At 66.1% G+C, this 56,206-nt stretch carries 49 protein-coding genes, 1 tRNA gene and 1 pseudogene (1 of these 51 cut by a window edge); 24 read left to right on the top strand and 27 right to left on the bottom strand.

What is annotated here, in order from left to right; translation table 11 throughout:
* Positions 1-930, bottom strand: partial view of a glycoside hydrolase family 30 protein gene (locus ACLB1G_RS04940; protein WP_491626076.1) — the 5' portion only. Its footprint begins 279 nt before the window's first position; 930 of the gene's 1,209 nt are visible here — the first part of the coding sequence; the start codon lies at positions 928-930; its stop codon lies beyond the left edge, outside the window.
* Between the two features lie 291 nt (positions 931-1,221).
* Between ACLB1G_RS04940 and ACLB1G_RS04935 the strand changes: the two genes are divergently transcribed.
* The gene (locus ACLB1G_RS04935) at positions 1,222-1,725 is read left to right on the top strand and encodes a MarR family transcriptional regulator (protein WP_491626075.1); all 504 of its coding nucleotides are present in this window, start codon (positions 1,222-1,224) and stop codon (positions 1,723-1,725) included.
* Positions 1,726-1,734: 9 nt separating this feature from the next.
* Here ACLB1G_RS04935 and metE read toward each other — a convergent pair whose 3' ends face one another.
* Positions 1,735-4,026 (bottom strand): 5-methyltetrahydropteroyltriglutamate--homocysteine S-methyltransferase, encoded by a 2,292-nt coding sequence (gene metE / locus ACLB1G_RS04930; RefSeq protein ID WP_491626074.1) that lies wholly within the window; start codon positions 4,024-4,026, stop codon positions 1,735-1,737.
* 98 nt (positions 4,027-4,124) lie between these two features.
* Between metE and ACLB1G_RS04925 the strand changes: the two genes are divergently transcribed.
* Positions 4,125-5,018, top strand: coding sequence for a LysR family transcriptional regulator (locus tag ACLB1G_RS04925; RefSeq protein ID WP_491626073.1), 894 nt, complete (start codon positions 4,125-4,127; stop codon positions 5,016-5,018).
* Between the two features lie 16 nt (positions 5,019-5,034).
* Here ACLB1G_RS04925 and dgoD read toward each other — a convergent pair whose 3' ends face one another.
* The 4 genes from dgoD to ACLB1G_RS04905 form a co-directional block, all read right to left on the bottom strand.
* On the bottom strand, positions 5,035-6,183 hold the full coding sequence (dgoD, locus tag ACLB1G_RS04920) for a galactonate dehydratase (RefSeq protein WP_491626072.1): 1,149 nt from the start codon (positions 6,181-6,183) through the stop codon (positions 5,035-5,037).
* Between the two features lie 30 nt (positions 6,184-6,213).
* Complete coding sequence (locus ACLB1G_RS04915) at positions 6,214-7,632, bottom strand: sugar porter family MFS transporter (RefSeq protein WP_491626071.1); 1,419 nt, start codon at positions 7,630-7,632, stop codon at positions 6,214-6,216.
* The gene (locus ACLB1G_RS04910; protein WP_491626070.1) at positions 7,629-8,357 is read right to left on the bottom strand and encodes an SDR family NAD(P)-dependent oxidoreductase; all 729 of its coding nucleotides are present in this window, start codon (positions 8,355-8,357) and stop codon (positions 7,629-7,631) included. The genes ACLB1G_RS04915 and ACLB1G_RS04910 overlap by 4 nt, the downstream gene beginning before the upstream one ends.
* Positions 8,358-8,441: 84 nt before the next feature.
* Positions 8,442-9,413, bottom strand: coding sequence for a LysR family transcriptional regulator (locus tag ACLB1G_RS04905; RefSeq protein WP_491626069.1), 972 nt, complete (start codon positions 9,411-9,413; stop codon positions 8,442-8,444).
* 138 nt (positions 9,414-9,551) lie between these two features.
* Between ACLB1G_RS04905 and ACLB1G_RS04900 the strand changes: the two genes are divergently transcribed.
* The 5 genes from ACLB1G_RS04900 (at position 9,552) to ACLB1G_RS04880 (ending at position 14,347) form a co-directional block, all read left to right on the top strand.
* Positions 9,552-10,874: a rhamnogalacturonan acetylesterase gene (locus tag ACLB1G_RS04900; RefSeq protein ID WP_491626068.1), complete on the top strand. Its 1,323-nt coding sequence runs from the start codon at positions 9,552-9,554 to the stop codon at positions 10,872-10,874.
* Positions 10,875-10,973: 99 nt separating this feature from the next.
* Complete coding sequence (locus ACLB1G_RS04895) at positions 10,974-11,351, top strand: cupin domain-containing protein (RefSeq protein WP_491626184.1); 378 nt, start codon at positions 10,974-10,976, stop codon at positions 11,349-11,351.
* A 4-nt stretch (positions 11,352-11,355) separates the two neighbouring features.
* The gene (locus ACLB1G_RS04890; RefSeq protein WP_491626067.1) at positions 11,356-12,270 is read left to right on the top strand and encodes a GntR family transcriptional regulator; all 915 of its coding nucleotides are present in this window, start codon (positions 11,356-11,358) and stop codon (positions 12,268-12,270) included.
* Positions 12,263-13,546 (top strand): L-fucose:H+ symporter permease, encoded by a 1,284-nt coding sequence (gene fucP / locus ACLB1G_RS04885; RefSeq protein WP_491626066.1) that lies wholly within the window; start codon positions 12,263-12,265, stop codon positions 13,544-13,546. Before ACLB1G_RS04890 ends, fucP begins: the two co-directional genes overlap by 8 nt.
* Before the next feature lie 21 nt (positions 13,547-13,567).
* A complete protein-coding gene (locus ACLB1G_RS04880) occupies positions 13,568-14,347 on the top strand; it encodes an L-fucose dehydrogenase (RefSeq protein WP_491626065.1) in 780 nt (259 codons plus the stop codon).
* Between the two features lie 16 nt (positions 14,348-14,363).
* Here ACLB1G_RS04880 and ACLB1G_RS04875 read toward each other — a convergent pair whose 3' ends face one another.
* Positions 14,364-14,597, bottom strand: coding sequence for a DUF2798 domain-containing protein (locus tag ACLB1G_RS04875; RefSeq protein WP_491626064.1), 234 nt, complete (start codon positions 14,595-14,597; stop codon positions 14,364-14,366).
* A gap of 101 nt (positions 14,598-14,698) precedes the next feature.
* Here ACLB1G_RS04875 and ACLB1G_RS04870 point away from each other — a divergent pair, with 101 nt between their 5' ends.
* Positions 14,699-15,625, top strand: coding sequence for a LysR family transcriptional regulator (locus tag ACLB1G_RS04870; protein ID WP_491626063.1), 927 nt, complete (start codon positions 14,699-14,701; stop codon positions 15,623-15,625).
* 59 nt (positions 15,626-15,684) lie between these two features.
* Positions 15,685-16,992, top strand: coding sequence for a DUF1593 domain-containing protein (locus ACLB1G_RS04865; protein WP_491626062.1), 1,308 nt, complete (start codon positions 15,685-15,687; stop codon positions 16,990-16,992).
* 58 nt (positions 16,993-17,050) lie between these two features.
* Here the strand turns inward: ACLB1G_RS04865 and ACLB1G_RS04860 are convergent, their stop codons facing one another.
* Positions 17,051-17,251 carry a hypothetical protein gene (locus ACLB1G_RS04860; protein WP_491626061.1) on the bottom strand — a complete coding sequence of 67 codons (201 nt, stop codon included), beginning with the start codon at positions 17,249-17,251 and terminating at the stop codon, positions 17,051-17,053.
* A 203-nt stretch (positions 17,252-17,454) separates the two neighbouring features.
* On the opposite strand from ACLB1G_RS04860, the gene ACLB1G_RS04855 reads away from it, so the two are divergent.
* Together ACLB1G_RS04855 and ACLB1G_RS04850 are read left to right on the top strand one after the other, a co-directional pair.
* The gene (locus tag ACLB1G_RS04855; protein WP_491626060.1) at positions 17,455-18,108 is read left to right on the top strand and encodes a TetR/AcrR family transcriptional regulator; all 654 of its coding nucleotides are present in this window, start codon (positions 17,455-17,457) and stop codon (positions 18,106-18,108) included.
* An 83-nt stretch (positions 18,109-18,191) separates the two neighbouring features.
* On the top strand, positions 18,192-18,965 hold the full coding sequence (locus ACLB1G_RS04850; protein WP_491626059.1) for a DeoR/GlpR family DNA-binding transcription regulator: 774 nt from the start codon (positions 18,192-18,194) through the stop codon (positions 18,963-18,965).
* Between the two features lie 81 nt (positions 18,966-19,046).
* On the opposite strand, the gene ACLB1G_RS04845 is transcribed toward ACLB1G_RS04850, so the two are convergent.
* The 3 genes from ACLB1G_RS04845 to ACLB1G_RS04835 form a co-directional block, all read right to left on the bottom strand.
* Positions 19,047-21,422: an alpha-L-rhamnosidase-related protein gene (locus ACLB1G_RS04845; RefSeq protein ID WP_491626058.1), complete on the bottom strand. Its 2,376-nt coding sequence runs from the start codon at positions 21,420-21,422 to the stop codon at positions 19,047-19,049.
* 43 nt (positions 21,423-21,465) lie between these two features.
* Complete coding sequence (locus tag ACLB1G_RS04840; RefSeq protein ID WP_491626057.1) at positions 21,466-23,787, bottom strand: TonB-dependent receptor; 2,322 nt, start codon at positions 23,785-23,787, stop codon at positions 21,466-21,468.
* A gap of 132 nt (positions 23,788-23,919) precedes the next feature.
* Complete coding sequence (locus tag ACLB1G_RS04835; RefSeq protein WP_491626056.1) at positions 23,920-24,282, bottom strand: hypothetical protein; 363 nt, start codon at positions 24,280-24,282, stop codon at positions 23,920-23,922.
* Positions 24,283-24,618: 336 nt separating this feature from the next.
* Here ACLB1G_RS04835 and ACLB1G_RS04830 point away from each other — a divergent pair, with 336 nt between their 5' ends.
* Positions 24,619-27,477 (top strand): glycosyl hydrolase, encoded by a 2,859-nt coding sequence (locus tag ACLB1G_RS04830; RefSeq protein ID WP_491626055.1) that lies wholly within the window; start codon positions 24,619-24,621, stop codon positions 27,475-27,477.
* Complete coding sequence (locus ACLB1G_RS04825) at positions 27,474-29,714, top strand: beta-glucosidase (protein ID WP_491626054.1); 2,241 nt, start codon at positions 27,474-27,476, stop codon at positions 29,712-29,714. The genes ACLB1G_RS04830 and ACLB1G_RS04825 overlap by 4 nt, the downstream gene beginning before the upstream one ends.
* Positions 29,715-29,980: 266 nt before the next feature.
* On the opposite strand, the gene ACLB1G_RS04820 is transcribed toward ACLB1G_RS04825, so the two are convergent.
* The 6 genes from ACLB1G_RS04820 to cysS all read right to left on the bottom strand — a co-directional run bounded on the left by ACLB1G_RS04820 (position 29,981) and on the right by cysS (position 36,158).
* Positions 29,981-30,073 (bottom strand) — tRNA-Ser (locus tag ACLB1G_RS04820).
* 114 nt (positions 30,074-30,187) lie between these two features.
* On the bottom strand, positions 30,188-31,435 hold the full coding sequence (locus tag ACLB1G_RS04815; RefSeq protein ID WP_491626053.1) for an aspartate kinase: 1,248 nt from the start codon (positions 31,433-31,435) through the stop codon (positions 30,188-30,190).
* Between the two features lie 139 nt (positions 31,436-31,574).
* Complete coding sequence (gene tilS / locus ACLB1G_RS04810; protein ID WP_491626052.1) at positions 31,575-32,966, bottom strand: tRNA lysidine(34) synthetase TilS; 1,392 nt, start codon at positions 32,964-32,966, stop codon at positions 31,575-31,577.
* A gap of 96 nt (positions 32,967-33,062) precedes the next feature.
* On the bottom strand, positions 33,063-34,037 hold the full coding sequence (locus ACLB1G_RS04805; protein ID WP_491626051.1) for an acetyl-CoA carboxylase carboxyltransferase subunit alpha: 975 nt from the start codon (positions 34,035-34,037) through the stop codon (positions 33,063-33,065).
* Between the two features lie 67 nt (positions 34,038-34,104).
* Positions 34,105-34,764, bottom strand: a complete 660-nt coding sequence (locus ACLB1G_RS04800) for a DNA-3-methyladenine glycosylase family protein (protein ID WP_491626050.1) — start codon at positions 34,762-34,764, stop codon at positions 34,105-34,107.
* A complete protein-coding gene (gene cysS, locus ACLB1G_RS04795) occupies positions 34,761-36,158 on the bottom strand; it encodes a cysteine--tRNA ligase (RefSeq protein ID WP_491626049.1) in 1,398 nt (465 codons plus the stop codon). Before cysS ends, ACLB1G_RS04800 begins: the two co-directional genes overlap by 4 nt.
* A 249-nt stretch (positions 36,159-36,407) precedes the next feature.
* Between cysS and ACLB1G_RS04790 the strand changes: the two genes are divergently transcribed.
* The 5 genes from ACLB1G_RS04790 to ACLB1G_RS04770 are packed head-to-tail and all read left to right on the top strand — an operon-like array spanning position 36,408 to position 41,700.
* Complete coding sequence (locus tag ACLB1G_RS04790) at positions 36,408-37,028, top strand: peptidylprolyl isomerase (protein WP_491626048.1); 621 nt, start codon at positions 36,408-36,410, stop codon at positions 37,026-37,028.
* Positions 37,029-37,080: 52 nt separating this feature from the next.
* On the top strand, positions 37,081-37,575 hold the full coding sequence (locus tag ACLB1G_RS04785; protein ID WP_491626047.1) for a peptidylprolyl isomerase: 495 nt from the start codon (positions 37,081-37,083) through the stop codon (positions 37,573-37,575).
* Positions 37,575-38,348 (top strand): UDP-2,3-diacylglucosamine diphosphatase, encoded by a 774-nt coding sequence (locus ACLB1G_RS04780; RefSeq protein WP_491626046.1) that lies wholly within the window; start codon positions 37,575-37,577, stop codon positions 38,346-38,348. The genes ACLB1G_RS04785 and ACLB1G_RS04780 overlap by 1 nt, the downstream gene beginning before the upstream one ends.
* A gap of 60 nt (positions 38,349-38,408) precedes the next feature.
* Positions 38,409-39,197 (top strand): substrate-binding periplasmic protein, encoded by a 789-nt coding sequence (locus ACLB1G_RS04775; RefSeq protein ID WP_491626045.1) that lies wholly within the window; start codon positions 38,409-38,411, stop codon positions 39,195-39,197.
* Positions 39,198-39,234: 37 nt separating this feature from the next.
* On the top strand, positions 39,235-41,700 hold the full coding sequence (locus ACLB1G_RS04770; RefSeq protein ID WP_491626044.1) for an alpha/beta hydrolase family protein: 2,466 nt from the start codon (positions 39,235-39,237) through the stop codon (positions 41,698-41,700).
* Here the strand turns inward: ACLB1G_RS04770 and ACLB1G_RS04765 are convergent.
* The 5 genes and pseudogenes from ACLB1G_RS04765 to ACLB1G_RS04745 all read right to left on the bottom strand — a co-directional run bounded on the left by ACLB1G_RS04765 (position 41,697) and on the right by ACLB1G_RS04745 (position 44,513).
* Positions 41,697-42,101, bottom strand: a complete 405-nt coding sequence (locus ACLB1G_RS04765) for a type II toxin-antitoxin system VapC family toxin (RefSeq protein WP_491626043.1) — start codon at positions 42,099-42,101, stop codon at positions 41,697-41,699. The two genes, ACLB1G_RS04770 and ACLB1G_RS04765, sit on opposite strands and share 4 nt — an antisense overlap.
* Before the next feature lie 18 nt (positions 42,102-42,119).
* Positions 42,120-42,317: a hypothetical protein gene (locus tag ACLB1G_RS04760; RefSeq protein ID WP_491626042.1), complete on the bottom strand. Its 198-nt coding sequence runs from the start codon at positions 42,315-42,317 to the stop codon at positions 42,120-42,122.
* 94 nt (positions 42,318-42,411) lie between these two features.
* Positions 42,412-43,167 (bottom strand): hypothetical protein, encoded by a 756-nt coding sequence (locus ACLB1G_RS04755; protein ID WP_491626041.1) that lies wholly within the window; start codon positions 43,165-43,167, stop codon positions 42,412-42,414.
* Between the two features lie 60 nt (positions 43,168-43,227).
* A pseudogene (locus ACLB1G_RS04750) lies at positions 43,228-43,737 on the bottom strand (DUF6622 family protein); the annotation flags it as partial.
* A 209-nt stretch (positions 43,738-43,946) separates the two neighbouring features.
* Complete coding sequence (locus ACLB1G_RS04745) at positions 43,947-44,513, bottom strand: DUF1439 domain-containing protein (protein ID WP_491626040.1); 567 nt, start codon at positions 44,511-44,513, stop codon at positions 43,947-43,949.
* 90 nt (positions 44,514-44,603) lie between these two features.
* Between ACLB1G_RS04745 and ACLB1G_RS04740 the strand changes: the two genes are divergently transcribed.
* From ACLB1G_RS04740 to ACLB1G_RS04720, 5 genes are all read left to right on the top strand, one after another.
* On the top strand, positions 44,604-45,311 hold the full coding sequence (locus ACLB1G_RS04740; protein ID WP_491626039.1) for a DUF72 domain-containing protein: 708 nt from the start codon (positions 44,604-44,606) through the stop codon (positions 45,309-45,311).
* Between the two features lie 68 nt (positions 45,312-45,379).
* Positions 45,380-45,739: a GntR family transcriptional regulator gene (locus ACLB1G_RS04735; RefSeq protein ID WP_491626038.1), complete on the top strand. Its 360-nt coding sequence runs from the start codon at positions 45,380-45,382 to the stop codon at positions 45,737-45,739.
* Positions 45,736-46,593 carry an ABC transporter ATP-binding protein gene (locus tag ACLB1G_RS04730; protein WP_491626037.1) on the top strand — a complete coding sequence of 286 codons (858 nt, stop codon included), beginning with the start codon at positions 45,736-45,738 and terminating at the stop codon, positions 46,591-46,593. Before ACLB1G_RS04735 ends, ACLB1G_RS04730 begins: the two co-directional genes overlap by 4 nt.
* Positions 46,590-47,558, top strand: a complete 969-nt coding sequence (locus ACLB1G_RS04725) for a hypothetical protein (protein WP_491626036.1) — start codon at positions 46,590-46,592, stop codon at positions 47,556-47,558. The genes ACLB1G_RS04730 and ACLB1G_RS04725 overlap by 4 nt, the downstream gene beginning before the upstream one ends.
* A 151-nt stretch (positions 47,559-47,709) precedes the next feature.
* On the top strand, positions 47,710-48,768 hold the full coding sequence (locus ACLB1G_RS04720) for a glycosyltransferase family 9 protein (protein ID WP_491626035.1): 1,059 nt from the start codon (positions 47,710-47,712) through the stop codon (positions 48,766-48,768).
* Between the two features lie 37 nt (positions 48,769-48,805).
* Here the strand turns inward: ACLB1G_RS04720 and ACLB1G_RS04715 are convergent, their stop codons facing one another.
* The gene (locus ACLB1G_RS04715; protein WP_491626034.1) at positions 48,806-49,744 is read right to left on the bottom strand and encodes an AraC family transcriptional regulator; all 939 of its coding nucleotides are present in this window, start codon (positions 49,742-49,744) and stop codon (positions 48,806-48,808) included.
* A 100-nt stretch (positions 49,745-49,844) separates the two neighbouring features.
* Between ACLB1G_RS04715 and ACLB1G_RS04710 the strand changes: the two genes are divergently transcribed.
* On the top strand, positions 49,845-50,732 hold the full coding sequence (locus tag ACLB1G_RS04710) for an SDR family oxidoreductase (protein WP_491626033.1): 888 nt from the start codon (positions 49,845-49,847) through the stop codon (positions 50,730-50,732).
* Positions 50,733-50,824: 92 nt separating this feature from the next.
* Here ACLB1G_RS04710 and ACLB1G_RS04705 read toward each other — a convergent pair whose 3' ends face one another.
* The 4 genes from ACLB1G_RS04705 to rnr all read right to left on the bottom strand — a co-directional run bounded on the left by ACLB1G_RS04705 (position 50,825) and on the right by rnr (position 55,871).
* On the bottom strand, positions 50,825-51,499 hold the full coding sequence (locus ACLB1G_RS04705; protein ID WP_491626183.1) for a YceH family protein: 675 nt from the start codon (positions 51,497-51,499) through the stop codon (positions 50,825-50,827).
* Positions 51,500-51,515: 16 nt separating this feature from the next.
* Positions 51,516-52,253, bottom strand: coding sequence for a serine O-acetyltransferase (cysE, locus tag ACLB1G_RS04700; protein WP_491626032.1), 738 nt, complete (start codon positions 52,251-52,253; stop codon positions 51,516-51,518).
* 208 nt (positions 52,254-52,461) lie between these two features.
* Complete coding sequence (gene rlmB, locus ACLB1G_RS04695) at positions 52,462-53,205, bottom strand: 23S rRNA (guanosine(2251)-2'-O)-methyltransferase RlmB (RefSeq protein WP_491626031.1); 744 nt, start codon at positions 53,203-53,205, stop codon at positions 52,462-52,464.
* 191 nt (positions 53,206-53,396) lie between these two features.
* Entirely contained in the window at positions 53,397-55,871 is a 2,475-nt protein-coding gene (rnr, locus tag ACLB1G_RS04690) for a ribonuclease R (protein ID WP_491626030.1), read from the bottom strand.
* Positions 55,872-56,206 lie beyond the last annotated feature (335 nt).

Here is a 56,206-nt window from a genome sequence, read left to right as displayed (position 1 = left end):
CGGCCGCACGTACTTGGCGTACTGCGACATGATGTAGCCGCGCTTGCTCACCAGCCCATCCTCCGTCATCAGGCCGTAGGAGCGGCGGATGTACCACCACACGTAGGCGTTGTACTTGGCCACCATGCTGTTGTGGATTTCCAGCGCCACCGGCAGGGCCGCGGTCCAGTTGTTGGCGTCCGTGTTGTCGGTGTAGTGCTCGGTCATCCACACCTCCTTGCCCTTGGTCCCGGCCAGCACGTATTCCGACGGCGCCACGCCGTACAGGTGGCCGGCAATGATGTCCACATGCGGCGCGGCGCCGCTGTCGTTCAGGATGGGGTTGGCCAGGTTCTTGTCGGAGCGCAGCGATTCCGGCGCCATCACCTTGAGCGAGCCGAAACGCGAGCCCTGGCCGGACAGGAAGCTGATGAACTGGGCCGAGGTCCAGCTGCAGCCCTCGTAGTCCGGGTCCCAATCCGGCTCGTTCTGGATCGAGATGCCGTACAGCGCCGCGCCATTGTTCTGCATGTAGGACGCGAAGTTGAGCAAATGGGTGGCGTAGTCGGCGTAGTAGGACGGGTTCAGGCTGCCGTGTATCAGGCTGCCGTTGGTCTTCATGCTGGCAGGCGGCGACCAGGGCGAGGCAAACAGGGTCACGCCCTTGGCCTTGGCCAGGGCCGCCGTCGGCACCTGGGTGTGCCAGTAGCTGCTGTCCGGCGAGATCCGCATGCGCATCACTGACAGGCCGATCTGCCCGGTCCCGGTGCCGAAGGCCGTGTCCACCTGGGCGGTCGTGAGGTCGGCAATCCAGTCTGGGCCGTTGAAGCCGCCGAAGCCGCGTATCACCTGGTAGGTGGTGGCGGGATTGATGGTTACCACCTGGGCGGCGGCCGGCCCTGCGGCCAACAGGGTGGCGCCCAACAGCATGGCGTACATGGTTTTTTTCATGGCTAGTCTCCTCTATCTCATTGTCGGAATGTTGCACCATGCTCGTATCAATCCATAACAAAGATTGTTAGCGCAACCAATACAGTCTAGCCAGCCGCGCGGGGTAGTGTCAACTTGTAAAGAAATAGTGTCCGAACGGCGAGACAGCGTGCCTACAGCGGCCCGCGCGCTCCAGGATGCGGCCCTCGGCAGGGGAAACCGTTCCAATCCGGCACGGCGCACTTTCTCCACCGGTAAGCCGCGCTGGCCCGTACAATGCCAGTTTCGCAAGCTAAACCGCCGTCCGCCCTTATGGAAGAAATATCGTCATTTGATCCCACGGAACAGCGCCTGGCCGTGACCGCCCAGCGCTATCCCGCGCTCCCCACCCAGCAAGTGGTTCTGAGCCGGCTGATCCGCCATGTGCAGAAGGCCATCCAGGACCAGGCCAACGCCTGCCTGCGCCAATGGGACCTGGTGCTGCCGGAGTACAACGTCCTGATGATGTTGTACGGCACGCCCGACCTCACCCTCAAGGCCTCGGCCCTGAGCGGCGCCTGCGGCGAGAAATCGGCCAACCTGACCCGGCTCACCAACGGCCTGGTGGAACGCGGCCTGATGGAACGCGGCGGCCAGGGCGCCGACCGGCGCGTGGTCTACCTGACGCTGACGCCGCAGGGCCTGGCCCTGCTGGAAGAATTGCTGCCGGCCATGTGCCAGCTGGTGGGCGTGCAGATGTCCCGGCTGGAGCCGGACGAGCAGCCGGTGCTGGAACGGCTGCTGAAGAAGGTTTTATCCGGGATCGAATCCGAGTAAGTTCCCCCCTCACGCCGCCAGGCGCAAGGCCTGGGCGGCGGCCACCATGTTGGCCAGCGCCGGGCGCACCTCGCTCCACTGGCGCGTCTTGAGGCCGCAGTCCGGATTCACCCACAGGCGCTCGGCCGGGATGCGCGCGGCGGCCTTGCGCATCAGCTGCACCATGTGCTCCTGGCTGGGAATGTTGGGCGAGTGGATATCGTACACGCCGGGACCGATCTGGTTCGGATAATTGAAATGGTCGAAGGCGTCCAGCAGCTCCATGTCCGAGCGCGAGGTCTCGATGGTGATCACGTCGGCGTCCATGTCCGCAATGGCGGCCATGATGTCGTTGAACTCCGAATAGCACATATGGGTGTGGATCTGGGTCTGGTCGCGCACCCCGTTGGCGGCGATGCGGAACGATTCCACGGCCCAGGCCAGGTACTGCGCCCACTGCGCCTTGCGTAGCGGCAGGCCTTCGCGCAGGGCAGCCTCGTCGATCTGGATCACGCGCACGCCGGCCCGCTCCAGGTCCAGCACCTCGCTGCGGATGGCCAGCGCCAGCTGGCGGCAGGACAGCTCGCGCGGCTGGTCGTCGCGCACGAAAGACCAGTTCAGCATGGTGACGGGGCCGGTCAGCATGCCCTTCATCGGCTTGCTGGTGAGCGATTGCGCATAGGCGCTCCACTCCACCGTCATGGCCGTAGGCCGGCTGATGTCGCCGTACAGGATGGGTGGCTTGACGCAGCGCGAACCGTAGGACTGCACCCATCCGGCCTGGCTGAAGGCATAGCCGTCCAGCTGTTCGCCGAAGTATTCCACCATGTCGTTGCGCTCGGCCTCGCCGTGCACCAGCACGTCCAGGCCCAGCGCTTCCTGTTCGCGCACGCTGCGCGCGATCTCTTCGCGCATGGCGGCGCGGTAGCCGGCGCCGTCCAGCTGGCCGGCCTTGTGGGCGCTGCGCGCCTGGCGGATCTCGGCCGTCTGCGGGAAGGAGCCTATGGTGGTGGTCGGATAGGCGGGCAGCTGCAGCAGGGCCGCCTGCACGGCCGCCCGCACCGCGTAGGCGCTGTGGCGCTGGCCCAGGCTTGCGTCGATGGCGGCCACCGCCTGCCGCACGGCCGGATTGTGCACGCGCGGCGAGGCGCGGCGCGCCGCCAGGGCGGCGGCGTTGGCCTCCAGTTCGGCCCGCACCGAATCGCGGCCGTGGCGCAGGGCGCGGGCCAGCAGCTGGAGCTCATCGAGCTTCTGCACCGCGAAGGCCAGCCAGGATTTGACCTCCGCATCCAGCGCCTGTTCGCTGTCCAGGTCCACCGGCACATGCAGCAGCGAGCACGATGGCGCGATCCACAGGCGGCTGCCCAGGCGCGCGGCCAGCGGCTCCAGCCAATCCAGCACGGCGCCCAAGTCGGTCTTCCAGATGTTGCGGCCATTGATCACGCCCAGCGACAGCACCTTGTAGTCGGGCAGCAGGTTGAGCAGCGGGCGGATGTCGTCCTGGCCGTTGACGGCGTCCAGGTGCAGCCCGGCCACCGGCAGGTTGGCCGCCAGGTACAGATTGTCCTGCAGCGGGCCGAAATAGGTCGCCAGCAGCAGCTTCACGCGGCAGGGCTTGAGCTGGTGGTAGGCCAGGTTGAAGGCATGCCGCCAGTCCTGGTCCAGCTCCGTCACCAGGATGGGTTCGTCGACCTGCACCCATTCCACGCCCTCGGCCGCCAGGGTATCGAGCAGCTGGGAATACACCGCCAGCAGGGCCGGCAGCAGGTCCAGCTTGTTACTGCCGTCCTTGGCCTTGCCCAAGGCCAGGTAAGTCACCGGGCCGACCAGCACAGGCTTGGCGCGGACGCCCTGCGCCCGCGCCTCGGCCAGCTGTGCCAGCAGGCGCGAGGCGTCCAGCCTGAATTCCGTGCCCGCCGTGAATTCCGGCACGATGTAGTGGTAGTTGGTGTCGAACCACTTGGTCATTTCGCCGGCTGCCACACCGCCGCAGCAGGCGTGGTGGGCGTCGGCGCCATGGACCGAGCGGCCGCGCGCCACGCGGAAGTAGTTGTCCAGCGGGTCGCCGTGGTAGCCCTGCACGCGCTGCGGCAGGTTGCCCAGGGTGAAGCTCAGGTCCAGCACCTGGTCGTAGAAGGAAAAGTCGCCCACCGGGACCAGGTCCAGGCCGGCCTGCTGCGCCCAGTGGCGCTGGCGCAGCTGGGCGCCCAGCGCCTGCAGCGCGTCGCGCGAGGACTCGCCCCGCCAGTAGGATTCCAGCGCGAACTTCAGTTCGCGGCGCGCGCCGATGCGGGGAAAGCCGAGATTGTGGATGGTGGTCATGCTGCACTCCTGTGTGTATGGTGCCTGCATGGTAAAGACAGCAAGTTATGAAGTAAAATGGTCTTTTCTCACACATCCATGAGCTGGATTCATCGATTATGCTGGAGCGCATCCACCTGGCCACCCTGGTCGAAGTCGAACGGCAAGGCTCGCTGACGGCCGCCGCCGAAGCCCTGCACCTGACCCAATCGGCCCTCAGCCACAGCATGCGCAAGCTGGAGCAGCAGCTGGGCACCCAGCTGTGGCTGCGCGAGGGACGCGGCCTGCGCCTGACCCAGGCCGGCCAGTACCTGCACGCGGTGGCGCAGCGCCTGATCCCGCAGCTGGACCTGGCCGAGCAGCGTTTGCGCCAGTTCGCCCAGGGCGAGCGCGGCACCCTGCGCATCGGCATGGAATGCCATCCCTGCTACCAGTGGCTGTTGAAGATCGTGTCCGGCTATCTGGCGGCCTGGCCGCTGGTGGATGTGGACGTCAAGCAGAAATTCCAGTTCGGCGGCATCGGCGCCCTGTTCGGCTACGAGATCGACCTGCTGGTCACGCCCGATCCCCTGCTCAAGCAGGGGCTGCGTTTCGAACCGGTGTTCGATTACGAGCAGGTGCTGGTGGTGCACAAGGACCATCCCTGGGCCGACCAGGAAGAAGTGCTGCCGCAGCAGCTGGGCGAGGAAACGCTGATCACCTATCCGGTGCCGCTGGAACGGCTGGACATCTACACCATGTTTCTGCTGCCGGCCAAGGTCGCGCCGCGCAAGCACAAGACCATAGAAACCACCGACATCATGCTGCAGATGGTGGCCAGCGGGCGCGGCGTGACGGCACTGCCCAAATGGCTGGTGACCGATTACGCGCCGCAGCTGCAGCTGCGCACCTTGCGGCTCGGCCCTGCGGGCATCCAGAAACACATCCACCTGGGCGCGCGCGAGGCCGACTATGACACCGATTACCTGCAGGCCTTCCTCGAGATGGCCCGCAGGACGGAAAGCTACAGCTAATACTGTAGCGCGGTTTTTACCACTCGGCGATGCTGCCGTCGGCGTGGCGCCACAGCGGGTTGCGCCAGTCGGTCACGCCCTGGCTGGCTTCCAGCACGCGCTGCTCGTCGATTTCCACGCCCAGGCCCGGCTTGGGCAGCGGCTGGATGTAGCCGTTGGTGAGCTTGAAGTCTTCCTTGTTCAGCACATAGTCCAGCACTTCGGCGCCCTTGTTGTAGTGGATGCCCATGGACTGTTCCTGGATCACGGCGTTGGGGGACACGAAGTCCACCGCCAGGCAGGAAGCCAGCGCCACCGGGCCCAGCGGGCAGTGCGGGGCCAGCGCCACGTCGTAGGCTTCGGCCATGCCGGCGATCTTCATGCACTCGGTGATGCCGCCCGCGTGCGACAGGTCGGGCTGCACGATGGCCAGGCCGCCGCGCTCGAACACGTGCTTGAACTCGAAGCGCGAGTACATGCGCTCGCCCGCCGCCAGCGGGATGGAGGTGCTGTCGGCCAGCGGACGGTAGTATTCGTACTGCTCGGCCAGCACCGGCTCTTCCACGAACAGGGGACGGAACTGCTCCAGCTCACGCAGCAGCGGCTTGGCCATGGGCATGGCCACGCGGCCGTGGAAGTCCAGGCCGAAGTCGATCTCGTTGCCGAAGGCGGCGCGGATTTCGCCGATGCGGTTGATCACCTTGTCGATGGCGCGCACGCTGTCGAGCATGAACAGCTCATCGGTGCCGTTCATCTTGAAGGTGTCGAAGCCGGCCTTGCGCAGCTGCTCGATGCCGGCAATGACGTCGGCCGGACGGTCGCCGCCCACCCAGCTGTAGGTCTTCATCTTGTCGCGCGCCAGGCCGCCCAGCAGCTGGTACACGGGCTGGCCCAGGACCTTGCCCTTGATGTCCCACAGCGCCTGGTCGATGCCGGCCATGGCGCTCATCAGGATGGCGCCGCCACGGTAGAAGCTGCCACGGTACATGGCGTTCCACAGGCCGGCGATATTGGCGGGGTCCTGGCCGATCAGCAGTTCAGACAGCTCGTCCACGGCGGTTTCCACGGTGCGGGCGCGGCCCTCGATCACGGGTTCGCCCCAGCCGGTCACGCCCTCGTCGGTTTCGATCTTGAGCAGCATCCAGCGCGGAGGCACACGGTAGGTGGTGAGTTTGGTGATTTTCATGGAAATCCTTGCAGTGTTAAGTTACAGGAGTTAATGCCAGCCGCGTTCGATCTCTTCCAGGCTCTTGCCACGCGTCTCGGGCAAGCGTCCGTACACAAACACGTATCCCGCCGCGCAGATCACAGCATACAGCCAGAACGTTGCGCCGGTCCCCATGATTCGATTGATCAGGGGAAAGCTGTAGGTCAGGAGGAAACAGGCCGCCCACAGGGCGGTGGTGGCCACGGCCATGCAGGCGCCGCGCGCCTCCTGGGGAAAAATCTCGGCCAGGGCGACCCAGGTCACCGGGGCCAGGGTCATGGCGTAGCAGGCAATGGCCAGCACCACCAGCAACAGCAGCGGCCAGCCCTGCCAGCCGGCCAGGTAGCAGGCGCCCAGCAGCACGTAAATCACGGCCAGGCCGGCGCAGCCCAGCAGCATCAGGCGGCGCCGGCCCCAGCGCTCCACCGTGTCCAGCGCCACCAGGGTGAAGGCGCAATTGACCACGCCCGTGATGACGATGTTGAACATGGTATCCGACACGGCATAGCCGGCCGAGGCGAAGATTTCTTGCGCATAGTTGAAGATGACGTTGATGCCGCACCACTGCTGCAGCACGGCCAGCGCCACGCCTATGCCCAGCACGCGCACGAAGCGCGGCTCGCGCAGCACCTCGCGCAGGCTGCGGCCGGCGCTGGCGCCCAGCGACTGGCGAATGGCGCCCAGCGCCGCGTCGGCATATTCAACGCCGCCAAGCCGGCGCAGCGCGTGCGACGCCGCCTCCCACTGGCCGCGCGCGGCCAGCCAGCGCGGGCTTTCCGGGATCAGCAAGCAGCCCAGCAGGAAGGCCACGGCCGGCACGGCGGCGGCGGCAAACATCCAGCGCCAGCCGGTGGCGCCATTCCAGGAAGCCGCGATGGCGGCGGCGCTGGCGCCTACCGGCACCGGCTCGGCAATCAGCCAGTTGACCACCTGCGCGCCCAGGATGCCCAGCACGATGGCGATCTGGTTCAAACACACCAGCTTGCCCCGGATCGCGGCCGGGGCGATCTCGGCAATGTAGAGAGGCGAGAGTCCGGAAGCCAGGCCGATGGCCACGCCGCCCAGCACGCGCCAGGCGACGAAGCTGCCCAGGCTGTGGGCCCAGCCCGTGCCCAGCGAGGACACGGCAAAAATCAGGGCCGCCACCAGCAGGCCGCGGCGGCGTCCCAGGCGCTCGCTGATCAGGCCGGACGCCAGCGCGCCGGCCAGGCAGCCGATCAGGGCGCAGCTCACGGCCCAGGCCTGTTGCGACGGATCGGTCAGCCCCAGCCAGGCTTCATAAAACGGCTTGGCGCCGCCTATCACCACCCAGTCGTAGCCGAACAGCAGCCCGCCCAGGGCGGACACGGCGGCCGCCAGCCACAGCGCGGCAGTGGACGCCGGGGCCGGGCCGTGATCGGGACCGCTTTGTTCGTGGGCGGCGATCACAGGCGCCCCATGCGGCCGCCGTCGGCCACGATGTCTTCGCCGGAAATGAAGGCGGCGCCGTCCGAGGACAGGAAATGCGCCAGCGCGGCGATGTCGGCCGGCTGGCCCACGTCTTCGGGATTGAGCTGCTCGGCGCCGGAACGGATGGTCGGGCTGGCGTGCAGCATGGGAGTGTCGATGGCGCCCGGCAGGATGGCGTTGACGCGTATGCCCAGCGGCTTGCCCTCGATGGCGGCCGAGCGGGTCAGGCTGACCAGGGCCGCCTTGGCCGCCGCGTACGGCGCCACCAGCGGCGAGGTGCGGCGCGCATGCACCGAGGCCACGTTGACCACGCTGCCGCCGCGCCCCATGTGGCGCAGGGCGTGGCCGGTGAACAGGGCGGCGCCGACCAGGTTGACGTCCAGCAGGCGGCGCCAGTCGGCCGCGTCCAGCTCGGCAATGGGCTTGTAGATCATGGCGCCGGCGATGTTGACGATCACGTCCAGGCGGCCGAAGGCGTCCAGGGCGCGCGCCACGGCGGCCGCCACCTGGGCCGCGTCGGCGATATCGGCCTGCAGGAACACGGCCTGGCTGGCGCCGGCCGCCAGCAGCTCGCGTTCCAGGCTGCCGTCGCCGGGCGCGGCGTCCACCAGCAACAAGGCGTCGCCGCTGGCGGCGTAAGCCAGCGCCGTGGCGCGGCCTATGCCGCCCAGCGCGCCGCTGATGATCACACTACGTGCCTGCATGGATGCCCCCGGACGAAAAGTACCGCCGGGCATCATACTAAAAATACAGCACTTGCAGATATGCTCTTTTGGCCTGGCAGAATCTCAAATTGGCATAGCTGCGCGCCCCTCCTCGCGCACGGTTTCACGTACCACGTCGCGCAGGCAATCGAGCATGGCCTGGGCCGCCGGCGAGGGCACATGGTTGCGGCGCGTGATGATGCCGTACACGTCCATCCGCAGGCCCAGCTCGAACGGCAGCACGGCCAGCAGGCCGGAATCGAGCTGGGTCTGCACCAGGGCTTCCGGCAGCGCCACCAGCATGTCGCTCTGGGCCAGCAACGCCAGGATCAGCGGCAGGCCCGAGGTTTCCAATGTGTCGGCCGGCGGGTCCAGGCCCTCGGAGACGAAGCGCGCCGTCAGGCGGTCGCGCAGGATGCTGCCGGCGGCCGGCACGATCCAGGACTGGCGCGCCAGCTCGGCCAGGTTGAGCGCGCCGCCGGCCAGCAGCGGGTGGCCGCTGCGCACGATGATGCGGTGCACCTCGTCGCTGATGGGCTCGAACTGCAGCGCCGGCACGCTTTCCGCATCCAGGATGCGGCCCAGCACCAGGTCCATCTGGCCATCCAGCAGGCGCTCGACCATGGCCTTGCTGGTGCCCAGGTCGACCACCAGGCTGGCGCCCTGGCAGCGCTGCTTGAAGCGCAGGATGGCGCGCGCCAGGATGCCGGTGGCGGGCGTGAGCACGCTGCCGATCTCGACCCGGCCGCTAAGCCCGGACAACACCTGGGCGATGTCGGCATGGGCCGCGTCCATCTCGGCCAGCGCCACGCCGGCGCGCCGTATCAGCATCTTGCCGGCCCAGGTGGGCACCACGCCGCGCGCCAGGCGCTCGAACAGCTCCACACCCAGCACATGTTCCAGTTCGCTGATCAGGCGCGAGGCGGCCGGCTGGGTCAGGCGCGCCGCCTTGGCCGCGTTGACGATGGTCTGGTGCCGTCCCAGTTCCACCAGCAGGACCAGGTGCCGCATCTTGAGGTGGGCGCGCACGACGCGGTCCGAATCGGGATTCTGCATATTGTTATAAGATTAAATTGCTCCATCCATTAGTGTAGTGCATCAGCATCAATTTCTTGATTATTTGCGCCGGGACTTATCCGCGCGGCGGCGCCAGCGGCCACAATGCCGCTCATCCATCGCACCCGGAAGCGCGCCATGTCCCCTGCCCTGCCCATGTTGAAGAACCCGTTGATGAAAATGCCGGCGGCCCCGCTGGCGAAGTTGCTCAGGAATGCGCTGCCATGCGCCCTGCTGGCCTGCTGCATGCCGGCGCTGGCCGCCAGCTACGTGCTGGCCCCGGGGCTGGCGCCGGCGGCGGGCGAGATCGCCGTCGCCCCCGGCCAGGCCTGGGACGCAGCGCGCGGCTACGGCTATACCAGCACCCCGGGCGGCAACGAGCAAGCCTTCGCGCTGCAGGCCGCCCCCGGCGACTACCGGGTGCGCGTCACCCTGGGCGCCAGCCATGCCGCCAGCCGCACCACGCTCTGGGCCGAGGACCGGCGCCTGATGGCCGCCCCGGCGGACCTGGCGCCGGGCCAGGTGCGCAGCGTGGAATTCATCGTCAATGTGCGCGACACGGCCATCCCCGCCTCCGAGCAGGACGCCGCCGGCCGCGTGCCGCGCGTCGGCCTGCGCGGCGACGAGGAGGCCGGGCGCAGCTGGGATGGCCGGTTGACCATCGCCTTCTCCGGCGCCGCTCCGGCCGTGCAGCGCATCGAGGTCGAACCGGTGCGGGCCCGGCGGGTGCTGATCGCGGGCGACTCCACCGTCACCGACCAGGGCGGCGGCGATTATGCTTCCTGGGGCCAGATGCTGCCGCGCTTCCTGCACAACGATGTGGCGGTGGCCAACCACGCACGCAGCGGCGAGACCATGAAATCCTTCGTCACCAGCCTGCGCTGGGACAAGCTGCTGGGCGACCTGCGCGCCGGCGACGTGGTGCTGCTGCAGTTCGGCCACAACGACCAGAAAAGCCAGTGGCCGCGCACCTATGTCGATGCGGCGCGCGCCTACCCGGCCTGGCTGCGCGCCCTGGCCGCCGACGCGCAGGCGCGCGGCGCCAAGGTGGTGCTGATTTCCCCGGTGTCGCGCCGCTCCTTCCGCGACGGCAAAATCGAGAACACCCTGGCCGGCTACGACGACGCGGTGCGCCAGGTGGCGGCCGAACTGAAGGTCCCATTCATCGACCTCACTGAGCGCACGCGGGTGCTGTACCAGGCGCTGGGGCCGGACGCCAGCGCACTGGCCTTCGCCAGCGGCGGCAAGGACAAGACCCACCACAACGCCTATGGCGCCTGGCAGATCGCCAACTACGTGGCGCAAGCCATCACCGATCCCAAAAACGGCCTGGACCTGAAACCGGCGCCCGCCTTCCAGCCCGCCGACCCGGCCCGCCCGGCCGATCCGCGCCACTACGAACTGGCGCCGTCCGACTGGCCGCTGATGCGCGAGGTGGTCACCAGGGTCTCGGGCAGTTGAGCAGGCATGCGGCAGCAGCGCGTACCGGTGGCCCAGCCAACGGCGGCCGGCGGCCAGGCGGTACAATTAGCCTTCCCCAAGCCTACACAGCCCAGCATCATGGATACGCCCGAAATCACCGCCATCACCGCATTCTCGCGCCAGTCCCCGGCACCGCAATACGACCATCCGCGCGAGGAGCGCCGCCTGGCCGGCAATCCGCGCCGCACCACCTGGAACCACTACAGCAGCGCCAGTGGCGACGTCAGCGCCGGGGTATGGGCCTGCGAACCGGGCAGCTGGCGCATCGCCTTCGGTCCGCACAAGGATGAATACTTCTACGTGCTGGAAGGCCGCTGCCGCGTCATCGACGAACAGGGCGCCGCCACCGAAGCCGGCCCCGGCGACGCGCTGGTGATACCAGCCGGTTTCAAGGGGGTGTTCGAGGTGGTGGAAGCGATCCGCAAGCACTACGTCATCATCGACCGGCCGGCCTGACGCCATGGCCCGGCCGCCGACCGTCTTCAAGCGCAGCGCCAACCTGCTGCTGCAGCATATCGCCGGGCATGTGGCCGTCGGCGACACCCTGCCCACCGAGCACCAGATGGCCGGACTCGGGGATGGCAGCCGCACCGCCATCCGCAGCGCCCTGGCCTACTTTCATGAACAGGGACTGATCAGCGACCTGAAGGAACGGCGCCTGGTGCGCAAGCCACAGTCTGGCGATTATTTCGACCTGGCCGAGCTGGAGACCGGCGCCCAGCGCATCCGCCAGGTGCTGATGGAGCGCATCTACCACAGCGACATGCCGCCCGGTTCCGAGTTCTCGGAAGCGGAGCTGGCGCGCGCGTCCGGCACCAGCACCATCAGCGTGCGCGAATTCCTGATCGAATTCTCGCGCTTCGGCCTGATCGAGAAGAAGCCGCGCGGCGGCTGGCGCCTGTGCGCCTTCGACCACTCCTTCGCCATGGAGCTGGCCGACGTGCGCCAGATGTTCGAGCTGGCCGCCATCGAACGCTACGGCCAGCTGGCGCCGGACCATGCGGCCCACGCCACCGTGGCCGAACTGATACGCCGCCACGAGCAGCTGGGCTCCGTGATGCCGGCCCGGCACCAGGACTTTCCGGCGCTGGACAGCGACTTCCACCTGTTCCTCATCCGGCTGCTGCACAACCGCTTTGCCCAGGGACTGTACGACACGGTGTCGCTGGTGTTCCACTACCACTACCTGTGGGACAAGGATGGGGAACAGGCCCGCAACCAGTATGCCGTGCACGAGCACCTGGACATCCTGCGCGCGCTGGCGCGGCGCGACATCGCCGCCGCCACGCAAGCCATGCGCATCCACCTGAGCTCCTCGCGCAGCACCCTGCTGGAAGGCATACACAGCAGGGAAATGAAGGCGCACCGTGTCTGAGGCCGTGCAGCAGCAGCGCTACGCCTACCCCATGGTCGCCAGCCTGTTCTTCCTGTGGGGCTTCGTGCACAACCTGGATCCGATCCTGATACCGCACCTGAGGCGCACGTTCAGCCTGTCGGTGCTGGAGTCGTCCCTGGTCGATGCCGCCGTGTTCCTCGCCTACTTCCTGATGGCGCTGCCGGCCGGCTTCCTGGTGCGCAGGCTGGGCTACCAGCACACCATCGTCGCCGGGCTGCTGCTGTTCGCCGCCGGCTGCTTGCTGTTCATCCCGGCCGCCGACACGGCGCAATATGCGCTGTTCCTGGCCGCGCTCTTCGTTCTCGCCTGCGGCCTGGCGACCCTGGAAACCGCCGCCCATCCCTACGCCGCCCTGCTGGGCGATCCGGACCGCGCCGCCTGGCGCCTGAACCTGGCGCAGTCCTTCAACGGCCTGGCCGCCATGCTGGCCCCCATCGCCGGCGCGCGCCTGCTATGGCTGCAAGGGGCCAGCGAGGAACAGTTGCAAGCCATGCCGGCCGCAGCACGCCAGGCCGCGCTGGCGGCGGAAGCGGCCAGCGTCAAGGCGCCCTACCTGGTGCTGGGACTGGCCATCGTGGCGACCGCCGTCATTTTCCAGCGCCTGCGGCTGCCGCAGGCGGGCGGCGTCCAGGCCGGCGGCCGGGCGGCCGGCGGCGCGCTGGCCGGTATCGGCCGCGCCTGGCGACGCGCCAGCATACGGCGCGCGGTGGCGGCCCAGTTCTGCTACGTGGGCGCCCAGGTGTGCGTGTTCAGCTTCTTCATCCTGTACGCCGCGCGCGCGGCCGGACTGCCGCACCTGGCCGCCGCGGACTACCTGGGCTGGGGCTGCGGGACCGCCTTCATGCTGGGCCGCTTCGTCGGCACCTGGCTGATGCGCCGCATCGAGCCGGCGCGCCTGCTGCTGGCGTACGCGCTGGCCAGCGCCGTACTGTCGCTGCTGGCCATGTTCGGCAGCGGCATGGCCGCCGTGTACGCAGTGGTGGCCATCGCGTTTTTCATGTCCATCATGTTCCCCACCATCTTCTCGCTGGGCCTGCGCGGCGCCGGACCGGACACGGACATGGGCAGCAGCCTGGTTGTCATGTCCGTCGCCGGCGGCGCCGTGCTGCCGCTGCTGTTCGGCGCCCTCAGCGACGCCACCGGCAATATCCAGCACGGCTACGCGGTGCCGCTGTGCTGCTTCCTGGTTGCCGCCTGGTTTGCCCGCAGCATGCTCGGGCCGGCGCCATGCCCTGCGGCTGCCTCATCACCTTGACCACCCTGGACGGAATCCAACATGGACTTGCAACTGCAGGACAAAGTCATCATCGTGACCGGCGGCGCGCGCGGCATAGGCGCTGCCGTGAGCAGGGCGCTGGCGTCGGAGGGCGCCATCGCCGCCATCGTCGGCCGCGATGCCGCCGACAACGCGCATGCCGTGGCCGCCATCGCGTCAGGCGGCGGGCGCGCCAGCGCCGTGCAGGCCGAGCTTACCGTGCCGGAAGCCTGCGAGGACGCCGTGCGGCAGGTGCTGGAACGCCATGGCCGCATCGACGGCCTGGTGAACAACGCCGGCGTCAACGACAGTGTCGGCCTGGAACACGGCAGCTACCAGGGCTTCGTGGACAGCCTGCACCGCAACCTGGTGCACTACTACCTGATGGCCCAGCATGCACTGCCGGCGCTCAAGCGCAGCCGCGGCGCCATCGTCAACATCAGCAGCAAGACAGCGGAAACCGGCCAGGGCGGCACCTCGGCCTACGCCGCCGCCAACGGCGGACGCAACGCCCTGACCCGCGAATGGGCGGTCGAGCTGCTGCCGTATGGGATCAGGGTCAACGCGGTGGTGGTGGCGGAGTGCGACACGCCGCTGTACCGCCAATGGCTGGTGCGCCAGAGCGACCCGGAGGCGGCGCGCCAGCGCATCTGCAGCCGCATCCCGCTCGAGCAGCGCATGACAGCGGCGGCGGAAATCGCCGACACCGTAGCCTTTCTGCTCAGCCCCCGTTCCAGCCACACCACCGGCCAGCTGGTCCACGTGGACGGCGGCTATGTGCACCTGGACCGCGCCCTGTGAACGTGCGATGGACACACTAGGGACGCACGCTGAGCGCCACCAGGCGCGCTACCAGGGGCCGCACCAGCAGGATGCACAGGAAGGCTGCCGGCATGGCGATGCGGTAGGCATACATCACATTTCTGAAGTAATCCGCGCCGTAGCCGAACTCGGCCAAGGTGATGACCAGGCACATCAGGAATGACATGATGGGCGCCATGTACAGCGCAAAAACATAGGGAGCGTAGCGTTGAGGGAGCTTGCGGAGCATGGCGGTTCACCTGTAGTTGAGTAAGCACGCAGACTACCATTGCCGCATGGCATGTAACAGCAGGCCAGCGCTTGCTTGTTCCGTAAGCTAAACTTACGAATATGAATATCATTGGCTCCATTAGCAGTTTTGTGAGGGCGGTCGACACCGGCACCATCGCGGCGGCCGCGCGCGCCCTGGGCATCAGCGCCGCGGCGGTCAGCCAGAATATCGCCCGGCTGGAGGCGCATGTGGGCACGCGCCTGCTGGCGCGCACCACGCGCCACATGGCCTTGACCGAGGCCGGCAGGCTGTATTACGACAAGGTGCGCCACATTCCGCGCGAGCTGGACCTGGCGCGCCAGGCGGTGGCCCCGGGCGCCGACCTGCAGGACCATCTACGCATCGCCACCACCTCCGCCTTCGGCCGCCACGTGCTGGCGCCGCTGCTGCCGGGCTTCCAGCGGCGCTATCCGCTACTGACCATGGAACTGGTCAGCGCCGACCACCGCATCAACCACCTTCAGGAGCACATCGATGTCAGCATCCGCATTGCGGCCCAGCTGGACGAGCGGCTGGTGGCGCGCCCGATCGCCGCGCGCCCTTTCCTGGTGTGCGCGGCGCCCTCCTACCTGGCGCACGCCGGGCGCCCCGCCACACCGCACGAGCTGCGCCAGCATGCCTGCCTGGTGCTGCGCTATCCCACCGACGGCCGCTTCCTGCCCTGGGGCTTCGTGCAGGACGGCGTGCGCTTCGACGCCCCGCTCAATCCGGTGATGGTCAGCGACGACATCGACATGCTGGCGCAGATGGCCGTGAACGGCGGCGGCGTCACGCGGCTGGCCAGCTTCGTGGCCGCGCCCTTGATCGCACGCGGCCTGCTGGTGCCGCTGTTCGACCAGCACGGCGCCGACGCCACCGCCGTGCCCGAGCCCATGCAGATCTATGCCTGTGTGACCGACCACGCGGCGCTGACGCCCAAGGTACGGGCCCTGATCGGCTACCTGTCCAAGGCCCTGGACGGGAACAACGCGCCCCCCATGGAATGACACGGTGGCGGTGCGCACAGTATGCTAGAGTAAGCGGCATGAACAAGCGGCCCCCTTGCATGACCACGCCCACGCCTATGCGCTGGCAGCGCCGCCGCCTGCTGTCCGCCCTTGCCCTGTCGCTGCCGATGGCCGCGCTCGGGCTGCCGCCGGCCCCGGCGGCGCGCCCGCGCGTGATCGTGTCGACCGACATCGGCGGCACCGACTTCGACGACTTCCAGTCGCTGGTGCACCTGCTGCTGTACAGCGACGTGATCGCCCTGGAAGGCATGATCGCATCCCCCTGGGGCGTGGCGCGCGACCGCAAGCACCACCTGCTGGAACTGATCGATGTCTACGCCAGGGATTATCCCAGGCTGCGCACCTGGTCGGAGCACTATCCGGCGCCGGACCAGCTGCGCGCCATCGCCAAACAGGGCGGCCTGGACCAGGCCGGCCTGTTTGGCTGGGGCCAGCCCACCGAGGGCTCGCAATGGATCATCGCGCGCGCCCGTCAGCCCGATGCGCGCCCGCTATGGGTGCTGCTGTGGGGCGGCTTCGAGGACCTGGCCCAGGCCCTGCACGACGCCCCCGACATCAAGGGCAAGCTGCGCGTCTACATGATCGGCGGCCCGAACAAGAAATGGTCGGCCACCGCCTACGACTACATCGCCCGCGAGCATCCCGACCTGTGGGTCATCGAGAACAACAGCACCTACCGTGGCTGGTTCAGCGGCGGCACGCAGTCCGGCGACCTGGGTAACGCCGCCTTCGTCCAGCGCCACGTCAAGGGCATGGGTGCGCTGGGCGACTATTTCGCCGCCATCGCGCCCAGGATCAAGATGGGCGACTCGCCATCCCTGGCTTACGTGCTGGGGGCGCACCCGGAAGACCCGGCCGCGGGTGGCTGGGGCGGCAGCTTCGTGCGTGCCTGGGAGCGCCCGCGCGTCACCTGGAGCACGCCGCCGACGGTGGCCGACATGGTGGAGACCTTCGCCATCATCGAACTGGTCTACCGGCCGGAGGGTGCGGCGCCGGCCGCGGCACACGCGGCCCTGGTGGTGGACCAGCAGGAATTCCCCGGCTTCCAGGGCGTGGATGGCGCATGGCATTTCCTGTTCTCGCCCAAGGAAGACAAGGCCTGGTCGTACCGCATCGCCAGCAACCATCCTGGCCTGGACGGCCAGCGCGGCGGCTTCACTTCGCGCGCCGCGCCGCAGGAGCGGGCAGGCCAGCCGTCCAGCCGCTATCCCAACTGGTGGACCGACGATCCCGCGCCCGAGCTGGGCGACGGCCAGAACCCGGGGGTGAAGACCATCAGCCGCTGGCGCGAGCAATTCCTCGGCGACTACGCCGCACGCCTGCGCCGCGCGGCTGCCCCGGCATAAAGCTGCCCCAGGATCGCAAGGCAGGGGGCGGAGCCCGGACTGCCCGTTCAGAGCACGTTTATGCCAGCGCTTCCTTGGCCGCCTGTTCCGGCGACAGGCCGTCGTAGAACTGATCGGTAAACCATTCGATCTGTTCTTCTATGTGTTCCTGGGCCTGCGCGACAGTGGCGCCGCCTTGCACCAGCCAGCCTTCGACCTCTATGCACCAGTGAATCAGGGCCAGGGTTTCCTCGTCCAGGTCGTCTTTTTTCTTTGCCATGCGGTCTCTCCTTGTTCACTCGTAATGACGGCCGGGGCGCCTACCGCGCCCTCCCCGGCTTCAGTATAGCCGCGCCGGGGCGCCATATTACGCCAAAGCATCAATCAATTTTCGGATCATTCTGCCTCCCGGCTTGTACGCTCCCCCTCGTGCAGATAGAATTGTTCAAACGTTTGTTTTAATAGTTCTGAACAGGAGCGTCTGTGCCATCTTCACCATCACGCAAGGTCCGCACTGGCGGCCAGGTATCACGCGAGAAAATTCTCGACACCGCGCTGGGTCTATTCGTCCGAAAAGGATATGCGGGCACCTCGGTGCGCGACGTCGCCGGGGCGGCCGGGGTGAATCTCGCCGCCATTTCGTATCACTTCGGCGACAAGGCAGGGTTGTACCAGGCTGCCCTGCACGAATTCCTGGTGGACGAGGAACATCCAGCGCCGCCCGATATCACGGGCCTGACCCTGCAGGACGCCATGCGCCTGTACATGCGCACGGTGCTGCAGCCGCTCAGCAAGGGACGGCGCGCGCTGCTGACGGTACAGCTCCGGGTGCGCGAGTACGTCGAGCCCAGCGGCCTGCTGGCCGAAGTGACGGCGGACCGTGACCGCGTCTACCAGTTCCTGCTCGACATCCTGACCAGGCACTTCGGCCTGGACACGCCGGACGACGACACCCAGGCGCTGTCCTTCTCCATCTTCGCGCTGATCGCCCATATTTATTCCGCCCAGGACCATCTGCTGGCCATGCGCCCGGCGCTGCTGGAAGCGCCGGCGGCGGCGTCGGCATGGGAAGACCGTTTTACGGCCTACGCGCTGGCGATGGTGGCAGCGGAAACCGCGCGCCGCGGCGCACGCTAGGTCCGGCCGGCAGCAACCCATTACAACAATCAAAAGACATCGCTTCCCCCCGACAACGAACAGGTGAGTGTAGAGGAGACCACGTGAACCATGACCGTCATAAAACCCTGCTGAAGCTGCTGTCCACGCAGCAGTGGGTCAGTGTTAGGCAACTCGTCGAAGAACTCGACGTCTCACCGGCCACGGTGCGCCGCGATATCAATTCCCTTGCGGACCGCAAACTGCTGACGCCCATCCGGGGTGGCGCCCGTGCGCTGCTGCGCAAGCCGCCGCCCCAATTGGCTGGCGACATGTTTGGCAAAAGCCTGTTTTCCAGCACCGCCCGCAAGCGCGGCATCGCGCGCCACGCGGCCTCCCTGTGCAAGGACGGCGACACCATCATCATCAATGGCGGCAGCACCACTTTCATGATGACGGAATACCTGGCGGACCGGCAACTGACCATCCTGACGAACTCTTTCCTGATGGCCCGCCACCTGATCGCCAACAGCGCCAACGACATCGTGATCCCCGGCGGCGAAGTCTATCGCGAGCAAAACATCATCCTGGGCGCTTACGACAGCGACGTCACCCGGTATCACTACGCCAGCAAGATATTCACCAGCGCTTACGGCCTGTCCCTGCTCGGACTGACCGAATCCGATCCCATCGTGATCGACGCCGAAAAGCGCCTGATGGGACAAGCCGATGAGTTGATCGTCCTGGCCGACAGTTCCAAATTCGGCCGGAACGCGGGACTGATACTGTGCGAACTGGACAAGATATCGACCGTCATCACGGATACCGATGTCAGCGACAGGGCGGTGCGCATGCTGGAGGACCAGGGCATCAAGGTCGTCACCGTCCAGCCGCGCTAGCCGGTGCGCGGCCCGCCCGCCGGCTTGGCGGGCGGCGGCACGCCACCCCGGCCGCGCAGCCGGGGGGCTTGCTTGGCATGCTCAATCAGGATCGGCAACCGTCAGCACGGTGTGTTCCTGCTTCAATGCATACTCCTTGCCACGCCAGCTGAAAACGGCGCCCAGGCCGGGCGGCTTGCTGATTTCCGCTCGCAGCTTGCCCTTGGCCCGCCGGTACGACACGCTCACCGGTCCCGACGGGGTCTGGGCGGTGGCGTCCAGGCGCTTGAGCCGGCCCAAGCTGGGCGCGATGCGGGCGCGGGCATACCCAGGTGCGTCCGGCCGGATGCCGGCGACGATCTCCAGCAGGTCGGCGGTCGGATGGCCGGTCCATGCGTGCGTATCGGACCGCGTGTCGCCGCCCTCTTCCGGCCAGGTGGAGAAATTCAGCGCCAGCAGGCCGCGCCAGGTCTGCATCAGCTCCAGGTAGGCGTCTCCATGGCCGACGTGCGCCAGGGCGCGGCCCACATACCAGGCGAAGTAATAGCTGGCCTGTATCACCTCGCTGGGCGCGGTAATGCCCTGGTCCGTCGTGATGTGCCGGATGATGGTGTCCGCCTGCGCGCGCGTCGCCACGTCGTACAGGATCGCCAGCGCATTGGTGTGCTGGGAAAACTTCGTCAGCGACGGATCGTCCGCGTACAGGTGGCGCTCCTCGCTCCAGCACTGCGCGCGCAGGGCGTTGCTGATTTGCGCGGCGCGCGCGGCCGCCGTTGCGCCCTGCGCCGGGTCGCCCAGGGCCCGCTCCAGGCCCGCCATCTGCTGCAGCGCGCCCAGGTAGAACAAGGTGGTCAGGCAGGACTCGCCATTGCCATCGAAGCTGGGGAACTGTTCGCGCGCCATGCCGACCCAGTCGACAAAATTCCAGGTCGGATTCTTGCCCAGCAAATTCGATGGCCGCAAGTATTTTTCATACCAGGCCATCACAGCCCGAGCGCGCGGCAGGTTGCGCACCACCACGGCGGTATCCGGGTAGCGCTGGTAATAATCGTCCAGCATGGCGATCCACAGCAGCGAAAATGGCGCGATGACATTGCGCCCGCGGCTGGGATAGGCCCCTTCCGTCAGCCCGCCCTGGCGATCCGACCAGCCTATGGTATCGATGGCGTTCACCGCCAGGCGGTTATCGCCCGCCACCGCATAGGAAATCAGCGCCTGCAATCGGGTGTCGCCCACGTATTGCAGCTGTTCCCAGTACGACGAATCCATATAGGTTTCATGCGCATCGATGCGGGCGGTGCGCCAGCCGATGCTCCAGATCTGGTTCAGCTCGGCATCATCGGAAACGAACTTGCCGGCCTGCTCGAACGGGTAACCGGTCTCGTAGGTTTCCAGGTCGCGCAGCGTGAGCGGCGCGTCCCGGGTTTCGATATCGAGTTCCACGAATCGCCACACGCGCCAATGCAAGGGTTCGAAGACACGCTCGCCGCCATCCGCAGTGAGCAGGTCATGGATGCCCTTGATCTCGCGCGTGCCTACCTCATCCCGCTTGCCTTTTTTGCCGTCCTTGTCATACAAGGCTTCGGCATAAGTCATCTTGATGACCGCGCCTTTGCCACCCGCCACGGATAGCCGGGGGAAGGCGGCCACCATGGCGCCCTGGTCCAGCAATATCCTGGTGCGCGTATTGGCCGGAATGACCAGTGCAGCCTGGGGAAACCTGGCCGCGTCGGGCAGGTCCGCGCGCACCACTTTGCCGCTGCCTATCTTGCGGTATGCCATATCGGGAAGCGGATCGGCGGTCAGGGTCCATGGCGCCGGCCGCCCGGGGTCCAGCGCCGGCACCGCCGCCGTCCAGCCATCGGCCGCCTGCACCGGCCCGGTGGTCCAGTTCCAGTCGGCGCTGGCGGCGTCTATGATTTCCGGCGCGCTGGCGACATAGTACAGCCCCTTGAACTGCTTGTTGATCTGCCCCATGCCGGAAGCGCTCTTGTGGCCGCGATCCAGCTTGACCTGCCATTGCGGTCCGCTGTTCAGGCCACTGTGCTCGCCCGCCTCGGCCTGGAAGTAAAAGCCGGTGCGCGCACTGATCTGCGACATTGGCCCGGACGGCACGGAAAAATTCCACACCACGGCGGCAATGTCGTTATCGCCCGCGTGCAGATAGGGGGCGATATCGACGCGCTTGTAGCGCCAGTGCGCGAGATCGCTGGTGGCCGGCCCCCTGACGACGCGCTGGCCGTTCACGTACAGCACGAAGCGGTTGTCGGCGCTCACGCGCACCCACAGCGCATCCGGCTTGCCCGCCAGCGCGGCGTGCTGGCGGAAGTGCAGCACGCCGGAAGGCGTATTGCGCACTTCCGGATGGCTGATCCAGACCGGGGCCGCGCCACTGTCCTGCGCGCCCGCCACCAGGGGCGCCAGCAGCAGCGCGGCACTGCACAGGATGGCCCGCGCGGCGCGGGGTACGGCGGTCACTACTGAATACAAGGACATTCTCAAGCTGGTCTCCAAGGCTGCGTTACTGGTCGAAATCGTAGCGCAGGGTCACACCGACCTTGCGCTGCGCCGGCGCACCAAGCGTGCGGTAGCCGCCGGACAGGCCGCCCATATACAGCAGCTTGCCGCTGCCGGCATTGTGGCGGTCAAAGATATCTTGCGCCCACAGGCTCACTTCCCAGCGGCGCTCGCGGTCGCGCAGGCCAAGGTAGAGGTCGATCGGCGTGAACGAGGCCATCCGCTCGTTACGCGCCAGGTTGTAGCTGGGCGGCACATAGCGCACCAGGCCGCGCACGAAGCCTTCATGGTCGCCCACGCCCCGCGCATACTCCGTTTGCGCCGATATATTCAGCTTGCCCGCTTCGTTTTCCTGTGCATCGGCCAGGGGGCGGTTGCTCTTGCAGACGGAAATCTGCCTGCCAGGCTGGACGAAGGCGCCGGCATTATCGGGGATGCCGTCGTTGTTGCTGTCGTTGCAGGCCAGGCTGGCATTGTCGTAGTGCGCATCGACATAGCTGAATGACATCTGGGCGCGCCAGTCCGGCAGTATGTTCCAGATGGCCGTGGCTTCCACGCCGCGTGCGATGACGTCGCCATTGGTGTTGAGGTTGATCGCGCCCGTGCCGGCGTCGGCCGGATAAGTGCCGCCCGGTCCCGGCCCGGCGGCCTCGCCGGCCACGGCGCCGGTGCGCACCTGGATAGAGTTGGCACGGCCGATGTAGTCCTTGATCTTCTGCTGGAACACGTCGGCGTTGAGTATCAGCTTGCGGTTCATCAGCGAGGACTTGAGCCCCAGCTCGAAGGAGCTGGTTTTCTCCGGCTTGTAGATGATGTAGTCGGGATTGAGTCCGGGCGCCGTCACGAAACCGGTGCCGCCGCCGGGGCGGTAGCCGCCGGCATAGCTGGCGTAAGCCATGACGGATTTGCTGAAGTTGTGCTTGTAGCTGGCCGAGCCGGTCCAGCGCTTGCCTTCCTGGTGGGCCAGGTTCTCCGGCAAGGAAGGCGAGGCGCTGCCGAACAGGGTCAGGTACTGCTGCGAGTAGGACTCGTTTTTCTGGTAGCGCGCGCCGATCTCGATGTTGTCATTGCCGGTCACCGCAAAACGGTGGTTGGTGAAGAAGGCCGTGCCCTTGGAATACACGCCCGGTGCGGTCCCCAGTTCCAGCGCCACCGTCAGCGGCGGACCGTAGGGCACCGGGAAGTAGTAGGCAAAGGGCTGCGTCACGTGCGAAGCGATGTCGGACTTGGACGCATACACGCCAACCATGTAGTTCCAGAAGCCCTCACCGGTGGATTCGAAGCGCAGTTCGTGGGTGCGCTGCTTCGACTTCAGCTGCACGATCTGCGGACTGATATAGCCGGTGATGACGTTGGTGAGGTCCTGGTCGCGGTCCGCGTTTTCCCTGCTTTGCTGGAAGCCGCCGATATAGCTGAGCTTATGGTGCTCCAGTGTCCACGTCAGGTTCAGCGAGGTCAGTTCAGCCTTGTTGTAGAAGTCGTACTTCCCTTCGATCACGCTGGTCCGGTCGTCCGCCGTCAACGCCGGGCCGGCGCCCTGCCCCGCCACCGGCGCGCCAGTGTTGATCGGGTAGTTGACCACCTTGTTGGTCAGCTGCTGGCGCACCAGCAGCGCTTCCACGTCCTTGACCGGCTGGTACAGCACCGAGATGCGGCCGCCATCGGCCTTGTCGCTGTTGTCGCGGCCATTGGCGACGTTATGCACGCCATTCGAGGATTTGTTGTACACCCCGGCGACACGCACCGCCAGCTTGCCTTCGATCAGGGGCACGTTCACGGCGGCCTGGGTATTCCACAGGCTGTCCGAGCCCCAGGTCTGGTTGATCGTGCCTTCGATGCCGGTGAGGCTGGGCATGCGGGTCGCCACGGTGATGGCGCCGGCGGGCGAGGTCTGGCCGCGCAAGGTGCCCTGCGGGCCGCGCAGCACTTCCACGCGCGCGATATCGAACAGGCTGCGGAAGGCATCGGAAGTGGAAATCGGCGTCTCGTTCCAATATATCTGCACGGTGGGGCTGGCGCCGGTATCGGGGTCGAAGGTCACCCCGCGCAGCGACACGTTTTGTCCGCGTCCATCCGCGCTGTTCAACACCAGGCCGGGGCTCAGCTTCTCGACGTCGGCGAACTGCTGCACGTTCATCTTCTGCAAGGTGTCGCCGCTCAGGGCGTCCACCGACATGGCCACCGACTGGATACTTTCCTTGCGCTTGGATGCAGTCACCACCACCTCGGGTATTTCACCGGTGGTAGCTGGCGGTTCCTGGGCCATCACAGGGAATGCGACGGCCAAAGCGGCGGCGCATGTGGATAATTTGATTGCTGTATTCATGTTGTCGTCTCCTGGCAGGCACGATGTACCGGCGTGACGATGCCGTCATCGCGATCCGTGACTTTTTTATTGTGGGCGCCACGCCGCGGATGCGGCGTGGCCTATGGGAGTGGGCGGCGCTTGCCGCCTGGCTTATTTTTTCTTGGCCGCGTCAGCGCCCGGCGGGGGCAGCTTGGCGAGGTCGGCGTCGATGGCGGCCAGCACCGCGTCGGTAAATGCTTCCGGCGCAAATTCCTGCAGCGAGCGCAGCGACATATTGCGCGCCTGCTCGATCTGGTCATCCTGGCCGATGGCGGGAATGTGCTTGACCAGGACCGCCTTGGCTGCCGGGTAGTCCAGGATTTCGCCCACCGTCGAGTCGGACGACAATTTGGCTTGCTGCTGCGCGCTGCCTGCCGCCTTGTCGCCGGCAGGCGCCTGGGCCTGAGCCTGGACCTGGCCAAACGCCAGGCCGAACATCACCGCGATCATTGCGCCCAATTTTTTGCTTTGCATTGCTATCTCCATTTTTTTAATCTTTACGAACACGCGTGCCGCCTGCTCCTTTCCAGCGGCGCGCTTCACCTGGTGCAGCTTCATTTCCAGTAAAACGCGCTGGCAAAACAGTGTCAATCCGCCGGCAGCGGGCGTGGCGGCTGGAGTCGAAATAATCAGCGCAGTGAGTCAAATCGTCTCATTGCGGCACGCAATGTATCGATTCTTCATGAACTTGATCGCCTGTTGATTGACACTGCCAGTTGCTTTACTTAGCCTCGTGCGAACCGATCAGCCTGTGCACACACCATGGTCCAGGCCAGGAAAGAAGAACATTAAAAAAGGAGATGCCACAGCATGAAGCTAGACCGTAGGGAATTCGTCTCATCGCTGCTGGGCGCAGCAGGACTGGCCGTCTTGCCGGCCAGCTGGGCCGGCCCCGCCCGCACCTTCCGCCAGGCCTTCGAGCAACCTCCCAGCGAGGCCAGGCCATGGGTGCGCTGGTGGTGGCCGGGCGGCGTGGTCGAGGACGAGGAACTGCGCCGCGAAATCGGCGTGCTCCATGCGGCCGGCTTTGGCGGCGCCGAAATCCAGGCCTTCAATCCCGCCATACCCAAGCTCACGCCGGAGGAACGCGCGCGGCTGCATGATTTCGCCAATGCCCGCTTCCTGTCCCACCTCGACGCATGCACCGGCGAAGCGCGCAAACGCGGCATGCAGATCGACAGCACCTTCGGTTCGGCGTGGCCATCGGGCGGCGGCTTTGCCGTCACGCCGGAACTGGCCCTGCTGGAGCTCACGGCGGCCGTCACCACGGTCAGCGCGCCGGCAGTTGGGCCCATCCGCTTGAAGATACCCGATATCAGCAAAAAATTCGGCGCCATGTCGGCGCTCGATGCCCGCACCCAGGACCCGCGTGCGCAAGGCTGGCGAGAGCGGCTCAATGCACGCCAGAAAATCGTGGCGGTGGTGGCGGTCAAGGGCGCCGCGCCCGCGCTGGAGAACAACAGGAATTTCCGTACCGCCGTGGTCAAGGCGCCGGGCGCCATCGCAGCCGGTCCTGGCATCGTCCTCACCGAGCAGCTGGGGCCGGACGGCGTGCTGCACTGGCAACCGCCCGCCGACGGCAGCTGGCAAATCATCGTCTTCAAGCAGTTTGCCGTGGACAGCTCGGTGATGGCAGGCGTGGGAGAAGGACCGCAGCTGGTGCTCGATCACTTCAAGCGCGCCGCCTTCGATGCGCACGCCCAGCGCATGGCGCAGGGCCTGCTGCCCGCGTCCGGGAAGGCGGCCGCGCTGCGTGCGACCTTCGTCGACAGCCTGGAACTGATGCCGGACATGTACTGGTCCGAAGACTTGCTGGCGCAGTTCCAGGCGCGCCGCGGCTATGACCTCACGCCCTATCTGCAGCACGTGCTGCAGCGCGGCTGGATGGAAGCCTGGAACCAGCATGCGGCGCTGCCCTACTTTGATGCGGGCGAGGTGGGTGAGCGGGTGCGCGCCGACTACCGCCTGACCGTGTCGGAATTATTGGTCGAGAATTTCTGGCAGCCCTACGCCGACTGGAACCACCGCCATGGGCTGCAGGCGCGCATACAGGCGCATGGCGGACCCAGCGACGTGCTGCAAGCCTATGGCGTGGCCGATATCCCCGAGACAGAGGACCTGGAGTCCGGCGCCGAGACCCACTTCCTGCGGCTGGCCAGGGCCGCCGCCGACCTGTATGGCCGCCGCCTTGTCAGTTGCGAAAGCCTGGTCTGGGCCGGCAAGTCGTTCGAGATCACGCCCGCGCAATGGCTGGCGCGCGTCAACCTGCTGTTTGCCAGCGGCGTCAACAGCCTGGTCCTGCACGGCTTCCCTTACGCCCTGCACCAGGAAGCCTGGCCCGGCTGGTATCCGTTTGCTCCCAGCGCCTTCCTGGCAGGCTTCAGCAGCATGCTCAGCGAGCAGAATCCCTTGTGGGCGGCAGTGCCGCAATTGACCGCCTATGTATCCAGGCTGCAGGGTGTGCTGCAGCATGGCCGCAATGCGGTTCCTGTCGCGGTCTACCTGGGCGAAATCGGCTATTTCCACGGGATGGAACCGGCAGCCACGCATGCCATGCTGGAGCGCCTGCTGGCGGACGGCTACGACTACGACAGGATCAATGACCACGCCATCCTGCGCAGCCGCGTGCGCGGCAAGCGGCTGGAGACACCGGGCGGTGCGAGTTTCGCCGCACTGGTCCTGCCGGCGCGACCCGGATTGCGCTCGGCAACGGCGGACAAGCTGGCCGAATTCGCCCGGGCCGGCCTGCCCATCTTCTACGCCGATGCGCCGCCATCGCGCGCCGAGGGCTATGCCGACGCCATCCGGCAGGACGTGGTGGTCAGGGACGCAGTGCAGCGCACGCTGGGCCATGGTGCGCAGATTTGCCCGGCCACTGCGCTGCCGCAGGCCTTGCGCCAGGCGGGCGTGCCGCCCAACCTGACATTCGTCGGCGACCCGTGCCTGTTTGTGGAAAAAACGCTAGCTGGCCGCTCGGCCTACTTCCTGCACAATCCCGAGGGCCGGACTGTGACGGTGGAATTCGCCACCCGGGCCAAGGGCATACCGCAGCGCTGGGACGCCCTGACCGGCGAGTACAGCGCGGTCCGGCACCGCCAGCACCAGGGCGCCGCACAGGTCACTGTCGATATCGCGGCTGGCGGCGCCGCACTCATCGTGTTCGGTGAGCGCGCCGCAGCTGCCGGCGCGGACAGCGCTCCCATCGGCACGCTGGACCTGAGCCAGGGCCCGTGGACTATGAAGGTGGACGGACACGGACGCAACGGGCAGCCTATGCAGCGCGAGATGGCGCTCTCCGAACTGAAGGACTGGTCCGCCGTGGACGGACTGGCCGGGTTTTCCGGTGCGGCCACCTATGCGCAGGAGGTGTCCGTGCCTAGCGACTGGCTGCGGCCAGGACACCGGGTCCGGCTGCAGCTGGGACAGCTACATGATATGGCCGTGGTCACCATCAACGGCAAGCAGGCTCCGGCACTGATCGCGCGTCCATATGACATCGACATCACGACCCTGCTGCAAGCGGGCAGCAACCGGTTCAGCATACGGATACTGAACAGTCCCAACAACGCCATGATGGACCCGAAAAAAGCCGGGCTGAAGGACTTGAAGCAGCAGCCAGCCGGGCTGCTGGGCCCCGTCACACTCGTACATGGAAAGGCAAACCTGTGATCAAGCATACCCATACACCGCAGGCGCTGCTGCTGGCAGCGCTGTGCCTAGCGCCGCCAGCCGTCCTGGCGCAAGCAGTCCCCGCTCTGCAATCCGAAGTGGACACGCGCACCGAGGCCATCGTGTCGCGGCTCACGCTGGATGAACAACTCGGTCTGCTGAAGAGCCTGTTCCCGGCCTTCCAGAAGAAAATCCTGCCCGCCGATGCGCTGATCGGCGCCGGCTACATACCCGGCATAGAGCGCGTCGGCCTCCCCTCCTTGCGCGAGACCGACGCCGGCATGGGCGTGGCCAACCTGCTCAACGCCAGGAAGGATGACGTGGCTACCTCCATGCCATCCATGCTGGCGGTGGCGGCGGCGTGGGATCCGCAACTGGCCTATGCCGGCGGCGCGATGATAGGCGCGGAAGCCCGGGCCAAGGGCTTCAACGTGCTGCTGGCCGGGGGCGTCAACCTGATACGCGATGCGCGCACCGGCCGCAACTTCGAATATCCGGGCGAAGACCCGCTGCTGGCCGGTGTCATGGCCGGCCATGCGATAGCCGGGGTGCAGAGCAATCACATCCTGTCCACCGTCAAGCACTACGCCATGAACGACCAGGAAACAGGGCGCAATGTGCTCAATGCGAAGATAGGCGAAGCGGCCATGCGCGAGTCGGACTTGCTGGCCTTCCAGCTGGCGATAGAGATCGGCAAGCCGGCGGCGGTGATGTGCGCCTACAATCGCGTCAACAGCGTGTATGCCTGCGAAAACGAGTTCCTGCTCAATACCGTGCTCAAGGGGGACTGGAAGTATCCGGGATGGGTACAGTCGGACTGGGGATCGGTGCACAGCACGGCGGCGGCCGCCAATGCGGGACTGGACCATCAGTCCGGCTATATCCTGGACCGCAAGCCCTATTTTGGCGAGCTGCTCAAGACGGCGGTACAGGACGGTGAAGTGCCGCGCGAGCGCATCCGCGACATGAGCTACCGCATCGTCCGCAGCACCATTGCCACGGGCCTGCTGGACCATCCGGTCACGCTGGCAGGCCAGGCTATCGACTATGCGGCAAACGCGCTGGTGAGCGAGCGCGCGGCCAGCGCCGGCATCGTGCTGCTCAAGAACGCCGGCGGCGTGCTGCCCATCGCAGGCGGTGTGAGATCCATTGCCGTGATCGGCGGGCATGCCGATATCGGCGTGCTGTCCGGCGGCGGCTCGTCCCAGGTGCGGCCGGTGGGCGGACCGGCGCTGGAAATCAAGCCGCCAGGCAACGCGGCCGCCTTTGCCCGCATCACCTATTTCCCGTCGTCGCCGCTGAAGGCGCTGGAACGGCGCTATCCCAAGGCGGCAGTGGCATACGCGAGCGGCGAAGACATCGGGGCGGCGGTCGAGCTGGCCAGTAAGGCCGATCTCACCATCATCTTTGGCGAGCAATGGACCACGGAAAGCGAGGACGTCCCCAGCCTCGACTTGCCCGGAAGGCAAAACGAGCTGATAGACGCGGTGGCCAGCGCCAGCCGGCGCACCGTGGTGGTCCTGCAAACTGGCGGGCCGGTAAGCATGCCGTGGAAGGACAAGGCTGCGGCCATCGTGGCGGCCTGGTATCCGGGTTCCGCCGGGGGCAAGGCCATCGTCAACGTGCTATCGGGCGACAACGATGCGGCGGGACGTTTGCCAGTCACCTTCCCGGCCAGCGTGGAGCAGCTGCCGCGTCCGACGATTCCCGGCCTGGCAGCGAAAACCAGCGCCAAAGGCGAGATCGTGTATGGCCTGGCGTCCGGCCTGAAGGAATTCGACGTCGACTACGATATCGAAGGCTCCGACGTCGGCTACCGCTGGTTTGCGCGGCAGCAGCTGGAGCCCCTGTTCGCCTTTGGCCACGGCCTGTCGTACACCCGCTTCAGCTACCAGCAGCCGCGCTTCGGCGGCGCGGACGGCTTGACGCTGACCTTCAAGGTGAGTAACGTCGGCCGCCGGGCCGGCGTCGATACGCCCCAGGTCTATGCAGCCGTCCCGGGCCGGGATGGGAAGCCGGTGCAGCGCCTGGCGGGATGGGCGCGTGTCGCGCTCAAGCCCGGCGAGTCGAAGTGGGTGAAGGTCAGGCTGGAGCCGCGCGTGCTGGCCAACTATGATACCGCGCTGCGCAAGTGGGTCATCCCGGGCGGGACATGCAAGGTGGCCATCTCACGTTCCGCCACGGCGCCAGTGCTGGGCGTGGACTTGTTGCTAAAGGAACGGCAGTTGGCGCCTTGAGGGTGGGACATGCTGTTGTGCCGCACTCATATTGGCGGCTCTGTTTGTTTACTGATAGTCCCGAAAGTGTCTATCGCGCTGTAGATAAGGCAAGCATCGCGCTTCCTAGGCGCGCTGGGGCCAACGCACCCCGTTGGCGCGATGCGGCAGCAAATGGGCGATTCGGGGAGCCTCCGCGCCCGCCAGGGCGCTCCGTCTTCGAATCCCACCTCTCGTCCGGAACAAATAAAAAAGCCTCCCGCAGGGGAGGCTTTTTTATTTGTTCCTGGCGGAGACGGTGGGATTCGAACCCACGATACAGGTTTTGCCCGTATGCTTCCTTAGCAGGGAAGTGCCTTCGGCCACTCGGCCACGTCTCCTAGTCGATTTCTCAACCATGCCTTTCCACTAAACCACCGCAGATCGGACGACCGCCATAGTATAGACCCGACCTCTGTTGGTCAAGGCAGCCACGCGGTATTTTTGAAAAAAAATCAGGCTTTTTCCAGTTCGAACGCCTTGTGCAGCGCGCGCACCGCCAGTTCCATGTACTTCTCGTCGATCAGCACCGAAATCTTGATCTCGGAAGTCGAAATCATCTGGATGTTGATGCTCTCTTCCGACAGCGTGCGGAACATCTGCGACGCCACGCCTACGTGCGAACGCATGCCCACGCCCACTACCGAAATCTTCGACACCTTGGCGTCGCCGGTGATGCTGGCGGCGCCCAGCTCGGCCTTGGTGTTGTTCAGCACGTCGATGGCGCGCTGGTAGTCGTTGCGCGACACGGTGAACGTGAAATCGGTCTTGCCATCCACCGACTGGTTCTGGATGATCATGTCGACTTCGATGTTGGCGTCGGCCACTGGGCCCAGGATATGGTAGGCCACGCCCGGACGGTCAGGTACGCCCAGCACGGTGATTTTGGCTTCGTCACGGTTGAACGCGATGCCGGAGATGACTGCTTGTTCCATGTGTGTATCTTCCTCAAACGATATCAGGGTGCCCGAATTGGCTTCGACTTCGATGTCCAGCAGGGGGTCGGTCAGCGACGACAGCACGCGCGTGGGCACGCGATAGTTGCCGGCAAATTCCACCGAGCGGGTCTGCAGGACCTTGGAGCCCAGCGAGGCCAGTTCCAGCATTTCCTCGAACGTGATGGCCTTCAGGCGGCGCGCTTCCGACACCACGCGCGGATCGGTGGTGTACACGCCATCGACGTCCGTAAAGATCAGGCACTCTTGCGCCTTCAGCGCAGCGGCGATGGCCACGGCCGAGGTGTCCGAGCCGCCACGGCCCAGGGTCGAGATATTGCCGTTGTCGTCCACGCCCTGGAAACCGGTGATCACGACGATCTTGCCGGCGGCCAGGTCGCGCCGCACTTTCTCGTCGTCGATGGACTGGATGCGGGCCTTGGTGTATGCGGAATCGGTTTTAATCGGCACCTGCCATCCGGCGTAGGACACGGCGTCCTTGCCTATCGCTTGCAAGGCCATGGACAGCAGGCCCACCGAGACTTGTTCGCCGGTGGAGGCGATCATGTCCAGTTCACGCGGGTCGGGCTGCGACTGGATTTCCTTGGCCAACGCAATCAGACGGTTGGTCTCGCCGGACATCGCCGACGGCACCACCACCACCTGGTGTCCCGCGTCATGCCACTTGGCGACACGCCGCGCGACGTTCTTGATACGTTCCGTCGAACCCATCGACGTCCCGCCGTATTTGTGCACGATTAAAGCCATAACAGTGAGTTTCCGCTCAAATATGATGTAAAAGGAACCCTTTACTCTACATGCCGCAGTGCACCGTGACAAGTCATAAAACTCATATTGCTAGACAGTATGCGCATATGTACATGCATTTTGAGCGGGATAGACCAGGCTAGGAAGCCTGCCAGCGCAGCCGCACCAGCTGCTCTCCGGACTCCAGCAAGCGCTTGCAATCCATGCCTATCCCGGCCGCGTACAGCAGCTGACCCGGGTTACTGACCACCGGCAGCCGGCCGCGCTCCCAGGCCGGGATGTCCAGCGCCTGGTAGTGGTATTTGAGTGGCCGGGTTACGCGGTTGGGCGCCAGCTTGAGGCGCTCGCCGCCCTTGCGGAATTCGATCACCAGCAGCTGCTCGCGCAGCCAGGCGGCCGGCAGGCCAGGCTCGCCCTGCCCGGCCGGCTCGATGTGCAGCACGCCGCCGTAGGCCGGGAATGGCAGCGACGCTTCGCCGTTCCAGCGGAACGGGGTGCCGGGCTTGTCGTCGAACTGGTCTTCGCGCGTGCCTTCCAGTTCGGCCAGCTTGGGCGTCAGGTACAAGCGGTCGCGGTGGCGCCGTACGTGGCAGTCGGGATGGGTGACCAGCAGTTGGGCGTCGTGGCGCGCTTCCATCAGCTGGGCCAGCATTTCGTGCAGCCAGGCGGCGCTGGGCATGCGCATGCCGCGCGTGGCGAACCAGTGGCGCAGCAGGTTGGCGCTGCGCTCCACGCTCAGCTCGCGCAGCCTGGCCAGGGCGAGGCAGTCGCCGTCCAGGCAGTGCGCCAGGTCCTGCTGCGCCACCTCGGTCAGCACCTTCTGGGCCGACTGGGCGTGCTGGGCGCTGCGCGCGAAGCGTTCCTGGAAGCCGGGGAAGGACTGCTCCAGCAGCGGCATGATTTGGTGCCGCAAGGCGTTGCGGGCGTAGCGCGTGTCCTCGTTGGATTCGTCGTGGATGTGGGCGATGCCGTGTTCGGCCACGTACTCTTCCAGCTGCCGGCGCGAGGCCGACAGCAGCGGGCGCGCCATCATCAGGGTGGCGTCGCCCAGCAGGCCGGGAGCGGTGTTGGCCGTGTCCATGCCGGACAGGCCGGCCGTGCCCGAGCCGCGCAGCAACTGCAGCAGCACGGTCTCGGCCTGGTCGTCCTGGTGGTGGGCCGTCAGCAGCAGCGGCACGCCGTGCGCGCGGCACATCTCGCCCAGCGCCGCGTAGCGTGCCTTGCGGGCTGCCGCTTCAGTGCCGCTGCCATCCTTGTGCAGCTGCACGCGGCGCGCCTCGAAGGCCACACCCAGGGCGGCGCAGGCTTGCTCGCAGTGCGCCAGCCAGGCGTCCGCATTGGGGCTCAGGCCATGGTGGACGTGGAAGGCGTACAGGCGCAGGCCACGCCCAGCGGCGTAGGCCTGCGCCAGGTGCAGCAGGGCCGATGAGTCGAGGCCGCCGCTCAGGGCGATGGCCAGCGCGTCGCCGTACAGCGCGGCGCTGACGGCTTGTTCGAAGGTGGATATCAGGGTGGGTTTTTGCGGCTTCAAGGCGCGGGCTCCAAATGCAAACGGGGGCAGCGCAATGCGTTGCCCCCGGCTAGTCAGCATGGATTCCCGCCTGCGCGGGAGCCTATGCTGGGTGCGTTATTCCTGCGGCGTGGTCTCTTTGAACTTACCGTAGCTCATCAGCTTCTCATGGCGCGCTTCCAGCAGGTCCTTGGTCTTCATGCCGTGGAACTGGCGCAGCGAGTCGGCCAGGGCGCGCTTGAGCAGCGTGGCCATCTGCTTGGGATCGCGGTGGGCGCCGCCCAGCGGTTCATTGACGATCTTGTCGATCAGGCCCATGGCCTTCAGGCGGTGCGCGGTCAGGCCCAGCGCTTCGGCCGCGTCGGCGGCGCGCTCGGACGTCTTCCACAGGATGGAGGCGCAGCCTTCCGGCGAAATCACCGAGTAGGTCGCGTATTGCAGCATCAATACCGCGTCGCCCACGGCAATGGCCAGCGCGCCGCCGGAGCCGCCTTCGCCGATGATGGTGGCGATCAGCGGCACTTTCAGTTCCGCCATCACGTACAGGTTGTGGCCGATGGCTTCCGACTGGCCGCGCTCTTCCGCGTCGATGCCGGGGAAGGCGCCGGGGGTGTCGACAAAGGTGAAGATCGGGATGCCGAACTTCTCGGCCAGCTTCATCAGGCGCATGGCCTTGCGGTAGCCTTCGGGCTTGGGCATGCCAAAGTTGCGCATGGCGCGTTCCTTGGTGTCACGGCCCTTCTGGTGGCCGATCACCATGCAGGACTGGCCATTGAAGCGCGCCAGGCCGCCGATGATGGACTGGTCGTCGGCATAGGTGCGGTCGCCGTGCAGCTCATGGAAGTCGGTGAAGATCTCGTTCACGTAATCCATGGTGTAGGGGCGCTGCGGATGGCGCGCGATCTGGGACACCTGCCACGGCGTCAGCTTGGCGTAGATATCCTTGGTCAGCTGTTGGCTCTTCTTGGCCAGACGGTCGATCTCCTCCGAGATATCGACCGCCGAATCGTCCTGCACGAAGCGCAGTTCTTCGATCTTGGAATCGAGCTCGGCGATCGGTTGCTCAAAATTGAGGAAAGTCGTTTTGGTCATTGTACCTCCGGGTGTTTTATTATCAGCCGCGCGGCCGATGTGGGGCCTCGCGCGGCGATTAGAGCATCTATTCTACAGCATGCGGGTCCAGACTCCGCCATAAGTACCAGGTGGCCACCGTGCGCCAGGGCTCCCAGTTGGCGGACACTTCGCGCGCATCGCTGCGCGAGACCGGCTCGCCGGAGAAGTAATTCTGGCTGATGCCCTGTATCAGTTTGGGGTCGTCCAGCGGCAGCACATTGGGGCGCAGCAGATTAAATATCAAGAACATCTCGGCTGTCCAGCGGCTGATGCCGCGGATCTGCACCAGCTCGGCGATCACGGCTTCGTCGCCCATGCCGCCCCACAGCGCCGGGTGCACGCGCTTGGCCTTGAAATGGTCGGCCAGGTCGAGCAGGTATTCGGTCTTGCGCTTGGACAGGCCGCAAGCCGCCAGCTGCTCGGCGCCGGCCTTGAGCACCTGCGCGGGCGTGCACTTGGGGCAGCAGTCCAGCAGCTTGCGCCACATGGCGTCGGCCGACTTGTCCGTGGCCTGCTGGCTGACGATGGAACGGGCCAGGGTGGTGAACGGGTCGGCGTGGCCGACCAGGTGCAGGTCGCCGAACTGGGGGATGAGCTTGTTCATGATGCGGTCGCGCTTCATGAGCTCGGCCTTGGCCTCCTCCCAGTACGGCGGCGGCACGGCCGGGCCGGCGCCCTGGTTCATCTCCTTGGCCTCGCCCATCATGCGCGGCGCCAGCTGGTGCTGCCGTCAGGCTTGTCTTCGAGGATGATGCCGGCCGCCAGCAGTTCGGCGCGGATCTGGTCCGAGGTGGCGAAATCGCGCGCCTTCTTGGCCGCGGCGCGGCGCGCGATGGCGTCCGCGATGGCGGTCTCGCCCTCCGCCGCCTCGCCGGCATCGCCGACCACGGCCTGGCGGAACTGCTGCGGCGTGCGCTCCAGCAGGCCGATCACGCCGGCCAGGGCCTTGAGCTGGCGCGCCAGCACGGGCGACTTGGTCTTGTTGATCTCGCTGGCCAGGTCGAACAGCACGGCCACCGCCAGCGGGGTGTTGAAGTCGTCGTCCATGGCTTCGGCAAAGCGGGCCGCGTGGGCTTCCTGCCAGTCCAGCGGAAGGCCGTCGCCTTGCGCGCCATCGAGTGCCGTGTACAAACGGGTCAGGGCGCCGCGCGCATCGTCCAGGTGGGCGTCCGAGTAGTTCAGCGGGCTGCGGTAGTGGGCGCGTAGGATGAAGAAGCGCACCACTTCGGCGTCGTACTTTTTCAGCACGTCGCGGATGGTGAAGAAGTTGCCCAGCGATTTGGACATTTTCTCGTTATCGACCCGCACGAAGCCGTTGTGCACCCAGTAGTTGACCATGGTGTGGCCAAACGCGCCTTCCGATTGCGCGATCTCGTTTTCGTGGTGCGGGAATTGCAGGTCGGCGCCGCCGCCATGGATGTCGAAATGCTCGCCCAGCAGGGCCGAGCACATGGCGGAGCACTCGATGTGCCAGCCGGGGCGGCCCTTGCCCCACTTGGAATCCCACTTCACTTCCTCGGGCTCGGATTCCTTGGATGCCTTCCACAGCACGAAGTCGAGCGGATCGCGCTTGCCGGTATTGACATCCACCCGCTCGCCGGCGCGCAAGTCGTCCAGCGACTTGCCGGACAGCTTGCCGTACTGGGGGAAGTTGCGCACGGCGTAGTTGACGTCGCCGTCGGCGCCCTGGTAAGCCAGCTCCTTGGCTTCCAGCTGTTCGATCAGGGCCAGCATCTGCGGCACGTATTCGGTGGCGCGCGGCACCAGGGTGGGCGGCAAAATGCCCAGGGCGGCGGTGTCCTCGTCCATGTAGCGCGTGAAACGCGAGGTCAGCTGGCCTATGGTCTCGCCGTTTTCCACGGCGCGCTTGATGATCTTGTCGTCGATGTCCGTGATGTTACGGGCGTAGGTGACCTCGTAGCCCGAGGCTTTCAGCCAGCGGTACATGACGTCGAACGCCATCATCATGCGGGCGTGGCCGATGTGGCAGTAGTCGTAGATGGTCATGCCGCACACGTACATGCGTACTTTGCCGGCTTCTATCGGTACGAAGGTCTGCTTGTCACGCGCCAGCGTGTTGTAAATCTTTAAATTGCTCATCGGACTCTTGCTTGTTTTTCAGCACCAGCCAGCCGGCCAGACAATACGGCTGCCTGGCGCGGACCTGTGGTGGGGTGCGTGCCTGGGCTGCTCGATAGGTCTGGGAGACTAACTGGCCTCGGTATCGTTGTTCTTCTTTCCACCCTGGCCGGGTTAGAATGGGAACGTCGAGCCTAGTATAGCATTGATAAAAACAGCACTGGCCTTATCTAGATGAGGTTTTTTGCAACGCCCTTTTCGAGGAACCCCATGCATCACATCCTGTCCCGTTCGGCCCTCATGCTGGCCGGCCTGGCGCTGTCCGCCACCGCGCTGGCGGCCAAGCCGGCCACCCCCAAGGAGCCGCCCAACCCCACGCCGCAAGTGCAGCTCAAGACTACCATGGGCGACATCGTATTGGAACTGAACCGCGAGAAGGCGCCCAAATCGGTGGAGAACTTCCTGAGCTACGTCAATAAAGGCTTTTACAAGGGCACCATTTTCCACCGCGTCATCGACGGCTTCATGATACAGGGCGGCGGCTACGACGAGAAATTGCGCGACAAGCCGACCGCCAAGCCGGTGCCCAGCGAATCGAAGAACGGCCTGTCCAACGAGAAATACTCGCTGGCCATGGCGCGCAACGGCAATCCCGACTCGGCCACCTCGCAATTCTTCATCAACGTGGCCGATAACATCGGCCTCGACTACCCGGGCCAGGATGGCTACGGCTACACCGTGTTCGGCAAGGTGGTGCAGGGCCAGGAGGTGGTGGACAAGATCAAGGGCGTGCTGGTGGACGACAAGGGCATCTTCCAGAACATTCCCGTGACGCCCATCGTGGTCAAGTCCGCAACCGTGCTGAAGACACCAGTCCAGACTAACCAGTAAAATAGCGCCCTTGGCGCCGCCAATAAAGAACTTTCACCTCAGGAACAAGAACATGACCAACGTAATCATCACCACCAACAAGGGCAAGATCGTCGCTGAACTGTACGACGAGAAAGCACCGAAGACCGTCGCCAACTTCCTGGCCTATGCCAACGCCGGCCACTACGCCAACACCATCTTCCACCGCGTGATCGACGGTTTCATGATCCAAGGCGGCGGCTTCGAACCCGGCATGAAGCAGAAACCGGCCGACACCACCGTGGAAAACGAAGCCAAGAACGGCCTGAAAAACGAGCCCTATACCCTGGCCATGGCCCGCACCTCGGCCCCGCACTCGGCCTCGGCACAGTTCTTCATCAACGTGAAAAACAACTCCTTCCTGGACTACCCGGGCCAGGACGGCTGGGGTTACGCCGTGTTCGGCAAGGTCATCGAAGGCACCGAGGTGGTGGACGAGATCCGCAAGGTCAAGACCAGCCGCAGCGGCATGTTCGCCGACGTGCCGACCGAAGACGTGATCATCGAGAAAGTCGAAGTGGCAGCCTGATGTCCGCAATACAGGCCGGGAGCCGGCACTGCAGCGCACTGCTGATTTCCGACCTGCACCTGCAGCAGGACAGGCCGGCCCTGACGGCGGCCTTTTTCGATTTCCTGCAGCGCCGCGTGCCCGGCGTGGACGCCCTCTACCTGATGGGCGACCTGTTCGAATACTGGGCCGGCGACGACGACCTCGATGACGGTTTCAACCGGCAGGTCGTGGCCGCCCTGCGCCAGGTGAGCGATGCCGGCACGGCTGTGTACTGGATCGCCGGCAACCGCGATTTCCTGGTCGGAGACGGCTTTGCCGCCGCCGCCGGCCTGACCCTGCTGCAGGAGCCGCACGTGGCGGAACTGGGCGGCCAGCGCATCGCGCTGCTGCACGGCGACGCCCAGTGCACGGACGACGTGAAGTATATGGAATTCCGCGCCATGGTGCGCCAGCCCGCATGGCAAGCGCAGTTTGGCGCCATGCCGCTGGCCCGGCGCAAGGCCATCATCGCAGGGCTGCGCGAGAACAGCCGCCAAGCCCAAGGCGAAAAAAGCGACGAGATCATGGATGTGACGCCGCAGGCCATCGCCCAGGTGTACCAGGACACCCACGCCGACATCCTCATCCATGGCCACACCCACCGCCCCGCCCTGCATGTGGACGGCGGCAGGCGCCGCTATGTGCTGCCGGACTGGGAACCGGAGCGCGATCCGCCGCGCGGCGGCTGGATCGCGGTCGGCGCCGATGGCCGCATCACCCGCCACGCACTGGATGGCGCAGCAATAGAGTGATACAAATCTCCGCATGCCAAAAGATACACAAGCGCGTCGGGCTTGCCTATAATCACTTTTATGATTATCAGCAAGCCCCTCGCCCTTGCGGGCACCCTGGCCTGCCTGTGCCTGGGGGCGCGGGCGGCTGAACCCGTGTACACCGTGGCCTGGCGCGACAAGCCGCCCTACCACTATGTCGAGAACGGCGTCTCCAAGGGTTTTTTGCTGGAACGGGTCAAGGCTGTGTTCGCGGCGGCCGGCTTGAAAATACGGCTGGTCAACGAACCCCAAAAGCGCATCTGGACCAAGCTGCAGCATGGCGCCGACCATTACTGCTCGCTGAGCTGGCACAAGCTGTCGGAACGCGCTACCGTTGCCCAATATAGCAATCCGCTGCATCAGGACCAGCCGCAGACCGTGCTGATCGCACCCGGCGCGGTGGCCCAGGTCAAAGCCCACCCCACCCTGGCCACGCTGATGGCCGATCCGGCCCTGACCATGGGCGTGATCGACGGCCTGTCCTACGGGCCGGTACTGGACGAGATGATCGCCGCCAGCCAGAACCAGATCATGCGCCGCACGGTGGACACCATGCTGATGATGCGCATGGTGTCGGTGGACCGCGCCAGCTACATGGTCACCGACCGCTACGACTGGGAATACTACCGCAGGAACAACAAGGACAACCGGCTGCCGCTGCGTTACGATTTCCCCGACATGCCGCCGGGATTGAAGCGCCACATCGTGTGCAGCCGTGACGTGCCGGCCGCCATCATGGCCCGCATCAACCACGGCATTGCCGTCACCGGAGGCATGAGCGAGAGCCGCGCCAGCGGCCTGCCCGCCGACGGCACCGGCCAGCCATGAGCCATACCGTTTTTTCTTCCACCCCGGACCTCACCCCATGAAACTCCGTACCTCCCTGCTGCCGGTGCTGCTGGCGCTGGCCCTGCACGCCCTGCCGGGCGCCGCCCAGACTTCCAGCTACCAGCTGCCGCCGCCCGCGCTGCAGGCGCTGGTCGATGCACCGCGTACGCCGTCGCTGCTGCTCAGTCCGCAGCGCAACCTGGCCGCCATGCGCAGCCTGCCCGGCCTGCCGGGCATTGCCGAGGTGGCGCAGCCGGAACTGAAGCTGGCCGGCATCCGCATCAACCCGCGCACCTACGCCGCCAGCGAATTCACCTTCGGTAACGGCCTCGTCCTGCTGGACCTGGACAACCAGAAAGAAATCGCCATCGCCGGCCTGCCGTCCGCGCTGCGCGTGGCGCACCAGGCCTGGTCGCCCGACCAGCGCTACCTGGCGTTCAGCCACATCGCCTACGGCGCCCAGGGCGGCGCGGTGGAGCTGTGGCTGGTGGACGTGGCCGGGCACACGGCCCGCAAGCTGACCCAGCAACCGCTCAACGCGGTGCTGGGCAACGGCTTCCGCTGGCTGCCGGACAGCCGCGGCCTGCTGGTCACGCTGCGTCCGGCCGGACAAGGTCCGGCGCCGGTGGCCAGCGCCATCCCCACCGGCCCCAACACCCAGCAAACCCAGGCCGGCGCCGCCGAACGGCGCCTGCCCACCTATGCCGACCTGCTCAAGACCGAGGCCGACGCCGCCCTGTTCGAGCACTACATCACCAGCCAGGTGGCCATCGTCGACTTGCAGGGCAAGGTGCGCACCATCGGCAAGCCGTCGCAGTATGCGCAGGTGTCGGTATCGCCGGACGGCAAGCTGCTGCTGGCGCACACCGTGCTGCGTCCTTATTCCTACCTGGTGCCCTATAGCCTGTTCGGCCAGCGCACCGAGGTGCTGGACCTGAACGGCAAAGTGGTGCACACCGTGGCCACCCGTACCCTGCGCGAAGGCATGCCGCCCGGCGAGGACGCCACCACCGAAGGCCCGCGCAGCGTGGCCTGGCGCGCCGATGCGCCCGCCACCCTGTCCTGGGTCGAGGCCCAGGATGGCGGCCACCCGGGCAGGAAAGTGGACGTGCGCGACATCGTCTACCAGCAGGCCGCGCCGTTCACGGCCGCGCCACAGGCGCTGGCCAGGCTGGGCACACGCTATGACGGCATCCTGTGGGGTACCGGCGACCTGGCCATCGTCAAGGAACGTTCGCGCAAGACCGGCATGCAGCGCAGCTGGCGCATCGCGCCGGACGCGCCAGACCACAAGCCGGAGCAGCTGTGGTCCGGTCTGGCCGAGGACCGCTACCACCATCCGGGCACCCCGGTGACGCGCCCCGACAGCAACGGCAACCAGCGCCTGCAACTGGTGCAGGGCGCCCTGCTGCTCGATGGCGAAGGCGCCTCGCCCGAGGGCGACCGTCCCTTCCTGGACCGCTACGACCTGGCCAGCAAGAAATCCGAGCGCCTGTTCCAGAGCGCCGCGCCGTATTATGAAAACGTGGTGGCGGTGCTGAACGACGACGGCAGCCGCATCCTGACCACCCGCGAGACGCCCACCGAGCGTGCCAACTACTACGTGCGCGACTTGCGCCAGCCGGCCGACAGGCAGCTGGCCGCCGTGACCCGCTTCCCGCATCCGACCCCGCAGCTGAAGGATATCCAGAAAGAGCAGATCCGCTACAAGCGCGCCGACGGGGTCGCCCTGACCGCCACCCTGCTGCTGCCGCCGGGCTACGACGCCAAGCGCGACGGCCCGCTGCCACTGCTGATGTGGGCCTATCCGCGCGAGTACAAGTCGGACGACACGGCCGGCCAGGTGAGCGGTTCGCCATACAAGTTCAACGCCGTCAGCTACTGGGGTCCGGCGCCCTTCCTGGCCATGGGCTATGCGGTGATGGACGCGGTCAGCTTCCCCATCGTCGGCAAGAATGGCGCCCAGCCCAACGACACTTACCTGCCGCAGCTGATCGCCGACGCCGAGGCGGCCATCAACGAAGCGGTCAAGCGCGGCGTGGCCGACCGCGAGCACATCGCCATCGGCGGCCACTCGTATGGCGCCTTCATGACGGCCAACCTGCTGGCGCATACGCGCCTGTTCAAGGCCGGCATCGCCCGCAGCGGCGCCTACAACCGCAGCCTGACGCCTTTCGGTTTCCAGTCCGAGGAGCGCACCTACTGGAAGGCGCCCGAGGTGTACCAGGCCATGGCGCCCTTCAACAGCGCCGACAAGATCAAGGATGCGCTGCTGATGATACACGGCGAGCAGGACAACAACCAGGGCACCTTCCCCATCCAGAGCGAACGCATGTACGCCGCCATCAAGGGCCTGGGCGGCACCGCGCGCCTGGTGATGCTGCCCAACGAGGCGCACGCCTACCGCGCGCGCGAGTCCATCATGCACATGCTGTACGAAACCAACCAGTGGCTGGACAAATACGTGAAAAATGCTCCGGCTGCGGCGGCCGGGACGCACTAGAAGGAGAAGGGATCAAGCAGCGCAACGCCGGTCGAACGGAAGTAGGCGACATTGCGCGTGACCAGTATCAAGCCGTGCAGCAGGGCTATCGCCGCCAGTTGTTTGTCGACGGGATGGCTGCCATCTGGAGACATCAGCCGGCCCCACAGCTGGGCGCACTGGGAATCAAAGGGCAATATCCTGCCCGAATATTCCCGCAAGATCGCGCCCAGCCACGCGTCCAGTGAGCGCACCCGTGCGGCATGGCTGCGGTATCGGAGATTTTCGATCCCCCGTTGAACCTTGCCTATCGTTTGGGCGCCGAGGAAAAAAACGGCATCCTGGTGACGGGAGAAGAAACGCACGATCCCTGGGTGGGTGCGCGCCCCCTTATGGACCTCGCTGAGGACGTTGGTGTCCAACAGATACATGATTGCCGCTCACGAACGGCAGTTAAAATCAGCATCCTCGCCGACATCAGGCATGGATAACAGCAGCTTCACAAAAGCTCGGTTGCGTGCCAGGCTCTCGGTCGGCTGGGCAGACCGATTTGGTTGGACAGCCTCAACTCGACGACGCTGTCTTAGCGCCTCGACTACCGCTGGGTCTATCTTGCTGGTCATTTGTTTGGCTGCCATCGTTATCTCCATTGCATGGACATCTTCCAGCATAGTCCTGGATTCGATGACCGACAATGTGCCGGCTCAAACACTTCTTCGAGCCGAGATTAAATCATCCACGCAGGCCGGCCATCGCCGTGTTGAGGCGGCGCACCAGCGCCTGGTTCATGTCGCGGGTGTGGCGGTTCCAGCGCTCCATGGTGCGCTGCAGTTCCTGGTAAAGCTGCCTGGCCTTGGGCGCATCGCCCACGCTGGCGGCCCAGATCGCGTACTCGGCCTGCACCGTGAAGCTGGCCCCATGATGCGCCATGGCGTGTTCGAACTGGGCCCGCGCCTCTTCCTGGCGGCCGGAAGCGGCCAGGGCCTGGGCCAGCAGCAGCGCGACCTGCTCGGCGCGGAAGGTGGGCTGGGCCTGGCCGATGATTTCCAGGTGCCGCACCGCGTCGGCGGCGCGGCCGCAAGCCAGGGTGGCGCGCGCGGCGCCAAAGCGGATTTCCAGGTCGGAGGCGAAGGCGCCCTGCAGACAGGCCTCATACGTGGCGGCGGCTTCGGCGGCGTCGCCCGCTTCCAGCTGGGCCGCCGCCAGCCGCATCTGGTTCTGGGCGGTGGGGGTGTAATCGAAGGCGGCGCGCGCTTCGCGCAGTTCGCGGCCCGGGTCCAGGGCGCGGGCCGCCGCGCTGGCGGCCTTGCTGGCGCCGTGCTGCAGCCGCGAATTGGGCAGGTAGACCGCGAGGAAGTACACGATGCTGCCCAGCAGCGGGAACATGAACAGGATGAACAGCCAGTACATCTGCTGTCCGCTGCGGATCGCGTGGACCGCGAAGAACAGCGCCACCAGCACGTGCAAACCAATTCCGAATATCGACATACTTGCTCCAGCTATCGTCAAGACCGGAATTGTAACGCGTAGTCGGCGCTGCAAGTAGACTCAGGCGGCGATGACGGCCGGCTGGCGCAGGTAGGCGGCCACGTAGCGGCCCAGGCGGCCCAGGAAGATGCCGTTGAACACACCGAACAGGGTGCAGATGGCGACGGCCACGGCGCTGTTCCGGCCGGCTGCCGGGTTGATGGCCAGCAGCACGGCAATCGCATACTTGGTCACGAAGATGGACAGCATCAGGGCCAGCGGCACCAGGCTGCCGCGCTGCAGGACGGTGCCGGCGTCGCGGTTGACGCTGATGGCGCCGCGCATCAGGCCCCAGGTCAACACGGCGCCGGCGGCGGCGCCGGCCAGCCAGCACGTCCACACCAGCGGCGACTCGCCGAAGCGCTGGTTGATGCTGCTCAGCGACAGGTACAGCATCACGGCCGGGATGATGAACAGCTTGCGCAGGCCCACTTCACGGTCGCTGGCGGCCAGGTAGCCGCGGTACAGCAGGAAGGCCAGCAGGGCCCAGACGTAGACGGGGGTGTGGGAGATGATTTGTTGCAGCATGGCGGGCTCCGTAGTCGTGTGTGGTTAAGATGGACACACTATGCCTGCCGCCCTCCCGACTTAGCTGGCGATGCGACGAATTGCAGCCCTGCGGCGCGAAATGCAGGAAAGCGGCGCGAAATGAAGCGGCCTGGGCGGAAATTTGCGGCCCCAGACTGCTGCCGCAAATTGCCTCGGGGGATGGCGACGGCAGATGGCGGCCGCCCACCGCGCTATTGCGCCGGCTCGACCCGCGCCACCAGCTTGCCCGGCGCGGTGGTAATGCCGGCCACCACGAACTGTACGCCCGCGTAGCGCAAGTCTTCCGGTTTGAAGGTATGCAGCGGCACATCCTTGAGCACGCGCTCGGCCAGCAGGTTGGCGACACTGGCCAACTGGTTCTGGCGGCCTTCGTCCATGCCGTCCACGGTGAAGCGGTCGATGTGCGGGTCGTCCACGTAGACGGCGCCGCTATAGCGGTCCACCCGCAGCCGGCCGGACATGGCCAGCGCCCCGTTCCACGACTGCCGCGCCAGCAACGGCGACACGCGCGCGTCCAGGTTCAGCGCCACCCGGCCGCTTTCCGGGATGATGGCCAGGCGCGGGTGGCTGAGCTCGACCTCGAACACGGCTAGCGCGCGCTGGTGCAGCGGGAAGCGCCGGTCCAGGCTTTGCTGCAGCTTTTCCTGCGGCACGTCGATCTCGCGCGGGCCGATCAGGGTGGAACAGGACGCCAGGGCGGCAGCCAGCAGCGGCAGCGCGGCCAGCTTCAACAGGCGGGAGAAAAAGTTCGGATTCATGTGGGCTTCCTGTGCGATACGTGCGGTACAACACGGCGCACGCGCCGTGGTTGCGATGTAATGGCGTCACATTATTCCACATGAACCGACATGAAGCACATCCGTATCGGCTGCGCCGGCTGGGGCCTGAACCGCGAGAGCGCCGCCCGCTTCCCCGGCGAGGGTACGCACTTGCAGCGCTATGCGCGCGTGCTGAACGCGGCCGAAATCAATTCCTCGTTCTACCGCCCGCATCAGCCCCAGACCTACCAGCGCTGGGCCGACAGCGTGCCCGACGACTTCCGTTTCTCGGTCAAGCTGCCGCGCGCCATTACCCACGACGCCCGCCTGGCGGGAACGGATGCACTGCTGGAACGCTTTGCCGCCGACACCGCCGGCCTGGGCCACAAGCTGGGCTGCGTGCTGGTGCAGCTGCCGCCCAGCCTGGTACTGGACGCCGCCGTTGCTGACGCCTTCTTCGACGGCCTGCAGCGGCACTTCGGCTGCATGCTGGCCTGCGAGGCGCGCCACGCCAGCTGGTTCGATGACACCGCCACCGGACTGCTGCGCCAGCACGGCATCACCCGCGTCATTGCCGATCCGCCCGCCGTCCCGGGCCGCCCACCCGAGACCACGCCCGCCCTGTACGCGCGCCTGCACGGCAGCCCGCGCATCTACTATTCATCCTACGCCGACGACTACCTGCGCCTGGTGGCCGACCGCCTGGCAGAGGCCGAAGGCGATGCCTGGTGCATCTTCGACAACACCGCCTCCGGCGCGGCCCTGTCCAACGCCCTCTTCCTCAACGATATCGTTTGATTTTTTTTAATTCAGTGTTATAGTTCACTACAACACCACTTCAATACTTCAGCAAAGAAGGGGAACTTATGTGGAATGACCATACGCCGATCTACCGCCAGCTCAAGGACAAGGTGGTCGGCATGATGCTGGACGGCTTGCTCAAGCCGGGCGACGCCCTGCCCTCGGTGCGGCAGATCGCCGCCGAGTACCAACTCAATCCTATCACCGTCTCCCGGGCCTACCAGGAGCTGGTGGATGAAACCTTAGTCGAAAAAAGAAGGGGATTAGGCATGTACGTAACCGAAGGCGCACCTGAAAAACTGCTGGCCACCGAACGCGACCACTTCCTGCACGAGGAATGGCCGGCCATGCTGGAGCGCATCCGCCGTCTCGGGCTGGACCTGGAGGCGCTGCTGAAACCGGCGCAGGCAGGAGGTGCGGCATGAGCGCCATCATCACCGCCACCAATCTCACCAAGCGCTACGGCAAGAAGACGGCGCTGGATGCGGCCAGCTTCGCCATCCAGCCCGGCCGCGTGGTGGGCCTGATCGGCCCCAACGGGTCCGGCAAGACCACCACCCTGAAAGCCATCCTGGGCCTGACCCAGTTCGAGGGTGAGCTGTCGGTGTTGGGCTACGATCCGCGCACCCAGCGCGAACAGCTGATGCAGGAAGTGTGCTTCATCGCCGACGTCGCCATCCTGCCGCGCTGGCTCAAGGTCAAGGACGCCATCGATTTCGTGGAAGGCGTGCACCCGCGCTTTTCCCGCGCCAAGGCCGAACGCTACCTGAAGGCCACCAAGCTGGAGCCGGACATGAAGGTCAAGGCCATGTCCAAGGGCATGGTGGTGCAGCTGCACCTGGCGCTGGTGATGGCCATCGACGCCCGCCTGCTGGTGCTGGATGAACCCACCCTGGGCCTGGACATCCTGTACCGCAAGAACTTCTACCAGAACCTGCTGGAAGATTACTTCGACGACGACAAGACCATCGTCATCACCACCCACCAGGTGGAGGAGGTCGAGCACATCCTGACCGACCTGATGTTCATCCAGGACGGCAGGATCAGCCTGGCCGCCACCATGGACGAAGTCGACCAGCGCTACACCGAACTGCTGGTGGAGCCGCAGTTCATGAACGCCGCCACCGCGCTGGCGCCGATCAGCACCCGCACGGTGTTCGGCCGCAGCGTGATGCTGTTCGACGGCGTCTCGCGCAGCCAGCTGGCCAACCTGGGTGAGACCCGTACCCCCAGCGTGGCCGATCTGTTCGTGGCAACCATGAAAGGAACCTACGCATGAAAACCATGAAATGGCTGATCAAGCGCGAGCTGTGGGAACACAAGGGCTCGGTGATCTGGGCCCCGGCCATCGTCGCCGCGCTGCTGGCAGCGCTGGCCCTGTTCTCCCTGTTCATGGGGCACAACGCCGGCTTCGTCACCGACAACGGACCCCAGTTCGTGGGCAACGTGGTCATCGAAGGCAAGCCGCTCGGCCAGGTGGCGGATGTGATGGCAGCGGTCTACATGGCCTCCTCGCTGCCCGTGTTCGCCGTGCTGGGCTTCCTGGTGTTTTTCTACTGCCTGGGTGCGCTCAACGATGAACGGCGCGACCGCAGCCTGCTGTTCTGGAAATCGCTGCCGGTGTCGGACCACATGACGGTGCTGTCCAAGGCCTTGCTGGCCCTGGTGGTGACGCCGCTGATCACCATGGGCATCTCCATCGTGCTGTCGGTGGTGCTGATCCTGGGCGTGGTGCTGACCATGTATGTGCACGGCACCAACCTGTTCGCGGGACTGCTGTCCAGCCCGGACTTCTACCTGTCGCCGCTGCGCGTGGTCGGGCTGCTGCCGGTGTACATCCTGTGGGCGCTGCCGACCGTGGGCTATTTGCTGCTGGTGTCGGCCACGGTGCGCTCCAAGGTGTTCCTGTGGGCGGTCGGCCTGCCGGTGGTCAGCGCCCTGCTGCTGATGTGGGCCGAGCGTGTGCTGCGCCTGGGCGTGCACGCCGGTCCGTTCATCACCAACATCGTCAACCGCATCCTGCTGGGCGTGGTGCCGGGGGCCTGGTTCCTGTTCCACGGCGGCAGCGGCAATCCCAAGGGCGTGCTGGCAGATGCCGCTGGCGACGGGCTGATCCACGGCGGTGCGCTGTTCAAGGCTTCCTGGGCTACCCTTGATGATGCCGGCCTGTGGATAGGCGCCGTGGCCGGCATTGCCATGATCGCGGGCGCCATCTGGATGCGGCGGCGCCGCGAGGAAGTGTAGTTTTCCAGTCAAACAGGCCGGGCAACCGGCCTTCTTTACATTGTTTTACCTGTTTTTAAGATAGAGATACTTTTCTCCCCAACGGCCGACCATATAATTGATACGGGCGATAGTTGTTTGATCGATTATTAACGTTGATCATTTGGAAAGTATGCAGTTGATCAAGAGGCATTTGTCGCACTGGCTGCTGAACCAGCGCAAGCGGGAGACCTTCAACCCGCACCGCGCCAGGAAGGTGCTCATACTGCGCAACGACAAGATCGGCGACATGATCGTCTCCACGCCCATCCTGCGCGAGCTGAAGGCCGCCTACCCCGAGCTCATCATCGACGTGGTGGCCAGCAGCAGCAACCGCCAGGTGATCGAGGGCTGCCCCCATGTGCGGCAGGTGCTGCAGTGGGACCGCGGTAGCGCCCTGGAAAGCCTCAGGACCATGCTGCGCATACGGCGCGAGCGCTACGACCTCATTTTCAGCACCGCCAACCAGTTTTCACTGCCCTACCAGCTGCGCCTGAAGCTGCTGGGGGCGCGCTACCTGGTCGGCTTCAACGTGGACAAATACGGCACCAACACGGGCCGGCTGGGCATGTACCACCGCACCGTCGAGTGCGAGCGCGACCGCCACATCCTGGAGAACTACTTCTCCGCGCTCAGTGATTTCCAGCTTGGCAAGGTCGACTACTGCTACGAGCTGTACGGCGTCGACGCCCATGCGCACAAGGCGCAGGAATTCGTGCACGGCCTCAGGCAACGCTATGCGGGCCTGGTGTGCCTGAACTACCAGGGCAGCGCGGCCAACCGCACCTTGTGCCAGGACGACACGGTGGCACTGTGCGCCGAACTGGCCGACAAATATCCGAGCCACGCCGTGGTGGTGATCTATCCGCCCAAGGGCAAGGCCCAGGCCGACGCCATCATCGATTGCGTGCGGCGGCCCAACGTGGTGGCCTCGTTCGAGACCGCCAACATCCTGGAACTGGCGGCCCTGATACGCGAGTGCGACATCGTCATTTCGCCGGACACCTCGGTGATACACCTGGCCTCGGCCTACAACAAGAAAATACTCGGCTTCTACGTCAAGACCGACAACTACCGCTGGTTTTACCCCATGTGCGACCACTTCCGCGTGCTGCTGTCACGCGGCGAGCACATCGAGAAAATAGACCGCCCGGCCGCGCTGCACGCGGTCGAGCAGCTGATGTCCGCTTAACGGCGGCGACGCCACAACGCAGCGGCCTCACAAATGCTCAGCCAGCTTCGGCGCCAGCCAGCGGCATGCCGCGCGAGTAAGCGCGCGGCGGGCAGCCCATGATGCGCTTGAAGGCGGTGCTGAAGGCGCTGTCGGATTCGTAGCCCAGCGACGCAGCTATCGCGGAGATCGGCAGGCTGGTGTTGGACAGCTTGTCGCCCGCCAGCAGCATGCGCCAGCGCGTCAGGTAGTCCATCGGCGAACTGCCCACTGTTTCCTTGAATTTCACGGCAAAGCTGGAACGCGACATGCCGGCTTGCCGCGCCAACGCCGCCAGCGTCCAGCGCCGCGCCGGTTCGGCGTGCATGGCGTTGATGGCGGCGCCCATCTGCTTGTCCGCCAATGCGTACAGCCAGCCAACCCCACCCCCGCTGTCCTGCGCGGCCGCCTCCAGGTGCAGGCGCAAGGCCTGGATCAGCATCATTTGCGCCAGCTGCTGCGCCACCAGCAGGCAGCCCGGACGCTGCTCGCGCAGCTCCTCTATCATGCGCTCCAGCGACCAGCGCATGGCGGCCCGCTCGGCCTCGGTGCGCATGTGGATGATGGGCGCCAGCATGCCCAGCAGGATGCCGCCCTCCCCGCCCGCAAAGGTGAAGTGGCCGCCCGCCAGCAGCATCTCGCCGCCGCCGTTGACCTTCCTCAGCACGCCGTTGCGGCCGTCCGCCAATACGGCGAGCGCGTCCACCGGCGCCAGTTCCAGGTCGCTGGCGAGGCGGAATGGCCGCCCGCCCGGCAGCAGGAAGCAGTCGCCTTCCGTCAGCCGCAGCGGCTGTGCGACGCCTTCCACCGCCAGCCAGCAGGCGCCGCGCATCACGGCGTAGCACTTGATGCCTTCGTGGCGCGGGAACTGGATGGCCCAGGCGCCGGCGGCGTCGAAGCCGCCAGCGCGGTAGCTGTGTGTTTTCAGGAGGGAGAGTACGTCGGACAGTGCATCCATGGGGGCTTGGACGATAGCGAAGATAATGCGGACTCTACAGCATTGATCGTCCGCGCGCCATCCCCTATCGTAGCTCCCGTTCAACAACAAGGAGAGCAGGATGCGAGTATTCGTTACCGGTGCAACCGGTTTTGTAGGATCGGCGGTGGTGCGGGAATTGCTGTCGGTGGGCCACCAGGTGCTGGGCCTGGCGCGCAGCGATGCGACAGCCAGCGCGCTGGCCAGCCTCGGCGTGCAAGTCCAGCGCGGCGAACTGGCCGACACCGGCGGCCTGGCCGCCGCCGCGCGCAATTGCGACGGCGTGATCCACACCGCCTTCATCCACGACTTTTCCAACATGAAGGCGGCCGGCGCCGCCGACCTGGCGGCGGTGCAGGCGCTGGGCGGCGCGTTGGCGGGCAGCGGCAAGCCGCTCATTGTCACTTCCGGCATAGGCCTGCTGGGCGAAACCGGCCGCCCTGCCACCGAGGATGACACGGCCGACCCGGCGTCGGCGGGCAGCCACCGCGTGCCGTCCGAAGCGGCCACCCTGGCCTGGGCGCAGCAGGATGTGCGCGCCATGCTGATGCGGCTGCCGCCGTCCGTGCACGGCGCATCGGACCACGGTTTCGTGCCGCGCCTGATCGCCATCGCGCGCGAGACCGGTGTCTCTGCCTATCCGGATGAAGGGGACAACCGCTGGTGCGCCGTGCACCGCCTGGATGCGGCGCGCCTGTACCGGCTGGCGCTGGAACAGGGCAAGCCCGGCGCGCGCTACCACGCCGTGGCCGAAGAGGAGGTGATGATGCGCGAGATCGCGGCCGTCATCGGGCGCCGCCTGGGCCTGCCAGTGGAAAGCCGCCCGGCCGGCCACTTCGGCTGGCTGGGCCGCTTTGCCGCCATGGACCGTCCGGCCTCGGCGGCCAAGACCGAACACGAACTGGGATGGCGCCCCATGCAAGCAGGCCTGCTGGCCGACCTGGACAGTCCTGCGTACTTCCCGGACTAGCAGGAACGGTGCGGCGTCCGGCGACTGCTACGGTGTGAGCATGGGCTGCCGCGTGCGCGGCAGCGACGGGCGTGCGGCAGCGGCTGCGATGTTTAATCGAACTGCTTGCGGAACTCCGCGAACTGGGCCGCCAGGTCATCGAAGTCGCGCCGCAGCTGGGCCACTTCCTGCTCCAGCTGCGCTACCCGGCTGCCCTGCGGCGCAGCCACCGCGCCCGCATACCCGGCCGCCGTCTCGGCCCGCGCCAGCACTTCCTCCCCGCCCAGCAGATGGCCGTAGCGCGGCTCCTTGGCGCCCGGCGCCACCGGCAGGCGCGCCACCAGCGGCGGATATTTATCGATCAGGAATTGCAGCGCCACTTCCACGTCGGGCACCGACTTGAACTCGTGCAGGCGTCCGGTGCGGGTGCGTATTTCCCCGGCCGTCTGCAGGCCGCGCAGCATCAGCACGGTGAGCACCGCCACCTTGTCCTGCTCCAGCGACCACTTGATGCGCATGCGGTGCTCATACTTGACGACACGCGCGCCGGCCTGGCTCATGATGTTGACCAGCTTGCGCTCCATCAGGCGCTGCAGCACGTCTGCCACGGTGTCTTCAGACAGCGACATCACCGGATCGCGGCTGGACAGCTGGTTGCAGCCATTGGTGATGGCGTTCAGCGACATAGGATAATTGTCCGGCGTGAGCGCCTCTTTTTCGGCCAGCACCGCCAGCACGCGGATTTCAAACGGGTCCAGGACCGCCGCGCCGTCCGGCGTGGTTTCCATATTCATGCGGGATTCCTTAATCGACTAGCTTGTTGAGTTGGTCGGAATTCAATTTATCACACTCGGCCATGCTTGGGCAGCTGAGGCCGGCCGCCTGCATGCTGGCGCGCAGCCGCTCGATCTGCTGGTCCTGCGCCACCGCGTGGTTGATCAGGCCGCGCAGGGCCTTGGACAGCGGATCGTCGCCGTTGGGCGTGATGCCATAGGCCGAGAACAAATTGGCCTGGGCCGCCGCCGCATCCTTCTGCACGATGTGGGCCGGATTGCCGACCGCCGTGGCGCCCGGCGGCACGGGTTTCAGCAGCACGGCGTTGGAGCCCACCTTGGCATAATCGCCGACCGTGAAATTGCCCAGCACCTTGGCCCCGGCGCCGACGATCACGCCACGCCCCAGGGTGGGATGACGTTTGGCGCCCGTGGCCAGCGAGGTGCCGCCCAGGGTCACGCCCTGGTAGATGGTGCAGTCGTCGCCGACCACGGCAGTCTCGCCGATCACCACGCCGAAGCCGTGGTCGATGAACACCCGCCGGCCCATGCTGGCGCCGGGGTGGATCTCGATGCCGGTGACGATGCGCGCCACGTAGGAGATGAAGCGTCCCGGCCATTTCAGGCCGCGGGTCCAGCACCAGTGCGCCCAGCGGTGCATGGCGATCGCCTGCAGGCCGGGATAACAGGTCAGCACCTCCCAGGCGTTGCGGGCCGCGGGATCGCGTTCGATGATGCTGTTGATGTCTTGGCGCAGGCGGTGGAACATGGTACGGGGCTACGGATGATGTCGGATGCACATGGTAGCGCATTCGCGTCGGGCATGCCGGCGGGGCCGCCGGCCGGGTGGTCCGGCATGGATTGCCGCGTGCGCGAAATGACGGGCTGAAAGCCTGCGGCCGGGGAGACCGCTGCCGCAGCAGCGGTACTACGCCTCTGCGCAGCCCATGCCGGGCGCGCCCCGGCGCAGCTTCGGATCAGCCCTCTTTGGCGAGGCGCTGGCGGCGCGCTTCGTACAGGCAGACGCCGGATGCGACCGAGACGTTCAGGCTCTCGACCGAACCGAACATGGGGATGGAGACCAGTACGTCGCAGGTCTCGCGGGTCAGGCGGCGCATGCCCTCGCCTTCCGAACCCATCACCAGCGCGGTGGGGCCGGTGAAGTCGGCCTGGTACAGCCCTTTTTCGCCATCGTCCGAGGTGCCGATCAGCCAGATATCGCGTTCCTTCAGCTCGCGCAGGGTGCGCGCCAGGTTGGTGACGGTGATGTAGGGTACGGTCTCGGCGGCGCCGCTGGCGACCTTGGCGGCGGTGGCGTTCAGGCCCACGGCGCGGTCCTTGGGCACGATCACCGCGTGCGCGCCGACGCCGTCGGCCACGCGCAGGCAGGCGCCCAGGTTGTGCGGATCGGTGATGCCGTCCAGGACCAACAGCAGCGGCGGGCCTTCGATGGCGTCCAGCAGCTCGTCCAGGTTGCGCGCCAGCGCCAGCTGCGAGGCGAAGGCGATCACGCCCTGGTGGCGGTGGGTGCCGACGATCTTGTCCAGGCGCGAGGACTCGACCGGCATCACGCGCACGCCGGCGGCCTTGGCGTTGGCCACCAGGTCCTTCATGCGGCGGTCGTCGCGGGCGGCGTCGACAAAGATCTCTTCCACCGAGGAAGCCTCATGGCGCAAGCGCGAGGTCACCGCGTGGAAACCGAAAATCATTTTGTTCTTCATTTACTTCTTTCAGGGGTGCTTCGGGGCGAATGCAGCGGCGAAGGCCGTCGCATTCAATACAGGGATACTTCGGGCAAATGCAGCGGCGCAGGCCGCCGCACTCAATTCAGGGGTGCTTCGGGGCGAATGCAGCGGCGAGGGCCGCCGCATTCAATCTTCAGTGCAGCCGCAGCGGCCGCTGCGGCGTTCAATCAGCGTTTCTTCTTGCTCTTGGCGGCGGGCGCCGCAGCCTTGCGGCTGGCGGCCGGCTTGGCTGCGGGCTTGCTTGCAGACTTGGCTGCCGGCTTGCCGGCGCCCTTGGCCTTGGGTGCGGACTTGGCGGCGGCAGCCTTGCGGCGGCCGGACTTGGGCGCTGGCGCCTCCAGTTCCGGCTGCTGCTCCACCGGAACGATGCGCGGGCCGCGCGAGGACCGTGCTTCACGCGGTTCACGCGGCGCCACCTCATCGGCGCCGGCCAGGCGCAGGTCGATCTTGCGCGACTCCAGGTCCACCCGCACCACCTGCACGCTGACATGGTCGGTCAGCTGGAAGGTCTTGCCGGTGCGTTCGCCGCGCAGCTCATGGCGCGCTTCGTCGTACTGGAAGTAATCGGCGCCCAGGTCGGTGATGTGCACCATGCCCTCCACGTACAGCTGGTCCAGCTGCACGAAGATGCCGAAGGTGGTCACGCCGGTGATCATGCCGGTGAATTCCTCGCCCAGCTTGTCCTGCATGAAGTAGCACTTGAGCCAGTTCTCCACATCGCGCGAGGCTTCGTCGGCGCGGCGCTCGTTGGCCGAGCAGTGCACGCCGAGCGCATCCCAGATGGTCATGTCGGCGGCTTTTTTCTCGCGGCCCTCGGCCTTGTCCTTGGCCTGCTGCTTGCGCACGGCGTTGGACACATTGGTGTTCAGCACGGAGGTGTCGGGCAGCTTGGGTTCGTATTTTTTACCCAGCAGGATGGCCTTGATGGCGCGGTGGGTCAGCAGGTCCGGATAGCGGCGGATCGGGCTGGTGAAGTGGGCATAAGCCTCGTACGCCAGGCCGAAGTGGCCGATGTTGTCCGGGCTGTACACCGCCTGCTGCATGGAGCGCAGAAGCATGGTTTGCAGCAGGCCGGCGTCCGGGCGCTCCTTTACCTGGCGCAGCAGCTCGGCGTAGTCGCCGGCGGTGGGCTTGTCGCCGCCGTTCAGCGACAGGCCGGCCTGCTTGAGGAAGGTGCGCACCTGCTTGAGTTTTTCAGCCGTCGGGCTGGCGTGGATGCGGTAGGTGCCGGGATGCTTGTGGCGCTGCAGCAGGTCGGCCGCGCACACGTTGGCGGCCAGCATGCATTCCTCGATCACGCGGTGCGCATCGTTGCGGGTGCGCGGGATGATTTTCTCGATCTTGCCCGAGGGGTTGCAGACGATGTAGGTCTCGGTGGTCTCGAAGTCGATCGCGCCGCGTTCGGAGCGCGCCTTGAGCAGGGCATGGAACACGTCGTACAGGTTTTGCAGGTGCGGCACCAGGCCGGGACGGCGCTTGGCTTCCGGGCCCTTGGTGTTGCCCAGGATGTCGGCCACTTCGTTGTAGGTCAGGCGCGCCGCCGAGTGGATCACGGCCGGGTAGAACTGGTAGGCGTGCAGCTCGCCCTTGGCAGTCACCACCATGTCGCACACCAGGGTCAGGCGGTCCACCTGCGGGTTCAGCGAGCACAGTCCGTTGGACAGCTTCTCGGGCAGCATGGGGATCACGCGGCGCGGGAAATACACCGAGGTGCTGCGCTGCAGGGCGTCGGTGTCCAGGCCGTCGTTGGGTTTGACGTAGTGGCTGACGTCGGCGATGGCGACGATCAGGCGGTAGCCCTTGCTGCGGCCTATCTTGACCGGTTCACAGTAGACCGCATCGTCGAAGTCGCGCGCGTCTTCGCCGTCGATGGTCACCAGCGGCACGTCGCGCAGATCGACGCGGTTGGCCAGGTCGGCCTCGCGCACGTGGTCGGGCAGCTTGTTGGCCTGCTTCAGGGCCGCGTCCGAGAACACGTGCGGCACACCGAACTTGCGCACCGCGATTTCGATTTCCATGCCGGGATCGTCCAGCGCCCCCAGCACCTCGACGATCTTGCCCACCGGCTGCTTGAAGCGCATGGGCTGCTCGGTCAGTTCCACGCTGACCACCTGCCCCGCCTTGGCCTTGACCGGGCCGGTCACCAGCACGTCCTGGCTGATGCGCTGGTCTTCCGGCGCCACCACCCAGTTGCCGTTTTCCTGCAACAGGCGGCCGATGATATGGGTGTTGGCGCGCTGCACGACCTCGACGATGGTGCCTTCCGGGCGCCCGCGGCGGTCCCCGCCGACCACCTTGGCCAGCACGCGGTCGCCATGCAGCACTTTCTGCATTTCTTTTTCGGGCAGGAACAGGTCGTCACCCGGCTCGTCGGGGATGACGAAGCCGAAGCCGTCGCGGTGGCTGCTGACGCGGCCCGCGATGAAGCCGGAGTGGTCGGCCAGTTCAAAGTAACCGTCCTGGCCGAAGACCAGCTGGCCGTCGCGCGCCATCGCGTTCAGGCGGCGCGACAGGATGGCCTGGGCTTCCGTGCTCACTTTCAGGGTCTTCGACAGCGCGCGCAAATCGAGCGGCGCCTGGGCGCTGCGGAAGATGCCGAGAATTTCCTCCCGGCTGGGAATGGTGTGGGTAGATTGGTTCAAGTGTTTTTCTTGTTCGTTCAGTGCATATATATGGGGGCTGCGGCTGCATAGTGTACTTGGAATCGCCGCGCTTTACTAACCGGGCTGTGTGGCGTGACCGGGCATTTGACTTCTGCCGCCGTTGCTCTATAATCCTGGTCTCTCGCAGCAGCAAGGCGGGAGTGCAAGACAGGGTTGATGTGCAGCAAGGAATGAAAGTTCATCTGGCGCGAAACTCTCCTGTTCGCTATAATAGCAGAAGTTGTTGTGTAGCATCAGTGCCCACGTGGCGGAATTGGTAGACGCGCATGGTTCAGGTCCATGTGCCGCAAGGTGTGGGGGTTCGAGTCCCTCCG

The sequence above is a fragment of the Duganella kummerowiae genome, from assembly GCF_053572355.1.
Note: the sequence above shows the minus strand (reverse complement) of the source record. Positions and strands in the feature narration are given on the sequence as shown.

What these genes read in the sequence shown, in the direction of transcription:
- ACLB1G_RS04935 (WP_491626075.1), top strand. Translation starts at nt 1,222, where the DNA reads ATGGAAGAAATATCGTCATTTGATCCCACGGAACAGCGCCTGGCCGTG.
- metE (WP_491626074.1), bottom strand. Translation starts at nt 4,026, where the DNA reads ATGACCACCATCCACAATCTCGGCTTTCCCCGCATCGGCGCGCGCCGC.
- ACLB1G_RS04925 (WP_491626073.1), top strand. Translation starts at nt 4,125, where the DNA reads ATGCTGGAGCGCATCCACCTGGCCACCCTGGTCGAAGTCGAACGGCAA.
- dgoD (WP_491626072.1), bottom strand. Translation starts at nt 6,183, where the DNA reads ATGAAAATCACCAAACTCACCACCTACCGTGTGCCTCCGCGCTGGATG.
- ACLB1G_RS04910 (WP_491626070.1), bottom strand. Translation starts at nt 8,357, where the DNA reads ATGCAGGCACGTAGTGTGATCATCAGCGGCGCGCTGGGCGGCATAGGC.
- ACLB1G_RS04905 (WP_491626069.1), bottom strand. Translation starts at nt 9,413, where the DNA reads ATGCAGAATCCCGATTCGGACCGCGTCGTGCGCGCCCACCTCAAGATG.
- ACLB1G_RS04900 (WP_491626068.1), top strand. Translation starts at nt 9,552, where the DNA reads ATGTCCCCTGCCCTGCCCATGTTGAAGAACCCGTTGATGAAAATGCCG.
- ACLB1G_RS04895 (WP_491626184.1), top strand. Translation starts at nt 10,974, where the DNA reads ATGGATACGCCCGAAATCACCGCCATCACCGCATTCTCGCGCCAGTCC.
- ACLB1G_RS04890 (WP_491626067.1), top strand. Translation starts at nt 11,356, where the DNA reads ATGGCCCGGCCGCCGACCGTCTTCAAGCGCAGCGCCAACCTGCTGCTG.
- ACLB1G_RS04880 (WP_491626065.1), top strand. Translation starts at nt 13,568, where the DNA reads ATGGACTTGCAACTGCAGGACAAAGTCATCATCGTGACCGGCGGCGCG.
- ACLB1G_RS04875 (WP_491626064.1), bottom strand. Translation starts at nt 14,597, where the DNA reads ATGCTCCGCAAGCTCCCTCAACGCTACGCTCCCTATGTTTTTGCGCTG.
- ACLB1G_RS04870 (WP_491626063.1), top strand. Translation starts at nt 14,699, where the DNA reads ATGAATATCATTGGCTCCATTAGCAGTTTTGTGAGGGCGGTCGACACC.
- ACLB1G_RS04865 (WP_491626062.1), top strand. Translation starts at nt 15,685, where the DNA reads ATGACCACGCCCACGCCTATGCGCTGGCAGCGCCGCCGCCTGCTGTCC.
- ACLB1G_RS04860 (WP_491626061.1), bottom strand. Translation starts at nt 17,251, where the DNA reads ATGGCAAAGAAAAAAGACGACCTGGACGAGGAAACCCTGGCCCTGATT.
- ACLB1G_RS04840 (WP_491626057.1), bottom strand. Translation starts at nt 23,787, where the DNA reads ATGAATACAGCAATCAAATTATCCACATGCGCCGCCGCTTTGGCCGTC.
- ACLB1G_RS04835 (WP_491626056.1), bottom strand. Translation starts at nt 24,282, where the DNA reads ATGCAAAGCAAAAAATTGGGCGCAATGATCGCGGTGATGTTCGGCCTG.
- ACLB1G_RS04830 (WP_491626055.1), top strand. Translation starts at nt 24,619, where the DNA reads ATGAAGCTAGACCGTAGGGAATTCGTCTCATCGCTGCTGGGCGCAGCA.
- ACLB1G_RS04815 (WP_491626053.1), bottom strand. Translation starts at nt 31,435, where the DNA reads ATGGCTTTAATCGTGCACAAATACGGCGGGACGTCGATGGGTTCGACG.
- ACLB1G_RS04805 (WP_491626051.1), bottom strand. Translation starts at nt 34,037, where the DNA reads ATGACCAAAACGACTTTCCTCAATTTTGAGCAACCGATCGCCGAGCTC.
- ACLB1G_RS04800 (WP_491626050.1), bottom strand. Translation starts at nt 34,764, where the DNA reads ATGATGGGCGAGGCCAAGGAGATGAACCAGGGCGCCGGCCCGGCCGTG.
- cysS (WP_491626049.1), bottom strand. Translation starts at nt 36,158, where the DNA reads ATGAGCAATTTAAAGATTTACAACACGCTGGCGCGTGACAAGCAGACC.
- ACLB1G_RS04790 (WP_491626048.1), top strand. Translation starts at nt 36,408, where the DNA reads ATGCATCACATCCTGTCCCGTTCGGCCCTCATGCTGGCCGGCCTGGCG.
- ACLB1G_RS04785 (WP_491626047.1), top strand. Translation starts at nt 37,081, where the DNA reads ATGACCAACGTAATCATCACCACCAACAAGGGCAAGATCGTCGCTGAA.
- ACLB1G_RS04780 (WP_491626046.1), top strand. Translation starts at nt 37,575, where the DNA reads ATGTCCGCAATACAGGCCGGGAGCCGGCACTGCAGCGCACTGCTGATT.
- ACLB1G_RS04775 (WP_491626045.1), top strand. Translation starts at nt 38,409, where the DNA reads ATGATTATCAGCAAGCCCCTCGCCCTTGCGGGCACCCTGGCCTGCCTG.
- ACLB1G_RS04770 (WP_491626044.1), top strand. Translation starts at nt 39,235, where the DNA reads ATGAAACTCCGTACCTCCCTGCTGCCGGTGCTGCTGGCGCTGGCCCTG.
- ACLB1G_RS04760 (WP_491626042.1), bottom strand. Translation starts at nt 42,317, where the DNA reads ATGGCAGCCAAACAAATGACCAGCAAGATAGACCCAGCGGTAGTCGAG.
- ACLB1G_RS04755 (WP_491626041.1), bottom strand. Translation starts at nt 43,167, where the DNA reads ATGTCGATATTCGGAATTGGTTTGCACGTGCTGGTGGCGCTGTTCTTC.
- ACLB1G_RS04745 (WP_491626040.1), bottom strand. Translation starts at nt 44,513, where the DNA reads ATGAATCCGAACTTTTTCTCCCGCCTGTTGAAGCTGGCCGCGCTGCCG.
- ACLB1G_RS04740 (WP_491626039.1), top strand. Translation starts at nt 44,604, where the DNA reads ATGAAGCACATCCGTATCGGCTGCGCCGGCTGGGGCCTGAACCGCGAG.
- ACLB1G_RS04735 (WP_491626038.1), top strand. Translation starts at nt 45,380, where the DNA reads ATGTGGAATGACCATACGCCGATCTACCGCCAGCTCAAGGACAAGGTG.
- ACLB1G_RS04730 (WP_491626037.1), top strand. Translation starts at nt 45,736, where the DNA reads ATGAGCGCCATCATCACCGCCACCAATCTCACCAAGCGCTACGGCAAG.
- ACLB1G_RS04725 (WP_491626036.1), top strand. Translation starts at nt 46,590, where the DNA reads ATGAAAACCATGAAATGGCTGATCAAGCGCGAGCTGTGGGAACACAAG.
- ACLB1G_RS04720 (WP_491626035.1), top strand. Translation starts at nt 47,710, where the DNA reads ATGCAGTTGATCAAGAGGCATTTGTCGCACTGGCTGCTGAACCAGCGC.
- ACLB1G_RS04715 (WP_491626034.1), bottom strand. Translation starts at nt 49,744, where the DNA reads ATGGATGCACTGTCCGACGTACTCTCCCTCCTGAAAACACACAGCTAC.
- ACLB1G_RS04710 (WP_491626033.1), top strand. Translation starts at nt 49,845, where the DNA reads ATGCGAGTATTCGTTACCGGTGCAACCGGTTTTGTAGGATCGGCGGTG.
- ACLB1G_RS04705 (WP_491626183.1), bottom strand. Translation starts at nt 51,499, where the DNA reads ATGGAAACCACGCCGGACGGCGCGGCGGTCCTGGACCCGTTTGAAATC.
- cysE (WP_491626032.1), bottom strand. Translation starts at nt 52,253, where the DNA reads ATGTTCCACCGCCTGCGCCAAGACATCAACAGCATCATCGAACGCGAT.
- rlmB (WP_491626031.1), bottom strand. Translation starts at nt 53,205, where the DNA reads ATGAAGAACAAAATGATTTTCGGTTTCCACGCGGTGACCTCGCGCTTG.